This window comes from Aeromonas sp. 604282 (assembly GCF_049170575.1).
In the GTDB taxonomy this organism is placed as follows: domain Bacteria; phylum Pseudomonadota; class Gammaproteobacteria; order Enterobacterales; family Aeromonadaceae; genus Aeromonas; species Aeromonas veronii_A.
In genome coordinates this window covers 1-56,723 of sequence record NZ_JAAKMV010000017.1, presented here as the reverse complement: position 1 = coordinate 56,723, position 56,723 = coordinate 1, and the positions used below count along the sequence as shown (strand labels likewise).

General features: G+C 58.3%; 56 protein-coding genes, 1 pseudogene, 1 riboswitch and 1 other annotated feature (1 of these 59 running past the window's edge). Of the genes and pseudogenes, 22 read left to right on the top strand and 35 right to left on the bottom strand.

Annotated elements, in window-relative coordinates; genetic code table 11:
* On the top strand, positions 1-39 hold the end of the coding sequence (locus G5367_RS17860) for a Zn-ribbon-containing protein (RefSeq protein WP_216979331.1). The gene continues 747 nt to the left of window position 1, outside the view; 39 of the gene's 786 nt are visible here — the last part of the coding sequence; its start codon lies beyond the left edge, outside the window; its stop codon occupies positions 37-39.
* 92 nt (positions 40-131) lie between these two features.
* Here the strand turns inward: G5367_RS17860 and syd are convergent, their stop codons facing one another.
* Positions 132-680: a SecY-interacting protein gene (gene syd / locus G5367_RS17855; RefSeq protein ID WP_201909933.1), complete on the bottom strand. Its 549-nt coding sequence runs from the start codon at positions 678-680 to the stop codon at positions 132-134.
* Between the two features lie 204 nt (positions 681-884).
* Here syd and queF point away from each other — a divergent pair, with 204 nt between their 5' ends.
* The 7 genes from queF to G5367_RS17820 all read left to right on the top strand — a co-directional run bounded on the left by queF (position 885) and on the right by G5367_RS17820 (position 10,066).
* Positions 885-1,733 carry an NADPH-dependent 7-cyano-7-deazaguanine reductase QueF gene (queF, locus tag G5367_RS17850; protein ID WP_421205921.1) on the top strand — a complete coding sequence of 283 codons (849 nt, stop codon included), beginning with the start codon at positions 885-887 and terminating at the stop codon, positions 1,731-1,733.
* 177 nt (positions 1,734-1,910) lie between these two features.
* Positions 1,911-4,193 carry a hypothetical protein gene (locus G5367_RS17845; protein ID WP_216951893.1) on the top strand — a complete coding sequence of 761 codons (2,283 nt, stop codon included), beginning with the start codon at positions 1,911-1,913 and terminating at the stop codon, positions 4,191-4,193.
* 79 nt (positions 4,194-4,272) lie between these two features.
* Entirely contained in the window at positions 4,273-5,883 is a 1,611-nt protein-coding gene (locus tag G5367_RS17840) for a GGDEF domain-containing protein (protein WP_216979333.1), read from the top strand.
* A gap of 148 nt (positions 5,884-6,031) precedes the next feature.
* Complete coding sequence (ppnN, locus tag G5367_RS17835) at positions 6,032-7,387, top strand: nucleotide 5'-monophosphate nucleosidase PpnN (RefSeq protein ID WP_005338611.1); 1,356 nt, start codon at positions 6,032-6,034, stop codon at positions 7,385-7,387.
* Positions 7,388-7,522: 135 nt separating this feature from the next.
* On the top strand, positions 7,523-8,323 hold the full coding sequence (gene xni, locus G5367_RS17830; RefSeq protein WP_421244716.1) for a flap endonuclease Xni: 801 nt from the start codon (positions 7,523-7,525) through the stop codon (positions 8,321-8,323).
* Between the two features lie 159 nt (positions 8,324-8,482).
* Positions 8,483-9,490: an isocitrate dehydrogenase gene (locus G5367_RS17825; RefSeq protein WP_005349723.1), complete on the top strand. Its 1,008-nt coding sequence runs from the start codon at positions 8,483-8,485 to the stop codon at positions 9,488-9,490.
* 117 nt (positions 9,491-9,607) lie between these two features.
* On the top strand, positions 9,608-10,066 hold the full coding sequence (locus G5367_RS17820) for a hypothetical protein (protein ID WP_005349721.1): 459 nt from the start codon (positions 9,608-9,610) through the stop codon (positions 10,064-10,066).
* An 82-nt stretch (positions 10,067-10,148) separates the two neighbouring features.
* Here G5367_RS17820 and rlmM read toward each other — a convergent pair whose 3' ends face one another.
* From rlmM to dinB, 6 genes and pseudogenes are all read right to left on the bottom strand, one after another.
* Positions 10,149-11,243: a 23S rRNA (cytidine(2498)-2'-O)-methyltransferase RlmM gene (gene rlmM, locus G5367_RS17815; protein WP_005338617.1), complete on the bottom strand. Its 1,095-nt coding sequence runs from the start codon at positions 11,241-11,243 to the stop codon at positions 10,149-10,151.
* Positions 11,236-11,622, bottom strand: a complete 387-nt coding sequence (locus tag G5367_RS17810) for a DUF423 domain-containing protein (RefSeq protein ID WP_058052208.1) — start codon at positions 11,620-11,622, stop codon at positions 11,236-11,238. The genes rlmM and G5367_RS17810 overlap by 8 nt, the downstream gene beginning before the upstream one ends.
* Positions 11,623-11,673: 51 nt before the next feature.
* A pseudogene (locus G5367_RS17805) lies at positions 11,674-12,281 on the bottom strand (alpha/beta family hydrolase).
* Complete coding sequence (locus G5367_RS17800) at positions 12,274-13,194, bottom strand: transcriptional regulator GcvA (protein ID WP_005338622.1); 921 nt, start codon at positions 13,192-13,194, stop codon at positions 12,274-12,276. Before G5367_RS17800 ends, G5367_RS17805 begins: the two are co-directional and overlap by 8 nt.
* 284 nt (positions 13,195-13,478) lie before the next feature.
* Positions 13,479-15,620, bottom strand: a complete 2,142-nt coding sequence (locus tag G5367_RS17795; RefSeq protein ID WP_021230315.1) for a methyl-accepting chemotaxis protein — start codon at positions 15,618-15,620, stop codon at positions 13,479-13,481.
* A 66-nt stretch (positions 15,621-15,686) separates the two neighbouring features.
* Entirely contained in the window at positions 15,687-16,742 is a 1,056-nt protein-coding gene (gene dinB / locus G5367_RS17790; protein WP_421244738.1) for a DNA polymerase IV, read from the bottom strand.
* A 131-nt stretch (positions 16,743-16,873) separates the two neighbouring features.
* Between dinB and G5367_RS17785 the strand changes: the two genes are divergently transcribed.
* Complete coding sequence (locus G5367_RS17785) at positions 16,874-17,080, top strand: hypothetical protein (protein ID WP_005338629.1); 207 nt, start codon at positions 16,874-16,876, stop codon at positions 17,078-17,080.
* 111 nt (positions 17,081-17,191) lie between these two features.
* Here the strand turns inward: G5367_RS17785 and G5367_RS17780 are convergent, their stop codons facing one another.
* Together G5367_RS17780 and G5367_RS17775 are read right to left on the bottom strand one after the other, a co-directional pair.
* Positions 17,192-17,752, bottom strand: a complete 561-nt coding sequence (locus tag G5367_RS17780) for a DJ-1 family glyoxalase III (protein ID WP_124930040.1) — start codon at positions 17,750-17,752, stop codon at positions 17,192-17,194.
* 37 nt (positions 17,753-17,789) lie between these two features.
* Positions 17,790-18,743 carry a ketopantoate reductase family protein gene (locus G5367_RS17775; RefSeq protein ID WP_421244718.1) on the bottom strand — a complete coding sequence of 318 codons (954 nt, stop codon included), beginning with the start codon at positions 18,741-18,743 and terminating at the stop codon, positions 17,790-17,792.
* A gap of 200 nt (positions 18,744-18,943) precedes the next feature.
* Between G5367_RS17775 and G5367_RS17770 the strand changes: the two genes are divergently transcribed.
* Positions 18,944-19,426: a YajQ family cyclic di-GMP-binding protein gene (locus G5367_RS17770; protein WP_005338634.1), complete on the top strand. Its 483-nt coding sequence runs from the start codon at positions 18,944-18,946 to the stop codon at positions 19,424-19,426.
* Positions 19,427-19,533: 107 nt separating this feature from the next.
* On the opposite strand, the gene G5367_RS17765 is transcribed toward G5367_RS17770, so the two are convergent.
* From G5367_RS17765 to G5367_RS17745, 5 genes are all read right to left on the bottom strand, one after another.
* Positions 19,534-20,376 (bottom strand): outer membrane protein OmpK, encoded by an 843-nt coding sequence (locus G5367_RS17765; protein WP_204385165.1) that lies wholly within the window; start codon positions 20,374-20,376, stop codon positions 19,534-19,536.
* 156 nt (positions 20,377-20,532) lie between these two features.
* Positions 20,533-21,912, bottom strand: coding sequence for an AmpG family muropeptide MFS transporter (locus G5367_RS17760; RefSeq protein WP_421244719.1), 1,380 nt, complete (start codon positions 21,910-21,912; stop codon positions 20,533-20,535).
* Positions 21,913-22,085: 173 nt separating this feature from the next.
* A complete protein-coding gene (locus G5367_RS17755) occupies positions 22,086-22,661 on the bottom strand; it encodes a peptidylprolyl isomerase (RefSeq protein WP_337073776.1) in 576 nt (191 codons plus the stop codon).
* Between the two features lie 2 nt (positions 22,662-22,663).
* Complete coding sequence (locus tag G5367_RS17750; RefSeq protein ID WP_005343685.1) at positions 22,664-23,248, bottom strand: YajG family lipoprotein; 585 nt, start codon at positions 23,246-23,248, stop codon at positions 22,664-22,666.
* Between the two features lie 17 nt (positions 23,249-23,265).
* Positions 23,266-24,399: a methyltransferase gene (locus tag G5367_RS17745; protein WP_421244720.1), complete on the bottom strand. Its 1,134-nt coding sequence runs from the start codon at positions 24,397-24,399 to the stop codon at positions 23,266-23,268.
* Between the two features lie 203 nt (positions 24,400-24,602).
* On the opposite strand from G5367_RS17745, the gene G5367_RS17740 reads away from it, so the two are divergent.
* The 9 genes from G5367_RS17740 (at position 24,603) to nqrM (ending at position 32,481) form a co-directional block, all read left to right on the top strand.
* Positions 24,603-24,917, top strand: coding sequence for a BolA family protein (locus G5367_RS17740; RefSeq protein WP_227341207.1), 315 nt, complete (start codon positions 24,603-24,605; stop codon positions 24,915-24,917).
* A 450-nt stretch (positions 24,918-25,367) separates the two neighbouring features.
* Positions 25,368-26,711: a Na(+)-translocating NADH-quinone reductase subunit A gene (locus tag G5367_RS17735; protein ID WP_005343681.1), complete on the top strand. Its 1,344-nt coding sequence runs from the start codon at positions 25,368-25,370 to the stop codon at positions 26,709-26,711.
* 3 nt (positions 26,712-26,714) lie between these two features.
* Entirely contained in the window at positions 26,715-27,944 is a 1,230-nt protein-coding gene (locus G5367_RS17730) for an NADH:ubiquinone reductase (Na(+)-transporting) subunit B (RefSeq protein WP_005343679.1), read from the top strand.
* Complete coding sequence (locus tag G5367_RS17725) at positions 27,934-28,722, top strand: Na(+)-translocating NADH-quinone reductase subunit C (protein WP_005343676.1); 789 nt, start codon at positions 27,934-27,936, stop codon at positions 28,720-28,722. Before G5367_RS17730 ends, G5367_RS17725 begins: the two co-directional genes overlap by 11 nt.
* Positions 28,715-29,347, top strand: a complete 633-nt coding sequence (locus tag G5367_RS17720; RefSeq protein WP_005343673.1) for an NADH:ubiquinone reductase (Na(+)-transporting) subunit D — start codon at positions 28,715-28,717, stop codon at positions 29,345-29,347. The genes G5367_RS17725 and G5367_RS17720 overlap by 8 nt, the downstream gene beginning before the upstream one ends.
* A gap of 3 nt (positions 29,348-29,350) precedes the next feature.
* Positions 29,351-29,947 carry an NADH:ubiquinone reductase (Na(+)-transporting) subunit E gene (gene nqrE / locus G5367_RS17715; RefSeq protein ID WP_005343672.1) on the top strand — a complete coding sequence of 199 codons (597 nt, stop codon included), beginning with the start codon at positions 29,351-29,353 and terminating at the stop codon, positions 29,945-29,947.
* Positions 29,948-29,979: 32 nt separating this feature from the next.
* Complete coding sequence (gene nqrF / locus G5367_RS17710) at positions 29,980-31,203, top strand: NADH:ubiquinone reductase (Na(+)-transporting) subunit F (protein ID WP_005343670.1); 1,224 nt, start codon at positions 29,980-29,982, stop codon at positions 31,201-31,203.
* Between the two features lie 3 nt (positions 31,204-31,206).
* Positions 31,207-32,247, top strand: a complete 1,041-nt coding sequence (locus tag G5367_RS17705; protein WP_421244721.1) for an FAD:protein FMN transferase — start codon at positions 31,207-31,209, stop codon at positions 32,245-32,247.
* Between the two features lie 9 nt (positions 32,248-32,256).
* Positions 32,257-32,481, top strand: a complete 225-nt coding sequence (gene nqrM / locus G5367_RS17700; RefSeq protein ID WP_421244722.1) for a (Na+)-NQR maturation NqrM — start codon at positions 32,257-32,259, stop codon at positions 32,479-32,481.
* Positions 32,482-32,556: 75 nt separating this feature from the next.
* On the opposite strand, the gene G5367_RS17695 is transcribed toward nqrM, so the two are convergent.
* The 17 genes from G5367_RS17695 to G5367_RS17615 form a co-directional block, all read right to left on the bottom strand.
* The gene (locus G5367_RS17695) at positions 32,557-33,096 is read right to left on the bottom strand and encodes a DUF3833 domain-containing protein (RefSeq protein ID WP_421244723.1); all 540 of its coding nucleotides are present in this window, start codon (positions 33,094-33,096) and stop codon (positions 32,557-32,559) included.
* A 14-nt stretch (positions 33,097-33,110) separates the two neighbouring features.
* Complete coding sequence (locus G5367_RS17690; RefSeq protein WP_421244724.1) at positions 33,111-33,653, bottom strand: chalcone isomerase family protein; 543 nt, start codon at positions 33,651-33,653, stop codon at positions 33,111-33,113.
* Positions 33,610-33,831, bottom strand: a complete 222-nt coding sequence (locus G5367_RS17685; RefSeq protein WP_005338671.1) for a TIGR02450 family Trp-rich protein — start codon at positions 33,829-33,831, stop codon at positions 33,610-33,612. The genes G5367_RS17690 and G5367_RS17685 overlap by 44 nt, the downstream gene beginning before the upstream one ends.
* Positions 33,828-34,304, bottom strand: coding sequence for a DUF2878 domain-containing protein (locus G5367_RS17680; RefSeq protein ID WP_139399629.1), 477 nt, complete (start codon positions 34,302-34,304; stop codon positions 33,828-33,830). The genes G5367_RS17685 and G5367_RS17680 overlap by 4 nt, the downstream gene beginning before the upstream one ends.
* Before the next feature lie 2 nt (positions 34,305-34,306).
* A complete protein-coding gene (locus G5367_RS17675) occupies positions 34,307-35,563 on the bottom strand; it encodes a class I SAM-dependent methyltransferase (protein WP_421244725.1) in 1,257 nt (418 codons plus the stop codon).
* Positions 35,563-36,345 (bottom strand): DUF1365 domain-containing protein, encoded by a 783-nt coding sequence (locus G5367_RS17670; protein ID WP_421244726.1) that lies wholly within the window; start codon positions 36,343-36,345, stop codon positions 35,563-35,565. The genes G5367_RS17675 and G5367_RS17670 overlap by 1 nt, the downstream gene beginning before the upstream one ends.
* On the bottom strand, positions 36,342-37,601 hold the full coding sequence (locus tag G5367_RS17665; RefSeq protein ID WP_107682467.1) for an NAD(P)/FAD-dependent oxidoreductase: 1,260 nt from the start codon (positions 37,599-37,601) through the stop codon (positions 36,342-36,344). Before G5367_RS17665 ends, G5367_RS17670 begins: the two co-directional genes overlap by 4 nt.
* Positions 37,598-38,332 (bottom strand): SDR family NAD(P)-dependent oxidoreductase, encoded by a 735-nt coding sequence (locus G5367_RS17660; RefSeq protein ID WP_335836942.1) that lies wholly within the window; start codon positions 38,330-38,332, stop codon positions 37,598-37,600. The genes G5367_RS17665 and G5367_RS17660 overlap by 4 nt, the downstream gene beginning before the upstream one ends.
* A complete protein-coding gene (locus G5367_RS17655) occupies positions 38,329-38,757 on the bottom strand; it encodes a nuclear transport factor 2 family protein (protein ID WP_421244727.1) in 429 nt (142 codons plus the stop codon). Before G5367_RS17655 ends, G5367_RS17660 begins: the two co-directional genes overlap by 4 nt.
* 1 nt (position 38,758) lies before the next feature.
* Positions 38,759-40,180: a deoxyribodipyrimidine photo-lyase gene (phrB, locus tag G5367_RS17650; protein WP_216979349.1), complete on the bottom strand. Its 1,422-nt coding sequence runs from the start codon at positions 40,178-40,180 to the stop codon at positions 38,759-38,761.
* Positions 40,177-41,064, bottom strand: a complete 888-nt coding sequence (locus G5367_RS17645; RefSeq protein WP_216979350.1) for a MerR family transcriptional regulator — start codon at positions 41,062-41,064, stop codon at positions 40,177-40,179. The genes phrB and G5367_RS17645 overlap by 4 nt, the downstream gene beginning before the upstream one ends.
* Before the next feature lie 69 nt (positions 41,065-41,133).
* Positions 41,134-42,081, bottom strand: coding sequence for a YbgA family protein (locus G5367_RS17640; protein ID WP_421294781.1), 948 nt, complete (start codon positions 42,079-42,081; stop codon positions 41,134-41,136).
* Between the two features lie 180 nt (positions 42,082-42,261).
* On the bottom strand, positions 42,262-42,912 hold the full coding sequence (locus G5367_RS17635) for an outer membrane beta-barrel protein (RefSeq protein WP_421244729.1): 651 nt from the start codon (positions 42,910-42,912) through the stop codon (positions 42,262-42,264).
* 188 nt (positions 42,913-43,100) lie between these two features.
* Positions 43,101-43,673, bottom strand: coding sequence for a DUF3157 family protein (locus tag G5367_RS17630; RefSeq protein ID WP_337073770.1), 573 nt, complete (start codon positions 43,671-43,673; stop codon positions 43,101-43,103).
* Positions 43,674-43,780: 107 nt separating this feature from the next.
* Positions 43,781-44,617 (bottom strand): hypothetical protein, encoded by an 837-nt coding sequence (locus G5367_RS17625; protein ID WP_421244731.1) that lies wholly within the window; start codon positions 44,615-44,617, stop codon positions 43,781-43,783.
* Between the two features lie 79 nt (positions 44,618-44,696).
* On the bottom strand, positions 44,697-44,975 hold the full coding sequence (locus G5367_RS17620; protein ID WP_421244732.1) for a DUF6482 family protein: 279 nt from the start codon (positions 44,973-44,975) through the stop codon (positions 44,697-44,699).
* A gap of 18 nt (positions 44,976-44,993) precedes the next feature.
* Positions 44,994-45,605 (bottom strand): HAD family hydrolase, encoded by a 612-nt coding sequence (locus G5367_RS17615; RefSeq protein ID WP_005343633.1) that lies wholly within the window; start codon positions 45,603-45,605, stop codon positions 44,994-44,996.
* 170 nt (positions 45,606-45,775) lie between these two features.
* Positions 45,776-45,897: a sequence feature (Phe leader region), on the top strand.
* A 38-nt stretch (positions 45,898-45,935) separates the two neighbouring features.
* Between G5367_RS17615 and pheA the strand changes: the two genes are divergently transcribed.
* Positions 45,936-47,108, top strand: coding sequence for a prephenate dehydratase (gene pheA / locus G5367_RS17610; protein WP_005343631.1), 1,173 nt, complete (start codon positions 45,936-45,938; stop codon positions 47,106-47,108).
* 73 nt (positions 47,109-47,181) lie between these two features.
* Here the strand turns inward: pheA and G5367_RS17605 are convergent, their stop codons facing one another.
* Both G5367_RS17605 and G5367_RS17600 read right to left on the bottom strand, forming a co-directional pair.
* Entirely contained in the window at positions 47,182-47,607 is a 426-nt protein-coding gene (locus G5367_RS17605) for an LPP20 family lipoprotein (RefSeq protein WP_421294778.1), read from the bottom strand.
* Positions 47,608-47,617: 10 nt separating this feature from the next.
* Positions 47,618-48,238 (bottom strand): FlgO family outer membrane protein, encoded by a 621-nt coding sequence (locus G5367_RS17600; protein ID WP_005343628.1) that lies wholly within the window; start codon positions 48,236-48,238, stop codon positions 47,618-47,620.
* A 218-nt stretch (positions 48,239-48,456) separates the two neighbouring features.
* On the opposite strand from G5367_RS17600, the gene G5367_RS17595 reads away from it, so the two are divergent.
* A complete protein-coding gene (locus tag G5367_RS17595; RefSeq protein ID WP_005343626.1) occupies positions 48,457-49,611 on the top strand; it encodes a flagellar assembly protein FlgT in 1,155 nt (384 codons plus the stop codon).
* A 76-nt stretch (positions 49,612-49,687) separates the two neighbouring features.
* Here G5367_RS17595 and G5367_RS17590 read toward each other — a convergent pair whose 3' ends face one another.
* Complete coding sequence (locus G5367_RS17590) at positions 49,688-50,632, bottom strand: chemotaxis protein CheV (RefSeq protein WP_216979357.1); 945 nt, start codon at positions 50,630-50,632, stop codon at positions 49,688-49,690.
* Positions 50,633-50,771: 139 nt separating this feature from the next.
* A complete protein-coding gene (locus tag G5367_RS17585; RefSeq protein ID WP_421294775.1) occupies positions 50,772-53,798 on the bottom strand; it encodes a glycosyl hydrolase family 18 protein in 3,027 nt (1,008 codons plus the stop codon).
* 116 nt (positions 53,799-53,914) lie between these two features.
* Positions 53,915-54,003: riboswitch (cyclic di-GMP riboswitch) on the bottom strand.
* A 294-nt stretch (positions 54,004-54,297) separates the two neighbouring features.
* Here G5367_RS17585 and G5367_RS17580 point away from each other — a divergent pair.
* Positions 54,298-56,481: an ExeM/NucH family extracellular endonuclease gene (locus G5367_RS17580; RefSeq protein WP_421294773.1), complete on the top strand. Its 2,184-nt coding sequence runs from the start codon at positions 54,298-54,300 to the stop codon at positions 56,479-56,481.
* Positions 56,482-56,723: the final 242 nt, after the last annotated feature.

Below are 56,723 nucleotides of genomic sequence, written 5' to 3'. Positions count from 1 at the left end.
CGTCTGGTCTCCAACCTCTCCTGGGATTTCAAGGATTAAGCGCGTTCCCTGTACGCAACCCCATAAAAAAGAGCCTTGCCGCATGGCAAGGCTCTTTTCATTCCGATGGGTAACCTTGGCTCGAGCAGGTGCTATTGCGGCAACGTCTCCAGCCGCTCCAGAAACGCAGGTAAGGAGGGAGCCAACGGCAGCCGACGGCCGGAATCGAGCCACTCCAGCCACACCTGACCACTCTCGTTATCCAGCGAGATGAGCGTCATCTCGTTGCGGGTGGTGGCAATAAAGATGGAGGGGGTTCGTTTTAGCTTGCGCAGCATCAGCAGGTGACCGATGAGGTTCTCCTTGAGCAGGTCGAGATCCGCCTCGTTCCACGGCAGGATCAGTTCAAGGCGCAGCCCCTTGAAAAGGCAGGGGATGGGGCGGCTGAACCAGTGTCCGAACAGGGCGATAGCGCTGGGATGAATTGTCAGCTCGAGGGCATCGGCCATGGCTGTAAAATCGGCGGGTTCGGGGCGATGGTGAGGACGCCAGGCAACCCGACCATCGGCAGGCTCGCCAAGCTGGCAGGGGGAACGCCAGTCCGCCTCCCACTCGCACAGGGGCAGGCCTCGTCTGGCCTCGCCATCCCGTTGCCAGCGGGCAAAAAAGTGCTCCAGGGCAGACAAAACTTGATCCGACATCGAAAATCCCCACAATTGCTGGCAAAGTCCGCTATTGCACCACCAAACCCGGTAACAGACAAGGTTGCCAGCCGACCTTGCGACCCGGGAAACAGAACCCGGGATACAGAGAGGCCGACGCCCAAGCCAAGCGGCTGCAACCATCCGGCCCTGCAATGGCCCGTTTCATTCCACTCATCATGAGCACATTACGTGAGCAACCCTGTGAGCAAACAAGATAGATACGCCGGGGCCAGCGCCCTGACCGGCCTGAGCCTGGGCCAGCAATCCGATTACATCAGCCAGTACACCCCCTCCCTGCTGCAGCCGGTTCCACGTAGCCTGAACCGGGATGATCTCCAGCTGGGCGATGACCTGCCCTTTAGCGGTTGCGATGTCTGGACCCTCTATGAGCTCTCCTGGCTCAATGCCAAGGGCAAGCCGATGGTGGCGGTGGGTGAAGTGGCCATTCCGGCCACCAGTGCGAACCTGATCGAATCCAAATCCTTCAAGCTCTACCTCAACTCCTTCAACCAGACCCGTTGCGACTCTATCGAGGCAGTCGCCGCCATGCTGACCAAGGATCTGAGTGCCTGTGCCGGTGAGACCGTCAAGGTGACCCTGTTCCCCCTCGACAAGGCGCCGCACCAGATTGCCCTGCTGCCCGGCGAGTGCATTGATGAGCAGGATATCGAGGTAGACAATTACGAGTTTGATGCGTCCCTGCTGCAAGGGGCGGTCGGCAGCGAGCAGGTTGAAGAGACTCTGCACAGCCACCTGCTCAAATCCAACTGCCTGGTCACCAGCCAGCCCGACTGGGGCTCCGTGGTAATCCGCTACAAGGGGCCGAAACTCGATCGGGAGAAGCTGCTGCGCTACCTCATCTCGTTCCGCCAACACAACGAGTTCCACGAGCAGTGCATCGAGCGGATCTTTATCGACCTCAAGCACTATTGCCAGCCTGAGCAGTTGACCGTCTATGCACGCTATACCCGCCGCGGCGGCCTCGACATCAACCCGTTCCGCTCCGATTTCGAAGCCGTGCCAACCAACCTGCGTCTGATCCGTCAATAAGAGCAGACGTTGATAAAGGGCTTCCCGGTATCACACCACAGCGCCCTGCTATCTCAACCCTGCTGGCGCCTTGATGCATCCGGCTACAAAGGAGCCTGAGCACACCATCAGTAAACGCTGGACTCGCAGGGGTGGGCTTGGATAACATGCCAACACCTCTGCGCCGTCCTTAATCCAATGAATCAACTGTTTTTTCTGGCTATGATGATGTCTTCTCTGTCCGCTCCAAATCTGGATCTGGACAAGGAGCAACTATCCCTGGATCTGCAACAGGCCCAATCACTGGTGCTGACCGACCCTGCCAGATGTGTTCAGATCACCTCCGCCTTTCTGACGCGTGCGGCCAATAATCCCCAGCAAATCATCAGTAATCGTCAGGAGTTCGGCTATCGCGAGCCTCTGCTCAGCTACAGCACCGTTTCGCAAACCATCGGAGCACACCTGCTTGAAGGGGAGTGCCGAATCCAGCTTGGCCAATATCAAGCTACCCAGCAAACCCTCGACAAGGCGATGGAGCTGGCGGAGAGAGAGCGCCAACCCGAACTCAAGGCCCACGCCCTCTATCTCAAAATCCGTAGCCAGGGGCTAAGGCAAGATGGCCAGAACAACAGCCGTATCCTGCTGGAACAATTGGACGAACAGCTGGCCCGTCCCGACCTCAAACAGAGCCAGTTACAGATCTATAGCCGCCTGCAACGCACCAGCTACGAGATTGAAAATCAGCATCTTGAAGACGCCAAGACCCATCTGGCGGATGCAAGGATCTGGGCTGCCAAAGCCGCCAATCCTCTTGCCAGCGCCTGGGTCAGCGCCATCAGCGGCGACCTTTATCGTGTGCTGCAACAACCCCAGCTGGCATTGGGTGAATATATCGATGCCCAGCAGCAGGCCAAGAATCTCAACGACCCGCTCTTTCTCGGCTTGCTCTCCAACCAGATAGTCAAACTCTATCAGCAAGAGCAGGAGCCCCAGAAAGCGCTGCAATATGCCAATGAAGCGGCCAACTATTTTCACTCCATCGGCAATCCGTCACTGCTATGCGACTCACTTATCGTGCTGGCCCGACTCAACCGTGATCAGGGCGATCTCAACATGGCGCTGGTCTACTTCTTCAATGCGCTGGACTTGCTCGATGAGGGAAGCAGTCGGCCGCAGGCCTCTCTGCTCAAGTACGAGATTGGCAAAACCTATCTGCAAAGCGGTAACCTCTCGCTGGCCGGCAACTACCTCAATGCAGCCCGGCAGTCCCACGAGTTGGGCGATGCCAAAGAGCCGCTGATCGATACCCTGCTGTTGCTCGGCGAGCTCTATCTGAAGAAGCAGGAGGCGGCCATCGCCATCCTGCAGCTGGAAAATGCCCGGGCACTGGCCAATCAGGTAGGCGACACTCGCCGCCAGTACGAAGTATTCCGCCTGTTGTCACTTGCGTATGAGCAGAAGGGATACCTGCACCAGGCCCTCGACAGCTACAAGCGCTTCCATCGTTTGGGAGAAGAGGTTCGCCAGCAGGAAATTGATCAGGAGCAGGCTGCGATCCGCGACAACTATGTCCAGGTTGAACGGGTACAACACATCAAGGAGCTGGAGCAGCAGCTTAACAACAGCCAGCACCAGCAGGAGCGCTATCTCTGGTCGAGCATTACCACCAGCCTGCTGCTGGCGCTCTTCATCTACCTCTTCTTCACCCTCTGGCTCAAATTGCGTACCGCCCGTCTGCAACTGAAACGCACTGGCGAGGCCCTGCTGATCGAACCCCGTTCCGGACTTGCCAACTGGCAGCGGCTGATGAATCGCTGGCCACGAGAGATGGCAAAACGCCAGCTGAAATCGGAGCGCTGGTATCTGAGCGAAGAGCACAGCGAATTCGATGACAAGCTGCACTACCTGTTGTTCAGGGTGCCCTTTATGGTCAATACCCTCGAGCGCCACGGCTATCAGGTCAGCCGTGAAATCGAGCAGGCGTTCGGCATCTATATGGATACCCTGACCCCGCAAGATGGCCGTATCTATGACTTGCGGGAAGGGCACATGCTCTACGTTGTGCCGCAGCGCCACGTGACCAACCTGCATCAACTTGCGGGAGACCTGCTAACCGCAATCGCCGCCTTCCCTTGCCAATACGAGCTTGATCGCCAGATAAGCCTGGGGATTGTCAGCCACCCCTTCCTGCCCAAGGCGGCGACCGCGCTCGATCACAATGGCCTGTTCGACCTCTGCTATCTCGCCCTTTCGGGAGCCATTCAGCTCAGTGAAAAATACCGGCAAAACGCCTGGTTGGAGCTCGCCGCCATCGATTGCCAGCAGGCTGCATTTTTTAATGGGGATGTGTGGCAATGCGGCTTGATGGCAATTGACAAGGGGCTGGTAAAAGTCAATTCTTCTCATGAAAAGCAATGGGTTAACTGGCCCAGCCTCGCAAGGATGCAAGCTGCTGAAGGCCAGCCGGCAAATAATAGATAACAGACGACACTCAACCTCGGGTTCGGCCACTGTTGCTATCCAACACCAAAAACAATAATGACAACAGGGCGACCTGATAATGAATGACATCGCTGCCGTAGCAGGACAATTGGCCAGGCTCAGGGAATCCCTCCAGCAAAAACAGCTGGAGCTCGACGGCGTTCTCTCCTTTTCCGACGCAGAACGAGCTCGTGGCATCCAGTTTATCAACAAGCTGATGCTCTCTTGCCGCGGCTTCGATCGCGAGCTGGATAATCGCTTCGCCAAACTCAAGCAGAGACTGGATAGCAATCCCGCATTCACCTCTCTGGATACAGAGCTACTTGCCATCGAGAAGTTGCTGCAGCAACACAGCAATGCACTGGAAGAGTCGCTCACCCTGACCCAGGCAGCCATTGATCTCGGCTCAAAACAGCTAAAAACCATCAAGGGCTTCCCGGAAGAGACCCGAAAATCCCTCAAGGAATTTCTGAAAAGCCCCGCCGGCTATGGTATTGCAGATCATCAAAAGAAGGTGATTCGCCTGCTTGAATTCTATCAGCAGGCAATCAAGATCCAGCTGCTGCCAAGCCAGCCACTGTCAGGATCTTCAGCTCCCCAACAAGAGAGCGAGCCCGGTTGTGACCCTCAACCTGATGCTGAAACGTTTGATCTCAAAGATCATGCGCGTATCGCAGACGAACTGCAGCGGCTCATCACCGAACTTGATTTCGCCGGCTCAATTGGCGAGAGCCTCGGGGATATCCGCCGTCAACTGCTAATCGGCATCAATCCTGCCATGCTGGCAGAGACCTGTATGCAGGTCATCGAACTGATCATCGAGGGCACCCGCGAGGAGCGCAAAGCCTCACGCGCCTTTCTCAGCTCCCTCAACGAGAGCCTGTCAGCAGTGCATGTCGGCTTTACCGAATCCCTCGACGAAGGGCGTGCACTACAAAATGAAACCCGTGAAACCCGCGAAGCTCTGGTCTGCGAACTGCAGGCCATCGACCACTCGCTGGCCAGCCATAACTCCATCGATGCGCTCAAGCGTGCCATCTCCAGCCATATGGGTGCCATCAATCTGCTGCTGCAAGAACGGGAAAGTACCGCTGCACGGGAACGCCACCTGCTCACCCGTCTCTCCACCATGGAGTCCAAACTGAGGTTGATGAAGGATGAGACCGCCGAATACAAGAAGCGGCTGACCATTCAGAAGCACAAGCTGTTCCTCGACAGCCTGACTCAGGTACACAACCGGGCCGCCCTCGACGAGCGGCTGGAGCAGGAGTTCAAACGCTGGCTTCGCTACCGCACTCCGCTCTGCATGGCGATCATCGACATCGATCACTTCAAGAACATCAATGACAATTATGGCCACATGGCCGGTGACAAGGCGTTGAAGGTTGTTGCCAAAGCGCTGCAGAGCGCCCTGCGTGACACTGACTTCATCGCCCGTTTCGGCGGCGAAGAGTTCGTGGTGCTGCTGCCCAATATCAACCCGGACAAGTTCCAGAAGCCGCTGGAAACCCTGCGCCAGACCATCAAGAGCATCCCGTTCCGTTTTCGCGATGCCAAGGTGGAGATCACCATCTCCATCGGCGCGACCCTCTTCAAGGATGGTGACAACCCCTCCGATGTGTTCGAACGGGCCGACAGGGCGCTCTACCACTCCAAAAACGCAGGTCGGGATCAAGTGACACTGGCCTGAGTGGTGGCTAAAAAAACAGCGAACAGTCGTCTCCCTATTTCCCTCCCCCCTCTGTTACCACTACTATCGAACTCAGGGGATGCAACATAGCATCCCTTTTCTCCCCAGGGAAAAAACACAACGATAACAAGTGAGTAAAGGGGAACCTATGATTACGCACATCAATCCCGTTGGCAGCATGGATTTGCTGTCACAGCTTGAGGTGGATCGCCTCAAGCAGACTGCCTCCAGCGATATCTATCAACTGTTTCGCAACTGCTCGCTGGCAGTGCTCAATTCCGGTAGCCATACCGACAGCTCCAAGGAGATCCTGGAGCGCTTCAAATCGTTCGATATTCATGTGATCCGGCGCGAGCGCGGGGTCAAGCTGGAACTGTTCAATGCCCCCGAGCACGCCTTTGTCGATGGCGAGATCATTCGCGGCATTCAGGAGCACCTCTTCTCGGTGCTGCGCGACATTCTCTATGTTTCCAATCAGCTCGAATCCAACCGCCAGGTCAATCTGACCAACTCCACCCATATCTCCAATGTGGTGTTCGCCATCCTGCGCAACGCCAAGGTGATTCTGCCAGGCGCCGATCCCAACCTGATCGTCTGCTGGGGTGGCCATTCGATCAACGAGATCGAGTACCAGTACACCCGCGCCGTGGGCAGTGAACTGGGCTTGCGTGAGCTGAACATCTGTACCGGCTGTGGCCCTGGCGCCATGGAGGGCCCGATGAAAGGGGCCGCCGTCGGCCATGCCAAACAGCGGGTGCGCAACGGGCGCTACATCGGCCTGACCGAGCCCTCCATTATCGCGGCCGAACCGCCCAACCCCATCGTCAACGAGCTGGTGATCCTGCCGGATATCGAGAAGCGACTTGAAGCCTTCGTGCGCCTCGGCCACGGCATCATCATCTTCCCGGGCGGGGTCGGTACCGCCGAAGAGCTGCTCTATCTGCTCGGCATCATGATGCATCCGGCCAACGAGCGGCAGCCGATGCCCATCATCCTGACCGGCCCGAAAGAGAGTGCCGACTACTTCCGTGCCATCGACGACTTCATCAAGGCAACCCTCGGTGAACCGGCGACCAAGCTCTACCGGATCATTGTCGGCGATGCGCCGGAAGTGGCCCGAGTGATGAAGGAGGCGATGCCGAAAATCCGCGAATACCGCAAATCGGTCGGTGATGCCTACTCCTTCAACTGGTCCCTCAAGATTGAGCCGGAGTTCCAGCTCCCCTTCGAACCGGATCACGCCAGCATGGCCAGTCTGGATCTGCACCGCAACCAGCCGCCCCAGTTGCTGGCCGCCAACCTGCGTCGTGCCTTCTCCGGCATCGTCGCCGGCAACGTCAAGGAAGGGGGCATTCGCGCCATCGAGAAGAAGGGCCCCTTCAAGCTGCACGGCGACAAGGAGCTGATGCACCTGATGGACAAACTGCTGGAGAGCTTCGTCAAGCAGCAGCGGATGAAGCTGCCGGGCAGCCAGTATGTGCCCTGCTACGAAATCGTCCGCTAGGGTACAGATACATCATCGACAGAGGGGCGCAGCGACGCCCCTCTTTATTGGCGCTATGCCTTCCCGACCGCTATCAATCCCCCATAAGGCGAGCGGTTTGTTACAATGGGGCGTCCCGACCGCCAAGAGTGCCCCATGTCAACTATCCGGCCACACCTGCTTATCATCGATGCCCTCAATCTCATTCGCCGTCTGCACGCGGTACAGGCCCAACAGGCACTGACCCCTGCCCAGGCGCTGGTTGCAGCCCGCGCCAACCTTATCAATACCTGCCGCAAGCTGCTGGCCAATAGCGAGCCAACCCATGTCATTGCCGTGTTTGATGGCGAGGTGCATAGCTGGCGCAAAGAGGTCTATCCGGCCTACAAGGAGGGGCGAACCCCCATGCCCCCCGAACTGCGTGAGGGGTTGGCGACCCTGCAGGATGCCTTTTGGGAGTGCGGTGTCGATGCCCTGCTCTCCGAGACCGATGAAGCGGATGACCTTATCGCCACCCTGGCCAGCGGCATCGCCAGCCACGGCCATCAGGCGACCATCATCTCCACCGACAAGGGCTTCTGCCAACTGATCTGCCCGCAGATCCGGGTGCGCGACTACTTCAACAAACGCTGGCTGGATGCCGCCTTCGTCCAGCAGCAATATGGGGTAGCACCTAATCAGCTGGTCGACTTCTGGGCCCTGACCGGCATCGGCGGTTCCAATATCAAGGGGGTTCCGGGGATCGGCCCCAAGACAGCCACTCAGCTGTTGCAGCAATATGGCAACCTGGCAGCCATGCTCGAAGCCTGCCAGCAAGAGGATGCCACCAAGCCACTGCTCAAGCTGCGCCAGCATCAGGATGAGGCCCTGCTGGCCCAGCGGCTGGTGCGCTTGCAGCGGGATATTCCGCTGGGATTCAACCTGCGGGACATCCGCTACCCGCCCCAGCCGGACTAAATGGCCGAACAAAAATACGGGCAAGGGCGCGAACCATGACGAGACTCACCCTCGCTGTTGATGAAAGTGAGTAGAATGTAAAGGAATGTGGTTGGTTTGCTGAGTAAATGCTATAAAGCAGCCCCATCCTCCCCTATACCCTGGAAGTGGAACCCTCTCATGTCTAAAAGAAAAATTACCGTGATCCCCGGCGACGGCATCGGCCCCAGCATCATTGAATCAGCCATCCAGATCCTGACCCATGCGGGTTGTGACTTTGAGTACGAATACGCTGATGCAGGTCTGGTTGCCCTCGAGAAGCATGGCGAGCTGCTGCCCCAAGCCACCCTGGATCTGATTGAGAAGAACAAGGTGAGCCTGAAAGGGCCATTGACTACACCGGTCGGCGGCGGTTTTACCTCCATCAACGTCTCCCTGCGCAAGAAGTTCAACCTCTACGCCAACGTGCGCCCGGTCATCTCCTTCAAGGGCACCAGAAGCCGTTACGACAATATCGACATCATCACGGTGCGTGAAAACACCGAGGGGATGTACTCGGGTGCAGGTCAGAAGCGCAGCGATGACAACAAGAGTGCCGAGGCGATGAGCATCATCACCCGCGAAGGGGCCGAGCGCATCGTCAAGTTCGCCTTCGAGCTGGCTCGTCAGGAAGGGCGCAAGAAGGTCACCATCATCCACAAGGCCAACATCCTCAAGTCGACCTCCGGCCTGTTCCTCGAAGTGGCCCGTGAAATCGCCAGCCACTACCCGGATATACAGAGCGAGGAGATGATCGTCGATGCCGCCTGCATGAATCTGGTGATGTATCCGGAGCGTTTCGATGTCATGGTCACCACCAACCTGTTCGGCGATATCCTCTCGGATCTTTGCGCCGGTCTGGTTGGCGGCCTTGGCATGGCGCCCGGCGCCAACATCGGCGATGGCGCGGCCATCTTCGAAGCGGTCCACGGCTCTGCGCCTGACATAGCTGGCAAGAATATCGCCAACCCGACCTCGGTGATCCTCGCCTCCATCCAGATGCTGGAGTACCTCGGCATGCAGGATAAAGCAGAGCGGATACGCGAAGCAGTACGAGCCACCATCGAATCCGGTGATCGGGTCACCCGCGATCTGGGTGGCACGGCTTCCACCAGCGAATTCACCCAGGCCATCATCGATCGTCTTTGAGTTAATTCATTGATTTTAAAAGGGAGTTTCTGCTCCCTTTTTTATATTTCCGAATCCTTTGCCACTCCCCGAACAGCAACTATGTTCAATAGAGAAGAAGAACAGGGAGTGTTTTTCATGAAGGGATACGGGTGCTATCTGGTTTCGGGTCTGATGCTGGTTTGTGGTACTGCCAGTGCTTTCGAGCAGGATCAACAGACCCAAACCGCCAAACTGCCACAGCAGGAAAAACGGACTGCCACCGAGGTATGGCGCTCGAGCCTGAATACCAACGACCTGCTCAAGGCACCCAAACCCCTGTCGTTTGGTATTGAAGTCTCCACCGACAACTTTGGTAATCAAAAGATCACCTCCTACCCGCAGCTCAATCTGACCCCGGAAAAGAGCGTCAGTCTGTCGGTCGAACGCTTCAGACCCAAGGTCAAGTTCAAGGCTGGCGGAATGAACACCGCCCTCAGGCTGAGAGGAGATGGGATAAAGATGCAATTCAATCCGGTCGACAAAACCATCCCGCTGCAGATAGAGATCAAGGTGACCGACGACGAATCCTCCCTGCGCCTCGATTACCGTTTCTGATATTTTCCGGCAACCGAATAGCAAAAGGCCGACAGGTTTCCCTGTCGGCCTTGGTATTTATCGTAAGGGCAGAACTGCTACATCACGCCTTGGGCTCGAGTTTGGAGACCCAGTACTTGTTGTAAACATGCACTGTGATCTCTTCTCGATCGTGATAGAGCTGCTTGGCCTGGATCACGAACGCGTTGTCGATCTCCTTGAGCATCTCGCGCAATACCTCGATATTGTGCACCGACTCGGCATAACGCTTCTTCATCGGCAGCTTGAGGTTGAACATCGCCTCCTGGCAGTCACCCTCACGGAACCAGTCCGCAATCATGTGAACGACCCGCGCCGGTTTATCGACCATGTCGCACACCAGCCAGTAGGTGTTCTTCTTGCTCGGACGCCAGACGAAACCGTCATCCCGGATATGCTTGACCTGACCAGTATCCATCAGGGATTGGGCCATCATGCCGTTGTCAACCGCCGTCACCATCATGCCACGACGCACCAGCTGATAGGTCCAGCCACCCGGGCAGGCGCCCAGATCCACCGCCTTCATGCCTGAGCAGAGACGCACATCCCACTCTTCCCGCGGCACGAACACGTAAAACGCCTCCTCCAGCTTGAGGCTGGAGCGGCTCGGTGCATCGGCCGGGAAGCGCAGGCGCGGGATCCCCATGTGGAATCCGGAGTTGTTGAACGAATAGGAGTAGCCCAGCAAGACATGATCATTGGCCATGAAGAAGGCGTGGAACACCGGACGGTTTGGCGTCTCCTTCTTGGTCAGGATCTCGTTGCTGCGCAGCGCCTGACGAAGCGGCACGGTGAACTTGCGGCAGAAGGCCGACAGCTCTTTCGCTTCGTTGGTGTCCGCGGTTTCGACCCGCAGATCACCGCAAATGGTGTAGTCACTCACCGCCTCAAGGATGGGGGAGATCCTGTCCGCGACATCCAGATCCTTCAGCTCATGGGTGACCACCAGCATCTGGCGAATGAAGATGAGCTCCCGGAATGGCAGCTTGCGAGCCAGCAGGTCCGCCTGCTCCTCGTCATACAGTTCGAAGATCACATAACCGCTGTCGTCCTTGACCCGGGCGAAACCGTAGCACTGCATGTTACCGGCACGCTCGGTGATCTCTGCAGCCGCCTCTTTCTCAAAACCGGGGCGGCAATAAAGCAGCAGATTATTCATTTTTTCCTCCAAGACGACAGCCGGCCCAAATCAAAGCCGCCCATCCCAACATAAAACAGAGGCCACCGGCCGGGGTAATCAACCCCAGCCCCTTGCTGCCAAGCAGCACCATGGCGTAAATACTGCCGGAGAATCCGATGATCCCCAGCACAAAAGCGGTGCCAGCCAGGTGGATCACCTTGCTGCGCACACCACACCAGCCCAGAACCAGCAGGGCCAATGCGTGAAAAAACTGATATTGCACGGCGGTATTGAATGCCGCCAGACGCTCGGGCGTAATGCCGGTCGCCGCCAATCCATGGGCGCCATAAGCCCCCAGCATGGTGGCCGTCAACCCGAAGAGACCGGCCAATATCAGCCAATGTCGATGGATCTGCATCCTCACTCTCCCTCTCTCATCGAGGCTGGCAATAAAGCCAACCCTCTCGTGCTATCCATGCCGGGCCACAAAATGGCTGATGGCCGCCGCTGCATGCTGCATATTATCCTGCTCACTCACGCCACTAGCTTTACGCGGTTTGAAACCATGATCACCATCGGTCAACCAATGGACCGATACGTCGGGTGAGAAGGGGAAATCGGCCAGTTCGGCGCGACTACCGAAGGTATCGCGCTCCCCCTGCAACAGCAGAGTTGGCACTGCAATATGCTTGAGTACCTCGCCTCGCCAACTGTCGGGCTTGGCCGGAGGGTGGAAAGGATACCCGAGAATGAGCAATCCTGCAGCATTCATCTCACCCTCGCCTGCGCTATACAGTTCCGCCGCCATCCGCCCGCCCATCGACTTGCCCGCCAGAAACAGCCGTGGATGGGCAAACTCGCAGATCATGTCGTGCCAATGGGCGAGCAGCACAGGCGCCCTGTCCGGCGGACGGCGCTTGCCATCCTGTGCACGCTTTGTCATGTAGGGAAAGTTGAAGCGCACCACTTCGATGTCGGGGCCAGCCAGCAGACGTGACAACTCGGCAAGAAAGGCATGATCCATTCCTGCACCCGAACGGGGGCATCAGTTGCCCCCTCGCGGATCACATCAGGCATCGGCGAGCCTTGCCCTGCGACGCGCCTCTTCCTGCTCCACCAGCTCCAGCATCCAGTCGCGGAAGGCAACGATCTTGCCCTGATCCGACTGTTGCTCCTGGCACACCAGATAGAAAGCATTTTTGCTCACCAGCACCTGCTCGAACGGGCAGATAAGGCGGCCGGCCTCAATCTCGGGTTGTGCCAGCACGCTGTGGCCAAGCGCCACCCCCTGGCCGTGGATCGCCGCCTGGATCACCATGGTGGAGTGGCTGAAGATGGGCCCCTGATTGACGTTGGGGGCATCGATATCGAGCTGGCGGAACCACGCCTTCCAGTCGCGGCGGGAGGTATCGTGCAGCAGGGTATGAAGAGTCAAATCTTGCGGCGTACGCAGCGGTTTGGGCCCGGTCAGCAGCAAGGGGGAACAGACCGGGATCAGGTATTCCGTATGCAGCTTGTCCGAGCGCAGACCCGGCCAGTTGCCGCGGCCGTAATAGATGGCCACATCCACATCGTCGGTGAGCGACCCTTCGTCGAGATCGACCGCCTTGATCCGCACGTCGATATCGGGGTGGCGCTCGCTGAACTTGACCAACCGCGGCACCAGCCACTGGATGGCGAAACTCGGCTGCAAACTGACAGTCAACGCCCCCTTGGCACTGCGGGCCAGCAGCTTGTCGGTCGCCTCTGAGATGGAGGCAAAGATGTCCTTGATATCCAGGAAATAACCCTGCCCCTCTTCGGTCAGCAACAAGGAGCGGTTTTTGCGGCGGAACAGCTTGATGCCAAGATACTCCTCCAGCGCCTTGATCTGGTGACTGATGGCAGCCTGAGTCACAAACAACTCTTCTGCTGCGCGGGTAAAGCTTAAGTGACGAGCCGCAGCTTCAAACGCCTTGAGGGCATTGAGCGGGGGTAAACGACGAGACATGACACCAGCCGACGATGAGTTTTTCTAATGGGGCGCATTATAATTTGTCGGTTGCGGGTCGACCAGTGAATAAACATAATTCGCCCAGTAATCAGTCGTCATATGGCTCACATTTTCTACTACATGTTGGTTTACATGTGTTTTTAGTGAGTCTTTCGACTGTGATTGTGGTGTTGTGTTTCTTCCTCTGCGGGAAGAGGGGCTCAAATCTCACCGGTTTGACCCAGTCTGTCATCTGAATGTGTTTGGCGCCTCCAGCTGGATGGCGCCTTTTTTCATCCCTTCTATACCTTGAACTGCCCCACCAGCTGCTGCTGTTTGTCCGCCAGAGCAGAGAGCTCGCGACCATTTTCGGCGGAGGTCGCCGCCTCGGCCCGAATGGTGTGGCTCACATCGCGAATGTTGCTGACGTTGCGGTTGATCTCGTCCGCCACCCGGCTCTGCTCCTGCGCCGCCCGGGCAATCTGCTCGTTCATCTGATGGATGGTGGAGACCGACTGGATAATCTGCTCCAGCACCTGCACCGAGAGATCCACCTTGGCGAGCGTCTCGTCAGCCTGACCATGACCATCGCGGATAGCCTTGACCACGGCGCCGGTACCGGATTGCAGTTGGCTGATCAGGGTCTGGATCTCGACGATGGCATTCTGGGTGCGACCGGCCAGATTGCGCACCTCATCAGCCACCACGGCAAAGCCACGGCCCTGCTCACCGGCCCGCGCCGCTTCAATAGCCGCATTCAGCGCCAGCAAGTTGGTCTGCTCGGCAATTCCCTGGATCACGATAAGAATGTCATTGATGTTGTCGCTGTTGGCGGAGAGCCGCTCCACCACCGGCTGGGCATCGTTGATAATGGTCATCAGCTTGCGCATCGCCTCCTGGGTGTCGGCAACGACATATTTGCCCTCTTGCGCCGCGGCATCAGTGGTGTTGGCAGCCGCCACCGCCGAGCCGGCATTACCGGAGACCTGCAACGCGGTGGCGCTCAGCTCCTCAAATGCCGTCGCCACCAGATCGATCTCCTGATACTGGGCCTGCATGCCACTGCTGGTGCGCTCGGCCACTTGCGCGGCTCGCTCGGCACTGTTGCGCGTACCGGAGACGGTATCAATCACCTGACTGATGGTGGATTGCAACTTGTTGAGGAAGCTGTTGAACCACTTGGCCAGCTCGCCGATCTCGTCTTGCCGCTGGATCTCGATACGCTGGGTCAAATCCCCCTCACCACTGGCGATATCCTTGAGGCGGGCAACTACAGCGCGGATGGGTGCCACAATCTGGCGCGCCATCAACCAGATAAAACTCAGGGCAACCAGCGAGATCAGCACTCCGATCGACAGCTGCGAGACCACGCTGCGATTGGCTTCACTGGCCAGCTCATCTTGCAATTGCTGGGCCGAGGCCAGCACTACGGCCCGTGGCAATTCAATGTAGATGCCCCATTTACGGTCGGTGCCACGCATGGATACCGGGACAAAGGTCTGCAACAGGGTGCCGTCGCTGCTCCAGCGAGTCAGCTCCTGACCCTGACTGAGCCAGCCTTTCAGCTCACTGGCCAGCCCCTGATACTTCTGATCCAGCCCACGCCCCATGGTCACATCGAACTCATCGGCTCCCGCCACGCGCCCCTCGTGACTGACCAGCAATATTCTGCCCTTGCCGTCATAGAGCTCCTTGTCCATGGTGCTGACCAAACTCTGCAAAGTGGCCAGCGAGATATCGACCCCGACCATCCCCAGCAAGGTCTCCTGCTCCAGCAGCGGGACCGTCACCGAGGTCATCAATATCTGTTTATCGCCCACATCGTCCAGATAGGGCTCCAGCAGGCAGAGGGCACGGGTGCGAATACTGCAGCGATACCACTCGTTTTCGATTCCACCAGCCTCGGTCGGGCTCTCATCGGCCAGTACATCCTCATTCTGCACTTCCGGCTCTATCTTGCCGTTGTCATAGGCCCAGTAACTGGAAAAACGCCCCTTGTCGTTGGAACCCAGCGCCGTGGAGCCCTGATAGTTGCTGTCTTCCCCATCCAGCTGGTCAGGCTCGAACACCGCATAGACACCAAGCAGATTGGTCGATGAGGCAACGGCATCGTGCAGTTGCTGATTGACGGCGCTGCGCAGCGCCTCCGAATGGACAAAGTTCTCGGCCGCATTCTTGCGCTGGAACAACACGCTCTCCGCCAGCAAACTGGCGCGGAAATAGGCCTCATCGAGATAGCTGGTCACCTTGGCCGCCTGCTCCGAGCCCATCGCCTTCATCCAGTTCTCGGCAGACTGCTGCGCCTCGTGCATGGTGGCTTGCCGCACCTGCTGTTGCATCTTGTTCGCGTTGTAAATCGAAGAGGCAACCAGAGCGGCGGCTGTCACCAACAGACAGCAACCGGCGATCAGGGTAATCCGACCCTGGACAGAAAGAGCGCTCATGCCAATATTCCTACGTCATACAGATATGGATAGATTATCGACTTTATAAACAAAAACTTAACTATCTCACAGCAAATCCAGCGAGAGTTGATTAACTTCACCCTCTTTTGGCAAACCCACCACCAAGCCCAGCAGGCGAACCGAACGCCCTTGTGCCCGCAGTAGCCCCTCTTTGAGCAGGGGAACGAACAAGGCTGGCTGATAGCCACCCTGACTGCGATAGACGGTGGTTTGGTGGAAATCGGCAAACTTGAGCTTGATTCCCTGCCCCATCACCTGCTCGGCAGGGCACGCCAGCTGAAATCGCCGCTCTAGCTCCGGCAGCAGTTGCTGCAATACCGTCAGGCAGGCGGCTTCGTCACAAACATCGCTCGCCAGGGTGGTCTCCACCCCGATGGTTTTGCGGATCCGGTGCGCCTGCACCGGCTGTTCATCCAGCCCCCAGATCCGGGTCGTCAACATCTCCCCCAGCTTGCCAAAACGGCTGCACAGCTCTTGTGCCGACAAGGCCCGCGCATCCTCACAGGTGTAGAGCCCCTGTGCCTCCAGCCGCTCGGCAGTCTTGCGCCCCACCCCGGGCAGTTTGCCGAGGGGCAACTGGCAGACAAATTCGGCCACTTCGTCGGGACGAATGACAAACAGACCATCGGGTTTACGCTGCTCCGAGGCGAGCTTGGCGAGAAACTTGTTGGGGGCCACTCCGGCCGAGGCGGTCAATGCCAGTTCGGAGACGATGGCTTGCCGGATCTCTTGCGCCATCAGGGTGGCGCTGCCGCCACAGCAGCGGCTGTGGGTCACGTCTAGGTAAGCCTCGTCCAGTGACAGCGGTTCAACCTGATCGGTATAGCGCAGGAAAATGGCCCTGAGCTGACGGGAGATATCCTTGTACACCGCCATTCGCCCAGGGATCAGTACCAGCGGCGGGCAGAGTTTTTTCGCCAGTGCGCTCGGCATGGCGGAGCGCACCCCGAACCGGCGCGCCACATAGTTGCAGGTCGAGATAACACCGCGCCGCTCGGAGGCCCCACCGATGGCGAGCGGCACCTCCCGCAAGGCCGGATTGTCCCGCATCTCCACCGCGGCAAAAAAACAGTCCATGTCGATATGGATGATCTTGCGCATACCACTGTATAAATAAACAGACATGGCATCATCTTACCCCAAGGATAACCGCAGCTCTATCTCTCTCGTTGCGGCTAAAATAGTAGACTCCAAGGAGACCTTTACTACCACAATGACAAGGAGCGTTCGGGATGAAATATCTTTGGCTGGGACTCTGTTTGCTGCCGTTGACCGGCATCGGCAAGAACAACCCGACGGCAGAGTGCCGCTGGCTGTACGACCGGATTGAGATACTGGAACAGGCCATCAAGAAAGGGGACAAGCTCGGCACAGAGCAAGAATTGGCACGCTGGAAAACTGAGTACAACAAAAAACAGTGCTCACAGTACGACTACTGAGCCGGACAAGATGGCGTGACCGACAACAGCAGATAACAAACGGGCCCCGATCAAGATGACCGGGGCCCATTTTTCAAAGCATGACCAGCTTGATTCTGCAGCAGAGTGCGCTCAAGGCAGCACCATAGGGCCAGCGACAGTGGCCGCCACATCATCCCCGCGCAGCACCCGAACCAGTTCGAGCGCAAACTCGATGGCGCTGCCCGGCCCCTGGCTGGTGATAAGGCGATGAGCCTCATCTCTGACTACCCGCTCATGTGACAGCTGCGATGCCGGTAGTCGGGACTGAAAGCCGGGATGACAGGTGACAATGGCACCATCCAGCAGAGCGTGATGTTGCAAGACCACCACAGGGGCGGCGCATATGGCCGCGCGCCAGCGGCCAAGAGCGGCCTGCTCTTTGAGCAGATCGATGGCCAGCGGGGTATCGCGGATCACTTCGCTGCCGGGCAAACCGCCGGGCACCACGATGGCTTCAAAGTCCCGACGGGTCAGCTCGTCGATATGACAATCAGCCACCAGCTGTACCCCACGCGATGCCTTCACCTGCCGAGATCCGGTTGGACAACAAGAGGCCAGCACCACCTCGATGCTGGCGCGCACCAGGGTATCGACAATCGCAACCGTCTCTATCTCTTCCGACCCGGGGGCCACCAGCACCAGTACACTCATGTTCGCCTCCTTGCTGCTTGCTCTGCCATGTAAAAGATCAGACGGCCTGGCTCTTCTCTTTGATCGCCTGATAGAGACCCTGATTGACTGGTACGGCAATGCCATGCCGGGCAGCCTTGGCCAACAGGAAGCCGGTGATGGCCTCAATCTCGGTCTCGCGTCCCAGCTCCATATCCTGATGCATGGAGGAGTAATTGTCAGCGGTCAGCTCCACCACTGTCATCACCCGACGCTGCAACTCTTCGGCTGTGGTTGCAATCCCTTCGGCACACATCACATCCGCCACTTCCACGCAGATTTGCTGCAGGGCATCGGCAAAACGGGGACCAGCCAGCTCGCCATTTTTCAGCTTGTAGAGAGCCGTCAGGGGATTGATGGCACAGTTGATAGCCAGCTTTTGCCACTGGCGCGTCAATATCTGCTCATCCCAGCCAGCCTGGCCCAGTGCCAGCGCCAGCTCATCCGCGAGCGCGGCGTGGGCCTTGGCTGCGTCGTTGATCGGGCCAAGCCAGGTTTCACCCTTGCCAGTATGACGGAAGACAAAATGGCCGCACTGCATGGCGCCATGGCTGGTGACACCGGCAATCACCGGATTGTGCGGGAACATCTCGACCACCTGCTCGGCAATGCCCATCCCGTTGTGCAGCAAGACGATCGGCACGCCGGCATCCAGCTTACCCACCAGCGGCGTCAGTGCGGCAATCACCTGACTGGCCTTGGTCATCACCAGCAGACGCTGGATCTTGCCGGGTTTGCTGACAAATCCGCGCTCGATATTGAGCAGCTGGACATGCCCCTCCAGCGAGGTGAAATCGATCCCCGGATGGAGCGTGGACTTATGATGTTCGCGCAACAAGACACGGGTGGATTGACCACTCTGGGTCAGCAGGGAGGCAAAAACGCCGCCGAGGGCGCCACAACCCAACAGTGACCACTTCGGAGTAACGGGTGGAATAACGGGCTGTCGGGAATTTTTTAATCCGCTTGGCATGGTGTGACTCTGTCAGGGTAAGGGTTGCAATCCTCTCAACCTGTTACCGGGAATAAGTGAAGATGTCGCTGGTGGACACTAACGGGTCCACCCGTCCTGTGCGCAGGGGATTCTAGCAGAGCAACCCCATCAAAATCAGCAAATTTGCCCGTTTTCTGGTAGATTTGCCCCCCGATAACGCAACATGAGGAGCTCCGGCTATGCCGTCATTCGATATTGTCTCTGAAGTCAAAATGAACGAGGTGTTGAACGCTGTCGACAACGCCAATCGTGAACTGGCCACCCGTTTCGATTTTCGTGGGGTAGAAGCCAGCTTCGAGTTGAACAAGGAAGAGGTAAAACTGGAAGCCGATGCCGATTTCCAGCTCAAGCAGATGGTCGAAATCCTGCGCGGCGCCCTGCTCAAGCGCAACATCGAAAACAGCTCCATGGAAGTGGGTGACTCGGTTCACTCCGGCAAGCGTTTCCACCTGACCGTCAAATTCAAGCAGGGGATCGAGAAAGAGATCGCCAAGAAGCTGGTCAAGCTGATCAAGGACTCCAAAATCAAGGTACAGGTCGCCATCCAGGGTGATGAAGTACGTGTCACCGGCAAGAAGCGTGACGATCTGCAAGAGACCATGGCACTGGTCCGTGGCGCCGAACTGGGTCAACCGATGCAGTTCCAGAACTTCCGCGACTGATTTATCCACTCAGCCGTGGCGCACTTGATGACTCGCGCCACGCTATCTAAATCGCGACCATAAAAAAACCGGAGCAAATGCTCCGGTTTTTTGTTCCCCAAGTTTTATTAGAACTTGTAGGTAACAGAGAAGTAGTGGCTGAAGCCGGTGCTCTTCCACGGGGTACCGTCGTAGGCTTTGGAGCCATCTTTGGTACCGTAGGCATCCATGAAATACTTCAGGCCATAACCAACCGCGTAGCGATCGGAGTGCCAGTAGATACCGTGGAAGGTAGCCAGGTTGTCGCTGGTACGGTCAGCACGGTCATGGGTATCCAGGCCGAATTGATAATCCAGATAACCCTGGTAGGAGACAAAGCTGCCGTTGCCGAAGGTATAGAAAGGCTTGAACCAGTTCATGGAGAACTGATAACCGTTCCACTCACCTTCTTCTTCGGTGAAGAACTGGTTCTCGGTGGCGTGACGTGCATACAGGTTCATGCCAACCTTGCCAAACCAGGGAACCATCACATCGGCACCCAGACCCAGCTGGTTTTCCATCTGCTTGTCACCAACGTTGTTCAGGTTGGCAATGTAAAGCTCTTGCACAGGACCAAAGGAGAGATCTTTACCTGTCAGCGCATCCAGAGACATACGCGGTGCAAACTTCATGAACAGGTTCTGACCATGGTGTTTATTGCTGTGACGGGAGTCGAAAATATCGAATACGTCGACGTAACCGTACAGGTCAAACAGGCCGGAGCGACCACCGAACTCCATTTCAAAATAGGTATCGTTGTAGTCCTCTTCACCGGTAGTGAAAGGACGCTGGTCGATAGTGTGCATTACGTTGAACTGCATCCACTTGTAGTCATTCTTGTGGATGTCACCGCTGTAGTCAGCAGCAAAGGCCGGAGTAGCGGCGGCAGCCAGCAGACCGGCAGCGATCAGAGTCTTGGTAAATTTGGCCATTTTATTGGTCTCTTGTGCGTTAGTTGAGGTTTTCCGTAGCCTGCCCACAAGGAGCGAGAGGAATTCTAATCAAATAAAATTGGGGGTGAAACAACTTCTCGGGAACTTTATCCGGAAGTGTGAATCTAATCACCCCCGATTCTACGCAAACGCTTGCTATTTGTCAGCATCTGAGAACAACTCACTCCCCTTGCGGGCGACCAGCACAATCAACAACAACACAGGCAAGCCCAACAGACTGGTGCCGACGAAGAAAGCACTGTAGCCAATCTGCTCCACCACCTGTCCCGAAAAACCGGCTAGCAACTTGGGCAGCAACAACATCACCGAGCTGAACAGTGCGTACTGAGTCGCCGAAAATGCCACATTGGTCAGGCTGGACAAATAGGTGACAAACGCCGCAGTGGCGATGCCGGCGCTGAGGTTATCCAGCGAAATAATCAGGGTCAGCAGCTCGAGATTATGGCCAACCTGATTGAGCAGAGCGAACAGCAGATTGGTGCTGGCGGTGAGCAGCGCCCCCAGAAACAGGATCCGCAGCGTGCCAAACCGCATCACCAGCACGCCCCCCAGTGCCGCCCCCACTAGCGTCATGATAACGCCAAACACCTTGGTGATAGTGGCGACTTCGGTCTTGCTGAACTGCATATCCACATAGAAGCTGTTGGACATCACCCCCATCACCACATCCGCAATCCGATAACAGGCGATAAGCAACAGGATCAGCAGCGCCGAGCGACCATAGCGGCGAAAGAAGTCGGCAAACGGACTCCAGACCGCCTCATAACCCCATGCTCCGGCACTTGCCAAGGGAGCGGGCCACCCCTTTTCCAGCAGCAGCGCCTTGCGCTCAGCCTGTTGCCTGCCCTGACCGGCCAGATCGATATCCGGTTCATGGCAGAACAGGGTGGTAATCATCCCAAGCGACATCAGACCGGCCATCACCAGATAAGTGATCTGCCAGCCACGATAGTCATAGCCGCTGTTGCTGCCAAACCAGGCTGCCAGCGCCAATGCGCCGGCACCGGCGATGATCATCGCCAACCGGTAGCCAGTCATGTAGGAGGCCGCCATCGCAGCCTGCAGTCGCTCGGGCGCGGATTCGATGCGATAGGCGTCGATCACGATATCCTGAGTCGCCGAGGCAAAGGCCACCAGCAGGGCGAACAAGGCCAAATGAGTCAACCCGCTCTTGGGATCACAAAACGCCATCCCTACCAACGCAGCCGCGATCAATAGCTGGGAGAAGAACATCCAGCTACGACGACGCCCCAACAGGGTAGAGAGCAGTGGCAATGGCATACGATCCACCAGCGGCGACCACAACCATTTAAAGCCGTAGGCCAGCGCCACCCAGCTCATGTAACCGATATCGGTCAGGCTGACATCTGCCTCGCGTAACCAGAATGAGAGGGTGCCAAATACAAGCAACAGCGGCAGACCCGATGAAAAGCCCATGGCAAAGAGAATGAGTACTCGAGCTTCGAGATAAACGGCTAGCGATTCCCGCCAACTCGGTGTGCGGATCATATTCAACTACCTGACGACTTTGGAAAAGTGCGTCATTTTGGCAGGTTGATGACAGATAGCCAAGGCAGGTAAGGAGATAGGCGCAAGAAGCCTGGCCAGAGAAAAGGCCCATCCCGGAGGGGATGAGCCTTGTATTGTGGCCTGACGAGTGCGAAGTGACGCACTCTGTCTGGCGAGAGTTACTTGCCCGCTTTCTTGTCTGTCGGGGTTTCTGCCAGTAATACCACCTTCTTCAGAATGATGGGGCTGGTCGGCACATCGTTGGCACGCAGAATGGGGCTGTAACCGGTCTGAACCTGGGCCAACTTGTCCAGCACTTCCATCCCCTGCACCACCTGGCCGAACACGGTATAACCCGCAGAGCCACCGGCGTTGAGGTTATTGTTGTCGACAAGATTGAAGTAGAACTGGCGAGTGGCACTGTCGACTGCCTGGGTGCGGGCCATGGCGATGGTGCCGCGCTTGTTGGGCAAGCCACCGCGAGACTCGTTGACCACCGGCTCATAAGTTGGCAGTTGCTGGAACTGCTGGTTGTAGCCCCCCCCCTGCACCACGAAATCCTGGATCACCCGGTGGAAGATGCTGCCGTCATAGCTGCCATCCGCCACGTAGCGCAGGAAGTTTTTCACCGTCTGGGGCGCCTGCTTGGACGCCAGCTCCACCACGATATTGCCGTGGTTGGTCTCCATTCTGACTTTCGGACCCGCGAACGCCAGCGGGGCGATCAACATGGCCAGCAACCAGAGTTTTTTCATCATCAGACCCCTGCGCCGTTCGGTTGACCTTTAAGGTAACCGCGCAGCGCCTCATCGGCCATGATCTGCTGCAGCACGCTACCCAGTTGCAGGTTCAGTGTAGACTCGAGATCGGCCATGCTTGGCTCGCTCGGACTCTCCTTGCTGGAGGACATGTTGAACTGCTTGGTCAGACGGTTACCCTGGAAATCGGCGATCACCTGCAGGCTGACACGGGACTTGGTGACATAGGTAAAGGTCTTCTCTTCCACATTGACCGCGGCACTGGATATCACCAGCGTCAGGTTGGTGGTACCACTGTTGCCCACTTCCAGACCCTGACTACGCAGTCCTTCCGCCAGCCGTTCGGCCATCAGCAGATTGAGCGGGCGCTCGCTGTTGACCAGCACCGGCGCTTTCTCCTTGTGTTTGATGGAGAAGACATAGGCAGCCTCACGCTTGTCTACCCCTTCCATGGTGATGCGATTGCCAGAGTAATATTGCTGGTTGGCGGGGATCACCTGCGGATTGAGCAGCGCCGTCTCCGGCCAATGAGTGGCACACCCGCCCAGCATCAGGGCGGCCAGCAGCAAGAGTGACTTTTTCATCATGGTTTCCTTTGGCTTTAGCGTTTGATGGCTTTCAAAATAACGAATTTGCTGTTCGACGCAACGACTTGTGCGTTGGCAAACAAGCGCTTGAGTTTGTTGTGATAGTCCAGATGACGGTTGCCTACTATCCAGAGTTCCCCTCCGCGAGGCAACACCCGGTGCGCATCACTGAACATCTGCCAGGCGATATGATCGGTGATCGCCTGCAACTGATGGAAGGGGGGATTGCAGAGGATCCGATCCGCCGAACCGACCGCCACCCCGTCGAGACAGTTGTTGACCATAAAGCGGGCTCGCGGCAGAGCATCAGGCAGATTGTGCTCGACGTTGAGTTGTGCCGAGGCAACCGCCATATAGGATTCATCGATAAAGGTCACCTCCACCTCGCTGTCTTTGGCGAGCAGCGACAGACCCAGCACCCCATTGCCACAGCCCAGATCGATCACCTTGCGGGCACTGTGGATGGGCAGATTGTCCAGCATAAAGCGGGCACCAATATCGAGACTGGTGCGCGAGAAGACATTGGCATAGTTGTGGATGAGCATGCCACTCCCCTCCAGCGGCCACACGGTCGGGAAGGGGTTGGCCAGCTCGGGTTGCCCGGCCTGCGGCTCGCAGTGAATGAGGCGCGCCTTCTTCCAGGCCAGCGAGGTACGGGTAGGCCCCAGATACTTCTCGAACAACTTGAGGGTGGAGGTATGAATATCCTTCGCCTTGCCGGCAGCGATAACGCGGGTTGCCGGTGTCACCACCTCCCGCAGCGCCAGCAGTTGCTGCTCCAGCAGTGCCTGATATTTGGAGACCTTGATCACCACCAGCGCAGGAGCATCGGGCAGCGGCGCCAGCGCATCCTGCAAGCGGATACCACCCGCATCCAGTCCGTTTTCGGCCAGATTGGCCAGGGTCGCCCGCTCACTGATGTAGGAGTCGGTGACGCAGCAGGGGGAGTGCGGATGCAGATAGGCGGCCAGCGCGCCAAAACCGTCATTCATGATGATGACGGGGCCCGCCTGCTCGAGGGGGGACTCCGCCAGAGTGTTGATCAGATATTCGTCAGCTGCATCCCAGGCTTGCAGGGTCTCCTGACTCTGGCGTGGGTAGCGGTAGAGCGTGAGTCGGCAATGGGGAGTGTCGAGAAGGGTTTGCATAAGAAGAGTCCAACCTCGGCTTCATTCATGGATACAGGCGCCAGGTGCGACGCAAAGTGGCGCTATTCTAGCGAGGAGCAGGAATTTCACCAGTTCGGAGCGTGCCAATGAACGGATAGCAGGTGATTTTCCTTTTGCGGGGGCTTATTCCACACCCAGACAGCCGATAGAATGGTCCGACATTCACTCTGGAAGCTGATCCTATGACTATCCAACAACTGATTGAAGCCAAGCTGACGGCAGCCCTCTCCCCCACTCTGCTGGAAGTGATCAATGAGAGCCATATGCATCGCGTGGAACCGGGCTCAGAGAGCCACTTCAAGGTGGTGATCGTCAGCGAACAGTTTGCGGGTCAGCGCCTTCTCTCTCGCCATCGTCAGGTCAACGCCATCCTGGCCGATGAGCTGGCCGGCGCTGTCCATGCACTTGCACTGCATACCTACACGGCAAGCGAGTGGCAGGAGAAGGGTAAGGCACCACGCACACCAGCTTGTGTAGGCAACCCCTCGCACTCCTGATCGGCTGGCTGTCACCCATTGCGCTGCCCCACCGCCCTATGGGTGACAAACACACAAAAATTAAACAAAAAGCCGCCAGCCTGCTGATCCTGACAACCATAAATAGGTATTTAATTCAGTTTTCCCTAGCAGCTGAGTCACAGCCTTACACAAAAATACCCACATTGGGGTATTAAAATAAAAAACCTTTAAAACCACAGCTTACAAGGAATTCAGGGGTTATTCATTGCAGGTTAATTTTGTGATGACGCAGGGATTTTGCCTATTTGGCATGGCAGAAAATGGGCCTTAAGTGGTAGACTCAAGCGCTTTTGAGTGACCTCGCATGTTGAATAATTGTTGAGCCTGACCACCCGGCGCAGCCACAACAGCGACTCATTCAACCACCCGTCGTGATGTATTTCTCGGCGCTAACCAACCTCTCTTCCCGTAACGGTAGTGCAATTAAGTATGATTACAATCAAAAGAGGACTGGACATCCCCGTGCTGGGTGCGCCAGAGCAAGTAATCTACGATGGCCCCGCCATCACCCGTGTTGCTACACTGGGCGAGGAGTTCGTGGGGATGCGACCTACTATGTTCGTCAAAGTAGGTGATCGCGTCATCAAAGGTCAGGAGCTCTTCGAAGACAAGAAGAATCCCGGCGTTAAATTCACGGCCCCCGCCACCGGCGTAGTTTCAGAGATCAACCGTGGAGCCAAACGTGTGCTCCAGTCTGTGGTCATCGACCTCGACGGCTCCGATGAGCAGGTGACCTTCGAGCATTTTGCCTCTTCCGAGCTGGCCAAGCTCGAGCGCAGCAAGGTGCAAGAGATCCTGGTTGCATCAGGCCAGTGGATCGCACTGCGCACTCGCCCGTTCAGCAAAGTCCCTGCGGTAGGCTCAGCCCCGCGCGCCATCTTCGTGACCGCGATGGACACCAACCCGCTGGCCGCCAACGCAGAGTTGATCATCAAAGAGCAGTCTCAGGCGTTTCTAGACGGTCTGGCCGTGCTGACTCGTCTGACCGACGGCACCGTCTATGTCTGTAAAGGCGAAGGCAGCCTGCCCCACTCTCCGCTGGCTCAGGTCAAAGAAGAGATCTTCGTCGGTCCGCATCCTGCCGGTCTGCCTGGTACCCATATCCACTTCCTGGATCCGGTCAGCAGCACCAAGGTGCAGTGGCACATCAACTATCAGGATGTGATCGCGTTCGGCAAGCTGTTCACCACCGGCCAGATCTATACCGACAAGGTGATCGCCCTGGCTGGCCCGAACGTGCTCAAACCGCGTCTGCTGCGTACCCGTCTGGGTGCCTGCATCAGCCAGCTCACCAACAATGAGCTGCGTGCCGATGAAAACCGCGTCATCTCCGGTTCCCTGCTGAGCGGCGCCAAGGCTGATGGTGTTCACGACTATCTGGGTCGTTACCACAATCAGGTCTGTGCACTGGGCGAGGGTCGTGAGAAAGAGTTCCTGGGCTGGATCAACCCCAGCGCCAACAAGTTCTCCATCACCCGCACCACCCTCTCTCACCTGATGAAGGGTCGCCTTATCAACTTCACCACCACTACCAACGGTAGTGACCGTTCCATGGTGCCTATCGGCAACTATGAACGGGTGATGCCACTCGACATCCTGCCTACCCTGCTGCTGCGGGATATGGTCTCCGGCGATACCGACGGTGCGCAAGCACTGGGTTGCCTGGAGCTGGATGAGGAAGATTTGGCCCTCTGTACTTTCGTTTGCCCCGGCAAGACCGAGTACGGCCCTATCTTGCGTGAGTGCCTGACCAAGATTGAACTGGAAGGTTAAGCGATGAGTTTCAAGCAACTTCTTGAAAATATGGAACATCACTTCGAACCGGGTGGAAAGTACGCCAAGTACTACGCCCTGTTCGAAGCGGCGTATACCCTGTTCTATACCCCGGGTACCGTTACCCGCAATGCCGCCCACGTCCGTGATGCGCTCGATCTGAAGCGCATGATGATCATGGTGTGGCTGGCCGTGTTCCCGGCCATGTTCTGGGGCATGTACAACGTTGGCAACCAGGCCATCGCCGCCATTGCCCACATGGGCTCGGCAGCCGGTGCCAGCAGCTGGCAATATGCCCTGGCCACCATGCTGGGTGCCTCCCTCGATCCGGCTGTTGCCGGTATCGGCAGCAAGATGCTGATTGGCGCCACCCACTTCTTCCCGATCTACATCACCGTCTTCTTTGTCGGTGGTTTCTGGGAAGTGCTGTTCGCCATGGTGCGCAAGCACGAGATCAACGAAGGCTTCTTCGTGACCTCCATCCTGTTTGCCCTGATCGTGCCGCCCGAGCTGCCCTTGTGGCAAGCTGCTCTGGGCATCACCTTCGGTGTGGTAATGGCCAAGGAAGTGTTCGGTGGTACCGGCAAAAACTTCCTGAACCCTGCGCTGGCTGGTCGTGCGTTCCTGTTCTTCGCCTACCCGGGCCAAATCTCCGGTGACGCAGTCTGGGTTGCCGTTGATGGCTACTCCGGCGCAACCGCGCTGAGCCAGTGGGCTCAGGGCGGCCAGATGGCGCTGATCAACGGTGCCACCGGTCAGGCTATCAGCTGGATGGACGCTTTCCTTGGCAACCTGCCGGGTTCCATTGGTGAAGTCTCTACCCTGATGATCCTGCTGGGCGCAGCCATGATCGTCTACATGCGCATCGCCTCCTGGCGCATCATCGCCGGCGTGATGGTCGGTATGATCGCCACTTCCCTGCTGTTCAACGTCATCGGTTCCGATACCAACCCCATGTTCAACATGCCGTGGCACTGGCATCTGGTACTGGGTGGCTTCGCCTTCGGTATGGCCTTCATGGCAACCGACCCCGTCTCCGCCGCCTTTACCAACAAGGGCAAGTGGTGGTATGGCGCCCTGATCGGCGTGATGGTCGTGCTGGTTCGCGTGGTCAACCCTGCGTTCCCGGAAGGCATGATGCTGGCCATTCTGTTTGCAAACCTGTTTGCTCCCCTGTTTGACCATTTCGTCGCTCAGGCAAACATCAAGCGGAGGATTGCTCGTGGCGTTTAATAAAGACTCAACCTTCGGCACCATCAGCGTGGTCACCGGCCTCTGTCTGGCCTGTTCCATCGTGGTATCCGTTGCTGCCGTTGGCCTGCGTTCTACCCAAGAGGAGAACAAGGCGCTGGATAAACAGAGCAATATTCTCTCCGTAGCCGGCGTGGACATCAGCGATGTAGCCAAGCGCGATCTGGCCAAGCTGTATGGCGACAAGATCGAAGCCCGTCTGGTGGATCTCGCCACCGGTAACTTTGTTGACGGCGATGCCGACAACTTCGATACCAAACAGGCGGCCAAAGATCCGGCGCAAAACATCCGTCTGGCTGCTGCCGAGGACAAGGCTGGCCTGCGCCAGATCTCCAAGCTGGTTCCGGTGTTCTTCGCCAAGGATGCCGATGGCAAGATCGACAACATCATCCTGCCCATCTACGGTCAGGGTCTGTGGTCTACCATGTATGCTTTCGTCGCCGTTGCCGCTGATGGCCAGACTATCAAGGGCATCACCTACTATGACCACGGTGAAACCCCGGGTCTGGGCGGTGAAATCGAGAATCCGGCCTGGCGCGAGCTGTTTGTTGGCAAGAAGCTGTTCGATCAGGATGGCATGCCGGCGCTGCGCGTCATCAAGGGTCACGCTCCGGCGGGCTCCGAGCACGAGATCGACGGTCTCTCCGGCGCCACCCTGACCGGTAACGGTGTACAGCATACCTTTGACTTCTGGATGGGTCCAAAGGGCTTCGGTCCTTTCCTGGCCAAGGTTCGTGCAGGAGAAATCAACAATGGCTGACAAGAGCGAAATGAAAAAGTTGCTGTTGACTCCAGTGCTGGGCAACAACCCCATCGCCTTGCAGGTGCTGGGTGTCTGTTCCGCACTGGCGGTTACCAGCCAGATGAAGACAGCGTTTGTAATGACCCTTGCGGTCATGGCGGTCACCGCCTTCTCAAACCTGTTCATCTCCCTGATCCGCAACCAGATCCCGAACAGCGTGCGGATCATTGCCCAGATGGCGATCATCGCCTCGCTGGTTATCGTGGTTGACCAGGTGCTCAAGGCGTATGCCTATGACATCTCCAAGCAGCTGTCGGTCTTCGTCGGCCTCATCATCACCAACTGTATCGTGATGGGCCGCGCCGAAGCCTATGCCATGAAGAGCGCGCCGCTCCCCTCCTTCCTGGACGGTATCGGTAACGGTTTGGGCTATGGCGCCATTCTGCTGAGTGTCGCGACCGTGCGTGAAGTGCTGGGCTCCGGCACCTGGTTCGGCATCGAGCTGCTGCCGCTGGTGAACAACGGTGGCTGGTATGTACCCAACGGCCTGCTGCTGCTGCCGCCGAGTGCATTCTTCATCATTGGTCTGATCATCTGGGGCGTGCGCACCAAGGATCCCAAGCAGGTGGAGGCGAAGGATTAAGGTATGGAACATTATCTGAGTCTGTTGATTCGTTCGATTTTTATCGAAAACCTGGCACTCTCCTTCTTCCTGGGGATGTGTACTTTCCTGGCAGTGTCCAAGAAGGTAAAGACCTCCATGGGTCTTGGTATTGCCGTTATCGTGGTGCAAACCATCGCCGTACCGGTCAACAACCTGATCTACAACTACGTGCTGAAGGCCGGAGCCCTCTCCCCTGACCTGGATCTGAGTTTCCTGAGCTTCATCACCTTTATCGGGGTGATCGCGGCGCTGGTGCAGATCCTGGAGATGGCGCTGGACAAGTACTTCCCGGCTCTCTACAACGCCCTGGGTATCTTCCTGCCGCTCATCACCGTGAACTGCGCCATCTTCGGTGGCGTCTCTTTCATGGTGCAGCGTGACTACACCTTCGTGGAGTCTGTGGTCTACGGTGTAGGCTCAGGTGCAGGCTGGATGCTGGCGATCGTTGCGCTGGCGGGTATCCGCGAGAAGATGAAGTACTCCGATGTTCCGGAAGGCCTGCGTGGTCTGGGCATCACCTTCATCACCGCCGGTCTGATGGCGCTGGGCTTCATGTCCTTCTCTGGTATCTCCCTGTAATCGGCTTTCCTGCAATCAGAAAGGAACGATAGATGGAAATTATTTTGGGTGTGGTCATGTTTACCGTGATCCTGCTGGCACTGGTGGCAGTCATTCTGTTCGCCAAGTCCAAGCTGGTGACCGCGGGCGACGTGACAATCAGCATCAATGGTGACCCGGCCAAGGCTGTGACCAGCCCGGCCGGTGGCAAGCTGCTCGGCGTACTCGCCGGCAACGGTATCTTCGTCTCTTCCGCCTGTGGCGGCGGTGGCTCCTGCGGCCAGTGCAAGGTACGGGTGAAATCCGGTGGCGGCGACATCCTGCCGACCGAACTGGATCACATCAGCAAGGGCGAAGCCCGTCACGGCGAACGTCTTGCCTGTCAGGTCACCGTTCGTGGCGACATGGACATCGAACTGCCGGAAGAGATATTCGGGGTGAAGAAGTGGGAATGTACTGTTATCTCCAACGATAACAAGGCCACCTTCATCAAGGAGCTCAAGCTGCAGATCCCCGATGGCGAGAGCGTGCCGTTCCGCGCCGGTGGTTATATCCAGATCGAAGCGCCGGCTCACCACGTTTACTACAAGAACTTCGATATTCCCGAGGAGTATCGTGGTGACTGGGATCGCTTCAAGATTTTTGATCTGGAGTCCAAGGTCGATGAGCCGATCATCCGTGCCTACTCCATGGCCAACTATCCGGAAGAGTTCGGCATCATCATGCTGAACGTGCGTATCGCCACACCGCCCCCGAGCAACTGGACTGCCCCTCCGGGACAGATGTCCTCCTACATCTTCAGCCTGAAGCCGGGTGACAAGGTGACCATCTCCGGTCCGTTCGGTGAATTCTTCGCCAAGGATACCGATGCAGAAATGGTCTTTATCGGTGGTGGTGCGGGTATGGCGCCTATGCGCTCCCACATCTTCGACCAGCTGCGTCGCCTGAAGTCCAAGCGCAAGATGAGCTTCTGGTACGGTGCCCGTTCCAAGCGCGAGATGTTCTATGTCGAAGACTTCGACATGCTGGCGGCCGAGAACGAGAACTTCACCTGGAACGTCGCCCTGTCCGATCCGCAACCGGAAGACAACTGGGATGGCTACACCGGCTTCATCCACAATGTGCTCTACGAGAACTATCTCAAGAACCACGAAGCGCCGGAAGATTGCGAGTTCTACATGTGTGGACCTCCCGTGATGAACGCAGCCGTCATCAACATGCTCAAAGATCTGGGCGTTGAGGACGAGAACATCCTGCTGGATGATTTTGGTGGTTAATCCATGAACAGCGTTGTAAAAACCTGGCTAGCCTTCGGGCTAGCCTTTTTCTTGACAGGGTGCGGTCAGGAAAGCACGGTCCAGTCGAAGCCGGAGATCCATATCACCGGCAGCACCATGGGCACTTACTACTCCATCAAGGTGGCGGACAACGTCATCAGCGATGCGGCCAAGTTTCAGGCCGAGGTCGACGTACTGCTGGAGCGAGTCAACGATCAGATGTCCACCTATCGTCCCGATTCCGAACTGTCGCGCTTCAACCAGCACCACAGTTCGACACCGGTAGTGGTATCGCGGGACACGGCTCGGGTCATAACAGAAGCCATTCATATTGGCCGTGAGAGCCAGGGGGCGCTTGACGTCACCGTCGGCCCCTTGGTCAATCTGTGGGGCTTCGGTCCGGACAAGCGACCGACCAAAATACCATCGGAGGAGCTGATCACCCAGACCCGTCAGAAGACCGGCCTGGGCAACCTGCACGTCATCACTTCGGTCGATGCCGATACCCTGCAAAAGGATATTCCCGACCTCTACGTTGATCTATCCGCCATTGCCAAGGGCTTTGGTGTCGACAAGGTAGCCGAGTATCTGGAGTCTCTGGGTGCGCGCAACTATCTGGTAGAGATCGGCGGCGAGCTGCGGATCAATGGCGTCAACGGCAAGGGACACCCCTGGCGCGTTGCCATCGAGAAGCCAACCGCCAATGCCGGTTCGGTGCAGGAGGTGATCGTTCCAGGTGACAACGGGGTGGCCACCTCGGGTGAATATCGTAACTACTATGAGATGGATGGCCAGCGCTTCTCCCACACCATAGATCCACGCACCGGCAAGCCGATCCAGCACCGCATGGTGTCGGTCACCGTGATCCATCCCTCCTGCATGACCGCAGACGGGCTGGCGACCGTATTCATGGTCATGGGACCGGAAAAGAGCCTGGCCTATGCCAACGAGCGCGGCCTGGCGATCTTCGTGATCACCAAGACGGACAACGGCTTTGAAGAGGCCTACTCCGATGCGTTCAAACAGTATCTGGTCAGGAAATAGGGAGGATAGATGCAGGTTTTTCTGATCACCTTCGGGGTATTCATGCTGGTGATAGCCGCCATGGCTATCGGTTATATCTTCCAGAAAAAATCCATCTCCGGCTCCTGTGGCGGTCTGGGGAGCGTTGGCATCGAGAAAGAGTGCGACTGCCCCGAGCCCTGCGACAATCGCAAGAAGAAGATGGCCAAGGAAGAGGCCCGTCGCAAGATGCTGGGAGAGAACCGCATCATCTGATGACCCTGATTTCTCGATAAACAAAAGCGCGCTGGTGGCGCGCTTTTTTATTGGCTTTCATGCAGTGTAGGCCGGTCATAATTTTCGCTCGATATAGAGGATCACCTCCCCCAAATGGATGCCGAACTTGCTGATAGCGGCGCGATTGATCAGGCGATCCTCATCCAGCAGATACATCCAGTCATCGAAGCTCACCCGCACCACCTCGCCATCCGGCAGCGCCAGATCGAGCTGATAACGCCAGTTGAGGGCGAACCCTTGGCTTTTACCTACCGCCTCTCCCACCACATCGGAAGCGGTGCCGCGCCAGTGACCATCAGCCCCCTTGCTCAGATACCAGGTTCGGGTCTGCTGGCGGCCATCGTCAAAGTAGAACTGCTCGAACAGCTCTCCCTTGCCGTACTGCCAGCGCCCCACCATCTCTACCCGAAAGCGACTGGTCACTTCGCCGCTGCGGTCGGTTACCAGGCCGTGAGCCACTAATTTACCGTTGAAGAAACGGGCGAGATCCCAGTTTGGCCCCTGCCCCCGATAGTCATCGAGACTGGCACCACAGCCGCTCAGCAACAAAAAAGGGATCAACAGTAACCAGCGATATGCACGATAGAAAGACATCAGGAACTCCATGTTCAGGGTTGGCCACGCAGGCGGCGGGTCAGGGCAGGATCGCGGCTATTGTCAGCCAGCCAGATGGCGAGAAAAGCGGCCGAAAAATGTGGATCGGCCAGAGTGCCGAGGGGTTTTTCCTGCCACCAGAAGTGGCCTGCACCGCCCTTGTCGACATAAAAGGTGAGCTTGTCGCCCGCCTGCACATCAGGCCAGAGTGCAGCGAGCTGGCCGAGCCAGCGCTGACGCTCGGTGTCAGTGCCAAGACCTAGCCGCTGCCACTCGGCGGCGGTGGCGCTCAGCAGATCTTCCCGCTCGATGGGTCTGGCATAGGTGAGAGTCAGAGCCTGTGGATAGTGACCGGGCTGATAGCGCCCGCTCACGCTGTATAGGGTGGCATCGTAGAGCTTGAACCATAGCCAGTTCATCTCCCCCTGCCCGACCGGGCGCAACTGCTGCCAGGGGGCGGCAGAAGCCTGCACCGCGGTTGCAGCAAAGAGCGCAAACGCCAGCAGTAGCGGGTTAATTCCACCCCATATGCCAGTGGTTGGGGTCTTCCAGTTCATGCCAGTCCATCTCCTGTTCCTGCAGGGTGTTGATATCCTGCATCACCACCTGCACCAGCTGCCCCTGCGCATCCCGCTGGCAGGCAACCACCAGATAGAAGCGATCAGTCAGCTCATGCTGGCTCTCTTTGGTCCATTTGGAAAAAAGCAACGAGTCGGTCGAAAAGGTGTTTGTCATGACTCACCCTCCAGCTTGACCATTACCCACAGGAGTACGGGTAACCACCACATCCAGATCACTGCCAGCAGCGCCGTACTGATCCAGATGCCCCAGGGTAAGTTTACTGCCCCCATGGCAGCCCCCGCCACATAGGAGGAAGCACCTCCAAACACGCCAAACAGCGCCTGCTGCCAGCGAGGCAAGCGCAGCAGCCAGCGCATACCGTGGGCCAGCGTCAGGGCAAAACCGAGCCAGAGCAGCACCAGCCAGAGGGGAAAACCGGACGGGAAACGGAACAGGCCGAGCTGCCAGAGCAGAGCATCCAGCAGACAGCCGGCAACCGCGATGGGAAGCAGCCGCCAGTCACGCTGGCGGCTGGGGGAGAAGAGAAAGTGCAGCAGCAACATTGCCAGCAGCGGGCCCGGCTGCTGCCACTTCACCGCCAGCAACCAGTAGAGGTTGAACCCCAGCAGGTGAGCCCACTGCCACATGGTCAGTGACCGCTTACTGGCACATCACCCGACCAGCCAGCGGGCCCCGGCTTGGCGGCCTCCAGTTGCACCAGACTGATGGTGCGCTCCCAGAATCCCCCCTCGCAATAGGCAAAGTAGAAGTGCCACAGCCGGATGAAATCCTGGCTGTAACCGAGCTTGGGCAGCTCGGGCGCCAGCGCCAGAAAGCGATCGCACCAGTGAGCCAGGGTGCGGGCATAGTGATGGCCGTGATCGTGCAACCGTACCAGTTGCATGTCGGTCTCCCGCGCCAGCAACCCCGCCATCAGGGAGACGCTCGGCAGGCAACCACCGGGGAAGATGTAGCGCTGGATGAAATCGACTCCGCACAGATACTGGGCATGGCGCTGATCGGCGATGGTGATGGCCTGAATCAGCAGGCGGCCACCGGGTTTGAGCAGCCGCGACAGCTGGCGGAAATAGTCGGGCAGGAAGGCGTGGCCCACCGCCTCTATCATCTCGATGGAGACCAGCTTGTCATACGTCCCCTCCAGCTTGCGGTAATCCTCCAGCAGCAAGGTGATGCGATCCCCCAGCCCCTCCCGCGCAATCCACTCCTTGGCATAGTCATGCTGGGCCCGGGAGATAGTCGTGGTGGTCACCCGGCAGCCATAGTGGCGGGCGGCATAGACAGCGAGGCCACCCCAGCCGGTGCCGATCTCCAGCAGATGATCGTCAGGCCCCAGCTCCAGCCGCTCGCAGATGGTGCGCAACTTAGCTTGCTGACCCTCTTCCAAAGTGGCCTCGGCGCTCGGGTAGATGGCGCTCGAGTACTGCATATGGCTGTCGAGAAACCCCTGATAGAGGGTATTGCCGAGATCGTAGTGGGCGGCGATGTTGGAGCGCGAACCGGTCAGGGTATTGCGGTTGAGCCAGTGGCGCACCTTGTTGAAGGGGAAGCTGAGCCAGCCGAGGCGCCGTTCGAGGGAGTCAAGCAGGGTCAGATTGCGGGCCAGCAGCCGCACCAGCGCCACCGGATCCGGGCTGGTCCAGAGTCCCTCCACCCAGGTTTCTCCGGCGGCAATGCTGCCCCCCAGCAACAGGCGACGATAGAAGGTCGGATCCTGCACCACCAGTTCGGCATGCAGATCGGTACCCGCGACGCCAAAGCTGTGGCGCTCACCGCCATCCCGCAGCAGCAGCTGGCCATGTTCGAGGCGACCCAGCAGATTGAGCAGCAGTTGTCTTGCCCCCTTGTCGATGAAAGAGGCAGAGAGGGTTGATTGAGCAAGTTCCATTAGCGGCTCTCCGGATGGGTAAAAATCGGGGTTCGTTTGATAAATAGACGCAGGGCCTGCCAGTAGATCCCGAGCAGCACCTTCATGGTCATCCATGGCCAGCGGGCCAGCAGGGCCACCAGCCCCTTGCGCGACAAGGGTTCGCGAGTGAGCGCCAGGGTTGCGTCAAACAGCTTGGCTTCACTGGATACGGGATGACTCTCGATATGGATCAGTGTCTCCTGCACGGGCGGCCTGATCCGCCAGTGATAACGCATCGCCAGCCCCATAAAGGGGGAGACGTGAAAATCCTTGTCATGGGGTGCCAGCGCCGCCAGATCCAGCAGGTAGTAGTGACGCTCGTTCCAGGGGGTGTTCGACACCTCTGCCAGCAGATAGCGCGCCTCGCCCTGCCGGTAGCAGAAGTAGAAGTTGACCGGGCTGAAGTAGAATCCCAGACAGCGCACGTTGCCGAGCAGCAGTACCCGCCCCTCGGGGTCGGCATCGCCACCCAGCTCGCTCACCTTATGCCACACCGCCTGCTTGAGGCACCCCTCGCTGCCTTTGAGATAGTCGTCGCGGTGAAACGAGAGCAGCCCAGCTCGCTCAACCCCGAACCAACGCCCCTGATCGAGCTGCGGCAGCTCGTCGAGATCCAGCCCCAGCATAAAGAGGCTGTAGGAGAAGGCGTGAGCCCGCGGCGCAAAACGGCGGTGGCGTACCGAGCCCTGCCAGATGGCGCTGGTGACGCCAGCCAGTTCGTCGGCACGCTCATGTTCGGTGGCCACTGTGGCGCCGTTCATAGCTCGGCCCCGAAGCGCCTGGCGACGTCCAGCGCGCTGCGTACTCCATCCTCGTGGAAGCCGTTGTACCAGTAGGCGCCACAGAAGTGGGTGTGCTGCTGGCCGCAGATCTCCGCGCGGCGCTGCTGGGCGGCGATGGAGGCCTGATTGAACACCGGATGGTGATAGACAAAGCGGCGCAGCACCTTGCTCTCATCCACCTTGCCCTTGGGATTGAGGCTGACGCAGAAGGGCTCCGGCGAGTTCACCCCCTGCAGGATGTTCATGTTGTAGCTCACCAGCGGCCGCGCCTCGTCGTTGCCATCGAGCTGATAGTTCCAGCTGGCCCATGCCTTGCGGCGGGTGGGCAGGCAGCGGGCATCGGTATGGAGCCAGACATCGTTGGCCTGATAGGGCATGTCGCCGAGAATAGCCTGCTCCCGCTCGCCGGGATCTGCCAGCAGCGCCAGCGCCTGATCGCTGTGGCAGGCGAAGATCACCTCGTCAAACCGCTCCTCGCCGTAACTGCTCTGGATCACCACGCCATCCGCGTCCCGCCGTACGCTCTGCACCGGACAGGCGAGGCGGATCTGCGACTGCCAACCCGCGGTAAGGGGGCCGATATATTCCCGCGAGCCGCCCGGGATCACATACCACTGGGGACGATTGGCCACATCGAGCAGGCCATGGTTGGCAAAAAAGCGCAGGAAGAAGCCAAGGGGGAAGGCGCGCATATCGGCCAGGGTCGATGACCAGATCGCCGCGCCCATCGGCAAGATGTAGTGGCGGGCGAAGTAGTCGCTAAACTCCCCCGCCAGCAAAAAATCCCCCAGAGTCAGCTCGGGGCCAGCCCCCTGATGCTGACCATCCGCCAGCCAGGCCCGCGCCTCCCGGTTGAAACGCAGGATCTCGGCAACGAAGCCGTAGAAGCGCGGGCTCAACAGATTGCTGCGCTGGGCAAACAGGGTGTCGAGGTTGTGGCCGTTATACTCCAGCCCCTCCGGGCTCTTCACCGAGAAGCTCATCTCGGCCGGTTGGCGCGCCATGCCGATCCGCGCCAGCAACTTCAAGAAGTTGGGGTAGGTGCGATCGTTGAAGACGATAAAGCCGGTGTCGATGGCATAGCTGCGGCCAGCCTGATTCACATCGACGGTCGCTGTGTGGCCGCCCAGGGTCGGCGCCGCCTCGAACAGGGTTATGTCATGGAGTTTGTGGAGCAGAAAACCGGCGGTGAGCCCCGAGATCCCTGAACCGACGATGGCGATCTTTTTCTTCATGAATGGCTTCCTTTCGATACGAGTGCGCGGCCAAGGCGCAGCCAGAGCCCCACCGGCAGCGCACCAAGCAGGCGCAGCAACCAGATGAAACGGCGGGGAAAGTGGATCTGGTGACGACCAGCGGTCAGCCCGTCCATGATGGCGCGAGAGGCATGCTCCACCGTCACCAGACAGGGCATGGGAAAATCATTTTTGGCGGTGAGCGGCGTCTGGACAAAGCCGGGGCGGATCAGGGTCACCCCGATCCCTTTGCTGGCCAGATCGAGGCGCAAGGTATCCGCCAGATAGTCGAGGGCAGCCTTGGAGGCGCCATAGGCCTCGGCCCGAGGCAGCGGCAGCCAGCTCACCGACGAGCTAACGATGGCCAGCCGTGACCCAGCCCCGAGCAACGGCAAGAAGGCGGCCAGCGCATGGCCGGTGGCGGTCAGATTGGTCTCAATCACTCGGGCAAACAGCGCGCTGTCAAACCCCTCCGCCACATCCATGTACTCGCAGTTGCCTGCGTTGAGGATCAGCAGATCGAGGGATGGCAGCGTAGCAGCCACCCCGCTCATTGCGGCCAGATCCCGGGCATCGAACTGCAGCGGCGTCACGCCATCCAGCCCCAGCGCCTGCAGCCGTTCGCCATCGCGGCCACAACCCCACACCTGCCAGCCGGCGCGCCGGTAATCCAGCGCCAACTGGCGACCTATGCCGGAGGTCGCGCCTGTGATAAGCACTCGGCCGCTCATGCGCCAAGCCTCATCTTGATGGTGCGAACCACTGACCCGAGCAACGGCAACTGCTCGTAGAGCATGGCGCCCAGGTCAAAATAGTCCCTGTGCTGGCACACCTTGCCCGCCTCGTCGAATTCGAGGCGGGTGGCCCCCTCCACCGTCACCGGCTCACCACCACGCAATCTGGGGTGAGAGAAGGTCATGGTCCAGCCGAGCCAGGCCTGTGGCCCTTGCTGCTGCTGACTGGTGATGACGAAACGGCAGTAGGCGAGACGCTGATAGAGGGCGGCAAAATAGTCGCCAAGGGCCGCCAGCCCCTCGATACGGTGAGCCGGATCGATAAAGACCACCTGTTCGGCATAGACCTCGGGCAAGCGGTGCAACTGCTGTTTGTCCAGTTGTTGATAGAGGCCAATAAAGCGGGCCAGCGGCTCGTTCATCCTATTTCTCCAGAGAGCGAAACATCTCGATGGCTCTCACCCGGGCAATGGCGTGATCCACCATGGGGGCCGGATAATCCTGCCGCCTCTTGAGCCGTAGCCAGTCGTGGGGCTGATGCACGTAAGCGGCGGGAATATCGGCCAGTTCAGTTACCCAGGTACGGATAAACTCCCCTTGTGGATCAAATCGTTGCCCCTGAGTGGTGGGGTTGAAAACCCGAAAGTAGGGTGCCGCATCGGCACCGGTGCCCGCCGCCCACTGCCAGCCACCGTTATTGGCTGCCAGATCCCCGTCGATCAGTCTACTCATGAAGTAATCCTCCCCGAGCCGCCAGTGGATATGGAGATCCTTGGTAAGAAAACTCGCCACTATCATCCGCAACCGGTTGTGCATCCAGCCGGTGGTGTTGAGACAGCGCATCGCAGCATCGACGATGGGGTAGCCAGTGCGCCCCTCGCACCAGGCGGCGAAGGCATCCGGATCCCAGCTCCACGGCAAGGCTGCCGTCTCTGGTTTGAAGGGGCGATTCATGGAGAGAGTCGGGATCAGCAACAGCAGGTGGCGATAGAACTCGCGCCAGATGAGCTCATTGAGCCAGACAAAGCCGGGCTGGGCCTTGGACTGGGGCCGGTAGCCAAGGCGCTGCTGGAGCGCCGCCACACACTGGCGCGGGCTGATGATGCCCGCAGCCAGATAGGGGGAGAGCACGGACGTGCCCGCGATGGCTGGAAAATCACGCTGTTCGCCATAGTCAACCACGGCACGCTCCAGAAAAATGTTCAAACGGCGCAGAGCTTCTGCCTCCCCCACTGGCCAGCGGGGATCCGCCGTCAGCTCGCCGAGAGCCTCATCAACCCACGCACGTTCGGCCAGCGGCTGCCACGGCAACGGCTCGCCACGCGGTGTCGGCGCCCGATGAATGACAAAACCATCCTCGTCGAGAGCCTTGAGCCAGGCACGGCTGAAGGGGGTGAAGACTTTGAACATCTCCCCCGACCCGGTCAGCACACGCCCCGGCGGCAACACGCAGCAGCCGTTGAACCAGTGACAGCTCACCGCCTGCTCTGCCAGTGCGGCAGTGACGGTGTGGTCACGACGCAGCTCATCGATCTCGATGGCTTGATTGGCGTAGAGCTGGGTTACGCCCAGCTCGCGGCAAAGATCTGCCAGCGCTGCTGGCACCTCGGCAAAGGTCTCCACTCGCAGCAGATGAAGCGGGATGCCGAGCGCCGCCAGCTCGCGGCCCAATTCATTCACCTGCGCCAACATAAAGCGCTGACGGATGGGGGCCATTTTGTGCTGCTGCCACTGGGTGGGGGAGATGATAAAGAGGGCGGCGACCGGCTCATCACCAGCGCAGGCATGCCGCAGCGCGGGGTTGTCGGCAAGTCGAAGATCATTGCGAAACCAGACCAGTTTCATGATTCTTTCCTCCCGCGTCCGCTGGTGCCAGCAGCATCTGGGGCATCCGCCATCAGCTCGGCAAGGCTCGCCTGCCAGCCATGGGCTTTAAGCCACTCATCGTCGTAGAGGCGCCCCAGCTCACCAAACAGGCGCGTGCCGGCGGGCCAGCCGGTAGCCAGCTCCTGCTTACCGAGCCCTGCCCCCAGCAGCACCAACCAAGGGGTGGCAGCACGTCCCTCAAGCAGGCTGGCATGGCGGGGCTCCACCGCCCCCAGCAGTTGCACCTCATAACCCTGACCGATCAGCTCGTAAGCAGCCCACACCAGATCGAGGGGGCCAACCTGTCCCCAGCTCGCCAGCGTAATCGGCACGCCCTTCTCCTGCTCGATCAGGTGGCGGGCGAAGCGGGTATGGAGCCAGCCCAGCCACACCTGTTGCAGCAACTCGCCATCCGGCCGCTCGCGCCACAACCCCAGCAGCCGCTCCACAAGCGGTTGCAGTATCCGGCTGCGCACCAGTTCGAACGGATAGCTAGCCAACAGATCGCTGAGCTCGGCCTCCGCCTTGCGCTGATTGAAGGCAAGCAGTGCCTGACTGAACTGCTCCAGGGTCTGCTGCCAGTGATCGCTCACTGGCTCGGAATGGGGTTCACTCAAGAGCCCCTTCACCTGCCCGATACTCACTCCCCGCTCCAGCCAGCTCAGGATCTCGCCGATTTGGCGGATATCCTGCTCGCTGTAGAGGCGGTGGCCCTTTTCAGTGCGGGCCGGTTGCACCAGACCATAGCGGCGCTGCCAGGCACGCAGGGTCACGGCGTTGACGCCGGTGAGACGGGAGACCTCGCGAATGGGGTAGATCCCCTCATCAGCCAGAGGAGCAACTTCTTGCGATAAATCAGACATGACAACGTCCATCAAACAGAGGTGTAAAGCGCCCCGATGCAAACCATGCGCCGGGGCAACAGAACGGATTCAGAGCCCGTAACGCAATTTGAGCGTATCGGGGTGCGGATTGAGATAAACCTGCTCGGCGAGATAGGGATTGGGGTACTCGCGCAGGTAGTGGCGGATCAAGGTGAGCGGCACCAGCAAGGGGAAGATGCCGGTGCGGTACTTGTCGATGGTATCGGCCAGCTCCTGCTTCTGGGCCGGGGTCAGCACCCGCTTGAAGTAGCCCTGTAGGTGCATCAGCACATTGGTGTGGCTGCGACGGTTGGCCCGCAGGGTCAGCGCGGTCATCAATCCCTTGATGTAGTTGTCGGCCACCTCCTGCAAATTGGTGGACTTGCCCAGATTGCCGAGCAGCTTGCCGAGCGTCCTGTAGTGGGTGGTGGCGTGGGAGAGCACCAGATACTTGTAGCGGGAGTGGAAGCGGATCAGCGCAGAGGCGGTGATACCACGCGCACAGAGCTGCTGCCAGTCGTGGTAAGCGAAGACCCGCAGCACGAAATTCTCCCGCAGGATGGGATCACAGAGCCGGCCATCCTCTTCCACCGGCAACAGGGGGTTGGCCTCAATCAACGCCTTGGCAAAGAGGCCGATCCCCTCCTTGGCGCTCCCCTCATTGTTGGCGCCATAGACCTTGACCCGCTCCATACCGCAGCTGGGTGATTTGGCACAGAGGATATAGCCGGAGATGAAGTCGAGCTGGCGTGCCTTCTGCTCGCTGAACGCAATCAGCTTTTCAGTGACATCGAAGCTACCATTGCTCGCCTCGGCACGGATCTCGCCGTTGCGCTTGACCAGCCGGATGGCGGCGCGAGGCGCCCCCAGACCGATAGCCATCTCGGGACAGACGGGGTGATAGTCAAAGTGAGCGCCAAGATCCCGTTCGCAGAAGCTGGAGCGCTTGTGGCCCCCGTCGAAACGCACCTCTTGTCCCAGCAGGCAAGCACTGATACCGACTTTAATCTTGTACATGATGGCACTCCTTGTATAAACCTTGATTCAGTTATAGCAGTTATACAAAAAAATGGAAGTTGTATAACTATCGCCGACTGATACGACACAAGGAGAAAAAAGAGATCACTGGAAAACGAAAAAACCCATGGCGAACGCCATGGGTAAAAATCAAGACACTACGGACTACTGGAAGGGGGATTAGAAACTGTATTTCACACCCAGGCTGGAGATGGAGCCTTTCTGCAGATCCCAGCTGCGATAGGTGTAGTCGGCAGTCAGCGCCCAGTTCTGGTTGAGCTTGTAAGCACCGCCTACCTTGAAGTCATGCATATCGTCGGTCATGTTGGCGTAACGGTAAGCGGTGGAAAGCTCGACATTGCCGATGTCGTAGCGCAGACCCACTTCACCATACATGCTGCCGCTGCTCTTGCGCGCCACTTCGTCCCACCCATTGTTATTCTTGAGCATTTCACGCTCGAGCTTGTAGCCCATCAAACCGGTCTCACCATAGAGATTGAGGCCAGTGCTGAGCGGGGTAAAGACACCGACACCCAGGCTGGAGATGGACATGCTGTCGTTGCCGTCGTTGCGGGAGGTGAATTCGGTTCCGGCACGACCGTAGAAGTTGGAACCAAAACTCTTGGAGAGATCCAGGCTCAGACCGCCAAAATCACGGGTACCTTTGCTGGCAGAATCACGGGGAAATGCAGCGCTGTCTTGGCTCAGGTAATCAGACTTGGTGTGGGCCCAGGTCAAACCGCCCTTTGCGTAGCTGAAGGCATCCTGTGCCAGAGCGGAAGTAGAGGCGAAACCGGCCAGAACCAAAAGAGATACAGTTGCTTTTTTCATGATGATAACTCCATGTGATTGGGCCCGTTGCTAGCGAGCTGGTATGGAGTCATTGTGCGGTCAGCATCCCGGCTTGCCGAGTGGCAAGCTGTTGCAAAACCATGTCAGATGTAAGCAGATATTTCCCGAGATGTCAGGGGTAACAAATTGCCGGCCCAAGCGGTTTGCATGGGCCGGACAACACCAAATCAGCGGAAGACCACCTCATCAATTTCGACCCTGACCAAGGGCTGCCCGGTCAATCCGGCAGGACGGGGGATCTCGAGGGCCAGCGATGGACGGGCTTGCCCCTTGCGCAGGTAGGTCTCCGGCAAGCGATTCTCGGCGACCCAGAAACGGGCCTCCTGACGCACCAACTGCACACCGTCAGCACTGAACAGAGTCACCATGCCGCGCACCCCGACCACATTGCGGCTGCCGGTATTGCTCACCATAAAGGTCAGCGCCAACGGATCCGATCCCTCGAGCTTGTCCAGCTTGACCACCACACCGTCGCGTGCCGCTTGTGACAGCAATTCGGGGTTGGCCTTGGCCTGCTCGGTCAGTACCGGGGCGGCAACCGCCACCACGGCCCCCGCTTTCCCATCAGCAGCTATACCCTGCACGGGTTCGGCCGGTTTGACCACCAGATACTCCCAGGTAAAGTCATCGTTGAGCTGAACCTGCCGACCATCAGGCAGGGTCACCTGGGTAACAGGAGCTGCCTGCGCCAACACGGGCGAGAGACAGAGAGCAACCAGCAAACGGGAGAAAGCTTTCATGGCATGAACACTCGGTAACGGGTGAAAGGGCGACAGTATAAACAGTCGCCCCCCTCCTTGCCTATGACAGCACTCACGTTCTGGCTCCGGCGTCGATTGCCCACGGGCTAGATGGCGAGATCGTGCCGCTCTTTGTGCGCCATATCCAGAGTCACCAGATCGAACTCGGTCCTCTTGAGGGCAGAGAGAATATCCGATTGCATATCAAAGGCCTGAGCACGCTGATGCTCGGGCAGACGCACCCGGGCCAGGGTGGTAGAGCAGTCGCACAGGGTATGGAAAAAGACCTGCGCCTCATCCAGCCCCATGTCGGCCAGCATCTGTTCGGCCTGATCCACCATTCGTAGATAACGTTGCTTCAACTGCCGTGGATTGGTGAAGCGATTGCTGAGACAACCGTTGCTCCCTTTGCCCCAACGACCGAGCTGACGCTTGTTGAAGCCATAGCGAAAATCACGGCTCATCACCCCGTTATCGGCAAAAAACCAGATGGTGTTGGCAGGCAGTGAGCCGAACTGGGCAAGATAGTCATCACGCTCCTCCACCGCGGCCGGGACCAGCAACGGCAGATGAGCCCATTCCGGACGAGCCTGCACATACTCACCAATGCGGCGAACCGGATCGATCAACCCCTCCATATTCGGCAGGCGATCGCAAAAGATGATCTCGTCACTCTTGATGATCCAGTGGTCGATACCGTAACGCTGGCAATAACGCCGGGCCCGAGCCACCTCACTGCGGCTGCGGGTCGGATTATCGAGAGTGATGGCGCGGATCTTGATCCCGCTGGCACGACACAGATCGATGCTGTAACAGGACTCCAACCGCCCCGAAAAAGAGACTATCAGCTCGTCAAAATTTGCCAGTTGCTCAATCAGCTGCAGCTCCCTGGCTTGAAAAGAGTGATCATATCCCTGATTCAAGACAACAACATTGGCATCCATTAAACAGCTCCGGATGATAAACAGGTGGCTTATTGTGCGGGAAACAAGCTGAATAGGCCCTTACAGAGTCAGGTTAAAATTAAAACTTGATGATTATTTCCCGTGATTTATCCGTAAAATCAACATCTTGATCGTCATACACTCGCAATCTGGCCTGATGTACCCGATGGGCTCGCAAAAAACCCTGCGCCTGATCCAGTGAGGTGAAGGTCAGGTGCTCCCCCTCGCTGTCGGTCAGACAGAGATACTCCCCTTCCGCCTCGATACAGAGCTGATAACCGCTGCCATCCTTGCAGGCGATAATCAGGGTTGCCTCGGGATAGTGACTGAGCCAATTGCGAAACCGGCCATGCTCCATAGTGCTCCCACAGGGGCATCACCCCTTGTCAGTGACAGGCAAACAGCCCAACTCACCCAGTTGCTGACGGCAACTCGCCACGTCGGTAAAGACGATCCCCCTGATGCCGAGGGCCTCGGCGGCCGCAATATTGGCGGGACTGTCATCAATGAAGATGCACTCTGCCGGCTTGAGATCGAACGACACCAGCAGATAGCGATAGATATCCGGCTCCGGCTTCATCATCCGCACCCGCGCCGAGACCACCTTGCCACTGAAAAAGCGCCAGAAAGCCTGGTGCTGCTCCAGCCAGTCGATGCTGGCATGCCCCATGTTGGAGAGGGCATAGAGCGAATGGCCCGCTCCGTGCAGCTCGGCTATCAGGGTTAGCATAGCGGGATCTGGCTGCAGGGAGGCGGGAACTGCCTGTAAAATGGCCAGATTCTCCGCCACCGAGAGGCCGGTGCGCGCTTGTGCTTCCCGGGCCATGGTGTGGAGTGACATGGTGCCTCTGTCTACCTCTAGCCAGTCCGGGTGGTTAAAGAGCTGCTCGGCCAACTGTTCGGCTCCTTGCGGGCCACGCACCGAACGCACTATGCCTACCGGATCCCAGCTCACCACCACCCGTCCCAGATCGAAAATAATCGCCATCGTCTTTACCTCCCCCGCTGGGTTTCAATCATCAAAACAGAGTCAATAGAACATCGCTTATACGCCATTTTCTTAACCGGATACCCTGCCCCCATCCCAGCCTGCGGGCAAGTTTTACTTGCATCGCAGCGGCAAATCCCTTAATGGTTATGACGTTACTTCAAGGACACACCTATGCACGCACCATTCTTCTTTGCTTTCTCGTTTATCAGGCCCGCTTGAGGGAAGGCCTGTCGTCGTGTGAACAGAAAGCAAAGACGAATCGAGCCTCCCCTAGCGGAGGCTTTTTTTTGCATTAATATCAATCGATTACTTGGATAGGGAACAATCATGGCAACGCTCGACGAGATCAGACAAGACATCACCCGGTTGGATCAGGAGCTGCTTGCCCTGCTGGCAAAACGCAAGACCCTCAGCATCGAGGTGGCTCGTGCCAAACAGGCCAATCCCCGCCCCATCCGTGACCACCAGCGCGAGCAGGAGCTGCTGGTCGCCCTGATCCAGAAAGGGCGCGTGTTGGGGCTGGATGCCCAGTACATCACCCGTATCTATCACACCATCATCGAAGACTCTGTGCTCTCCCAGCAGGCCTATCTGCAGAGCCTGCTCAACCCGGAGCAGCAAGAGCCGATGACCAGCGTCGCCTATCTGGGGCCACGCGGTTCCTACTCCAGCCTCGCCGCCCGCAAATATCTGGCGCGCTACAAGGATCAGGTGATCGAGGTGAACTGCCAGAACTTCCGCGAAGTGCTGGATGCGGTGGAGTCGGGCCGCGCCGCTTTTGGCGTGCTGCCCATCGAGAACACCAGCTCGGGCTCCATCAACGAAGTCTATGACGTGATGCAGCATACCAGCCTCTCCATCGTTGGTGAGCTCACCTACCCCATCGAGCACTGCATTCTCACCGCCGTGCCGACCGAGTTAAGCCGCATCAAGACCTTCTATGCCCACCCGCAGGTGTTTCAGCAGTGCTCCCACTATCTGAGCAAGCTGGAAGGAGCCCGTCACGAGATCTGCGACTCCTCCTCCAGCGCCATGATGAAGGTCAAAGAGCTGGCGAGCCCAGAGGCGGCAGCTATCGGCAGCGCGGCCGGCGGCGAGCTGTATGGGCTGGACGTGCTGGCCGAGCAGCTGGCAAACCAGAAGGAGAACTACAGCCGCTTCATCGTGGTGGCACGCAAGCCCATCGACGTGGCACCGCAGATCCCGGCCAAGACCACCCTCATCATGTCCACCTCCCAGAAACCGGGCTCGCTGGTGGAAGCGCTGCTGGTACTGCGCAGCCACGAGATCAACATGACCAAACTGGAGTCCCGTCCAGTGCAGGGCAACCCGTGGGAAGAGATGTTCTACCTGGATGTCTCCGCCAACCTGCAGACCCCGGCGATGCAGGCAGCACTGGTGGAGCTGACCAAAATCACTCGCTATATCAAGGTGCTTGGCTGCTACCCGAGCGAGGATGTGAAACCCACCGCAGTGCCGCCGGTGCTGATGGGGAGCTAACCAGTCCACAACGACAACAGGCGAGCACCCTGCTCGCCTTTTTTTGATGCCTGTTTTCAGGTCAGGCAATAACTCAGAACTGACCGGCCATCAGCTGATTGATGTTGTAGAGGGCGCGGGTATCGAGCTCCATCTCGGTGGCATAGGTGTTGCCGCGTGGATAAGAGGCCACCACCCGGGCACCGCGCACCACGCCTGCTACCGACACATCGAGTGAATTGGAGGTCTGGGTCAGGTCACGATAGCTGCTCTGACCGCGCACCTGCTGACCATTGAGCTGCTCGGCCAGCTCGCGATAAGCATCCATCTTGGAGGCGCGAATGGCTTGCAACATTTTCTCAGACTGGGAAGGGCCGGGCTGGATGTCGATCACCGCATACCCCACCGCCTTGAGCACCGGAAAATCATCGGGCTTGCCACCCTGGGTGTAATCCACGAACCGGTTACCACTGCAACCGGTGAGCAAGAGTGCCAACAGGCAACCAAACAGGATCTTCATGACTCGCTCCTCACGGGGTCAGATTGACCAGATGACCGCCCGGCCGCGCCTGGCTGTCACGCATCAGATAACCGCGATTGATCGATGCCCGACCAAACGAATTGTTGGCACCGAACAGATATTTTTGCGGGATCAGGCTCTGAGCCGTGGTCTCCACCATTTTGGTACGCATGTCGATGATGCGTGCGTTGACCAGGATCCCCTTGCTGTTGCGGCTGAAGGTGCCGACCAGAATACGGGAGATAGGCAGGCGGGAAGAGAGCTCCTTGTAGTTGCGGCTCAGCACAAAGTCACCCTGTGGCGTCACCTTGATGCTACCGGTCAGCTTGAAGTCCACCACAACCTCGCCGCGGCGGTTGAGCTCGTAGATAAAGCTCTCCTCAATCTGCTGCCCCATCCAGTTGGTATCCTGCAGGGTATCGAGATCGACGAATGAGGCTACCGCGATGGGCTCGGTCAGGGTGGTCAGCGATTTGCGCTCCATCAGCTGATCGGTCATACGCGCCACCAGCCAGTTGAGCTCCATCCCCTGCGCCGCCTGGCGGGGGTCACCCTGATCCCGATTGATAGGGTCGGAGCCGCACCCGGTCAATGCCAGGGCGAGCGCCAACGCCGTGATGAGTTTGTTCATGGATACCTTTCCTGTATCTGCACCTGACTTATTATCGGACGCGCCGGACAAACCTTGAGCCGGGAATGAGGCATGATTCTTGCTGAAAGCTTCGCTGTTGAGCCAATCTCTGGCGGATGGTCAGAAAAACGTCATCGAACAACTGGTGTGATCCATGTCGGCCCGCCATGCCCTCTTCAAGAGAAGGGGCTGCGAGTCGCCTAATCAAGGTATCTGTTATGAAATTACCGCTGCTGTTGACCCTGCTGCTGGCCAGCCTGAGCGCCCGCGCCGAGCTTATCGAAGCGCAGGGCAGCGCCGCCATTCTGGGGGGCGATGAGGTCTATGCCCGCGAGCAGGCGACCCGCGATGCCCTGCGTCAGGCGCTGCTGGCTAGCGGCGCGGCCGTTTCCAGCGTCCAGCGTCTGGAAAATGGCAGCCTGCGATCCGAGCAGATCCAGATCCGCTCCGGCGGCGACATTCGCCAGTACCGGCTCAAGCGGGAAGAGGTGCGCAACGGTCGCATGTATATCACGCTAGTGGCCGACATTCAGGCCGAGCGCCAGATCTGCCAGACCCAGCACTTCGCCAAGGATTTGACATTGGTCAGGCTACGCCTGCGCTACCCCGATCAGGCCAGCTATGGCGCAATGGACGACATGCCGGAAAATCTCTCGCGCCGGCTGTTCGAAACCCTCGCCAACGCACCGCAAGGGGTCGCGGTGCGCCAGTGGCTGGATGAAAACCTGCGCATTGATCCGCTCCACCTGCAACAGGGAGATCGCAGCGCCCTCGAAGAGATCAAGGCGCTTAGCCTGCGCACCGACAGCCAGTATCTGGTACTCGGCAGCATCGATGATCTCTCCATCGAGCCACAGGGCAACCAGCTGACCAGCTGGTATGAGGATCCCGTGCGCAACTTTCGCATGCAGCTCTACCTGTTCGACGGCATCAACGGCAGCCTGATCAACCGCAAGGTCTACGAAGGGCGCGCCACCTGGACCTTTGGCAAGCGGGATCAGGTGGGCAGCAGCAGCGGCCAGTTCTGGCAATCGAGCTACGGCCAGGAGGTCAACTACCAGTTGCAGCAAGCCGCTCAGGATCTGGTGGCCCAGCTTACCTGCGCCCCGGTCACCGCCCGAGTGGTCGGCCAGAACGAACGCGGCCCTTACATAAATCTGGGACGGCGCAACGGCGTCAAGCTCGGCGACCAGTTTCGCATCCAGCACAATGCCGACTTCATCGACCCTTACGGCAAGTCGCGCATGATGCGCAACCCGGCCGACGGTCTGTTCGAGGTGGTGCAGGTATTCGACGATGGCGCCATTATCAGCAGCCAGAACAAATATTCACCGTTCAACATCCAGAATGGGGATTTGGCAGTATTGGAATAACGGAGCAAGGGAGTTACCAGCGAATGGCATCTCCCGAGCTTCTCATTGGTATGGCTGACTAGCGGGTTGGTATCGGTCAGGTTCCCAGCACCTGACGCAGCCGCTCCTGCGCAACGCCTACCAGCAGGTCAGGCTGGAACTTGGAGATAAAGCGGTCACAGCCCACCTTCTTGACCATGGCTTCGTTGAAGTTGCCGCTCAGGGAGGTATTGAGGGTTATAAAGAGATCGGACATGCGCGGATCACTGCGCACCTCGTGGGTCAGCCGGTAGCCGTCCATCTCGGGCATCTCGGCATCGGTGATCATCAACAGGATCTCGTTGGTCACCTTCTTGCCTGCATCGCACCATCCCTTGAGCAGGGTCAGCGCCTGCAAGCCATCCTGGCACTCGATCACTTCCAGCCCCAGCTGACCAAGGGTCTCACGCACCTGGGTACGGGCTGTACTGGAGTCATCGACAATCAGCACCTTGCGACCATGCATTTCCGGCAGGATCTCCCGATCCAGCACCTCTTCGGAGATGCGGATGTCATAGGTGATGATCTCCGCCAGCACCTTCTCCACGTCGATGATCTCGACGATCTGATCGACCCCGTCTTCCGGGATGCGGGTGATGGCGGTGAGGTAGTTGGCACGCCCCGCAGAGCGCGGCGGTGGCAGGATATCCTTCCAGGTCATGTTGACGATATTGGCCACCTGCCCCACCAGAAAGCCCTGAATGGTACGGTTGTATTCGGTGATGATGAGGTTGGACTCGCTGTCGATGGGCATGGGGCGCATACCGATAGCGCTGCGCAAGTTGATCACCGGAATAGAGGTACCACGGATATTGGCCACCCCGCTGATGTTGTGATGGGAGCCGGGCATCTTGCTGAGATGAGGTAATTTGACCACTTCCCGCACCTTGAAGACGTTGATGGCGAACATCTGGCGGGTGCCGAGACGAAACATCAACAACTCAAGGCGGTTTTCCCCTACCAGTTGAGTTCGTTGATCAACGGAATCCAATATACTCGCCATACGCTGATATCCATCTGATTATTAATCGACTCTAGTATAGAGGCAGCCAGCCAGGAAAGGCAGGCGCATTTTCAACCAGAGCAACCACCCAGATAAAAAAAGTGAGGCCGAAGCCTCACTTATCTCATTGATTTCAAAATCAATAACTACATACAGACTTCCAGCTGCCATCGGTGGCCTTGGGTTCACTGCTGGTCCACCAGTTGGCCTGCCACACCACCTTGTTGTGAGTGATGCGATCGCCAGCGTTGGCATGATCCCCTTGCGGCCAGGTCGGGTAAGCCTTGTAGGCCGCCGGATTGATGTTCTGGCTGCTGCAGGTCGCACCGCCCTCACCACCGCCCGAACCCAGTACGGCCTCCGGCAGGGTCGGGAACTCGGCCTTGAGACCCGCAGTCTGGCTGCCGCTGATGATGCGGATGCCACTCGGCACACCGGCTGCCGGCAGATAGTAGGTCATCGCCACTTCCACATCGCTGCCCGGCGTCCAGGCTTTCCAGGTCGGCAGCGTCAGAGCCACCTTGTGGAAATCCTTCTCGTTGGCAATCCCGTCAGAGTTCTGGTTGCCACCGCTCTCCACCACTTTCAGCCCCACCCCGCTCTGGTCAGTGATGGTGTCGGAGGTAGAGGTGGGTACCAGAAACTCGATGCGAGTGCCGCCCGGAATGGTCTGGGTCGAGTTGTTGGTGAGCTTCAGGGTCGGGTTGATCGGGTAGTTGGAATCCCCTTCCTTGAAGCCGGAGAGGCTCACCGCGATGTCGAGCTGGGCAGTTGGCGCAGCCAGATCGTTCTGCTTGGTGTTGTACTTGGTCGCCTTGGCGAACTTGTCGTAGGCGAGCGTGGTCAGGGTATCCCCCATACCGTACTCTTTTTTCACCGGATCGTAGGCATAGTCACCCGCCATCTCCCAGAACATCACACCACCCAGACCACGATTGACGATGTAGTCCAGCTTGTGACCCATGGACTCCTCATCCTCGGTGGAGAGGAACACCTTCTTCTCCTCGTTCCACAACCAGGGGGCATGGGCCTTGTCGTCGTAGTAGCGGACATACTTGCCCTGCATCACGTGCGCCGGGTTGTTGGGATCCAGACCCCAGGCCTGACCGTAGCTCGGCATGGTGGTGATCCCCAAGTCGGCTGCGTGTTCCAGGTTCTTGGCATGCCACATGGGGATGGCGCCACCGCCGATCTCCTTGCCGTTCTTGTCCAGATCGTGCCAGATGTTGTCGATGCCGACCGCCCCGTTGCCGCACGGAATGGTGCCGCCACCGGTACCCGGCTGACAATCGCTCTGGCTCGGCAGTGCTGCCTTGCCACCCAGACCGTGCGTGCCACCGCTGACCCCTTGCCAGCCACGGGTGTAGTAAGGCACACCCACGTTGATCTTGCCGGCCGCCAGTGCACCACGGAAGTAGTGAGCCGACCAGGCTGCGTTGAGGTAACCGATGCCACCAAACTCTTTCTGGGTGTAAACGCCCCACTGCGCCAGCTCGGCGTCAGCCTTGTTGTCAAACAGGGCGGCGTTGTGGCCGACAAAGTGGTTCCAGGCACCGTGGAAGTCGTAGGTCATCAGGTTGACATAGTCGAGATACTGGGTGACCTGGAAGTTCTCCATGCCGCGCAGCAGATAGGCGGAAGCTGGCGAGGCGATGGTCAGCATGTACTTGCGGCCATCCTCGCTGCCCGCCGTATCCAGCTTGCTGCGCAGGGTCTGCATCATCACCTTGTAGTTGGCAAACAGCTTGCTGCGGCACTGGTTGGAGAGCGGGAAGTCGTTGGGGTTGCCCGCATCCTTCATGGAGGTGGGGTATTCGTAGTCGATATCGACCCCGTCAAAACCGTACTGACGGATAAAACTCACCGCCGACGTGGCAAGCGCATTGATGCCATCTGTGTTGACCGAGCAGTCGCCCTTGGTGGTGGCGGTGTAGAAGCCGCGCGTATCGGCCCAGCCCCCGACCGAGATCAGGGTTTTCACGTCCGGATACTGCTTCTTGAACTTCGACAGCAGGTTGAAGTGCCCCTTGTAGGCGAACTCCGGATCCATCTCGGCTCCCGGCACGCCATCCCAGGTCATCTTGGTCGCCGAGTCATCCACCTTGATGGTGTGGCTCTGCTCGTCCACCGCCGCGAAGGCGTAGTTGATGTGGGTGATCTTGCTCCACGGAATGTCGCTCACCAGATAGGCGGGCAAGCCGTTCTTGCCGGTGCGCCAGGAGGTGAAGTAGCCGATGACCCGGCGGGCATGGTCATCCCCCATGCACTCGTAGCCATCCGGGCGATAGACCTGGCGAATGTCACAAGAGAGGTTGCCACCGGTGGGCGGCAGCGCGGCCTCCTCGACAGTGACGGTCACCGCCGCCGACTCGCCGCTCAGATTGCTCTTGTCAGTGGCGACCAGCTTGAGGGCGGCACTGCCTTTGGCATCGGGCGTCCAGTTCACCTGCCAGGGGGCGGCATTGTCTTCTCCTACCCTCTTGCCATCGACAAACAGCTCGACTTTGGCCACATCGTTGTTGGCATCGGTGACGTTGCCGCTCACCGCCACGCTGCGACCCAGGGTCACCTTGGCACCGCTGGCCGGGCTGCTGATGCTCACCTTGGGCGCCTCTGGCGCTACCACGGCGGCAACGTTGAAGCTCGAATCAGCTTCGCTCAGAACCTTGCCATCCTTATCCAGCGCCCGCGCTTTCAGGGCGTGCGCCCCAAGGCCCGCAGCACTCCAGCTGGCCCCCCAGGGCGAGGCGCTGGCCGTGGCGACCAGCTTGCCGTCGACAAGGTATTCGACCTTGACCAGCGCAGTGACCGGGCCACTCAAGGTCACCGCTAGCGCCACGCTGGCCCCTTCGTTGAAACTGGCACCGGTAGCCGGTGAGCTGACGGCCACACCGAGCGCAGGTGGCGGCACTTCGCCGCCGTAGAGCTTCCAGGCATCCGCCCAGACCACCCCGACACCGGGTTCATAGTGATAGGGTGATGCCCCGCACCAGCCCGAGTAGGGGAACTCTTTGCATTCATAGAGGGCGCCGGCATTGCTGACGATATCACCGGCTTTGTAGGCAGTACCGGCCTTGTAGGCGGGATAAGCTGCCTGCGCCCAGGCGGGCATGGCAGCGATGGCCACCAGCACGGCAAGCCGGCTGGGCCTCAGGAACTGTTGCATATTGTTATCTTCCTTGTTTTGTCTTGGCATTGGTGACCAAGGCAAAGCACAAACGCAACCTGCGTGAAAGACGGGAGACTACCGGCCATGGACTCGCCGCACACTGCCTCTTCACCCGGGGAAACCCCGCTATCTGGATCATCGTCTGATCGGCAGACCGGAGGTTTTGCGTCCCGGCATTTCGACCGGTTTGCCCTTTACCTGGGTTCCGTGAGGAACAAATCGAGTATAGGAATCAACCCGCAGTGTCTCAATCTTCATTCTCGAAGAAAAATATGTGGTTGCCAGCGGGATCACATTTCCCACCACGCCCATTGGTAAGTTTTTCATCAGTAATTTCAGAGTGTTAGCCAAGTCAAAAAACGCCGAATTGCGCTCATTTGTATCCCGGTAATGTGCGTTGGCTCACTGGTACGATATGCCGAAAATGTGACAATGCGCGCCCTTGGTCAGCGACCAAGGCTATGGAAACACTGGCAAAAATAAAAAAGGAACACTTATGAAAGGTACTCGCACCCTACTGTCTCTGGCTGTGGGGCTGGCCCTCGCTGCACCCGGCGCCCATGCCGCCTTCGTCTGTCCCACCGATCCGGCGCAACTCACCCCGATCCCGACCATTCAGGGAACAGGCTCAGGTAGCCAGTTCGCGACCGACACGGTGGCCGACAAAAACGGTAATGTAACCGGCAAAATAAGCCCCGGGACCTTCAATGTTCGCGGTATCGTGACGGCGCTGGGCCAAAGTCTGACCAAGGGTTTCTATCTGACCGACCCGGTGGGTGATGGTAATCCGGAGACCTCCGATGGCATCTTTGTCTATCTGAACGACAAGGAGTTTGCGACCAACTATGCCGACATCAAACCGGGGGCAGAACTCTGCCTCGAAGCCAAAGTCGAGGAGTATTACGGCGGCACCCAGCTCAAGCCTACCTTCGAATCCAACAAAGCCCGCCTGCAGGTCACAGCACAAGGGCTGAATGTGCCAACCAGCATATTGCAGGTCAATGAAGGAGAGACGCTGGTACAGGCGCTCAATCGCCACGAAGGGATGCGGGTACGGCTCAACAGCAGCAGCGATCTCCATCTGACCCGCAACTACGGTTTCGACTACAAGGTTTATCGCAACAACGTCGAACTCTCACACAAGGCGCCGCTGCTCAAGCCGACCCAGATCCATGTTGCCAGCAGTCCGGAAGCGGTCGCTCTGGCTGCCAAAAATGGCAGCAACCGTCTGGTAGTCGAGTCTGATTACAAGGCGCCGGATGGCGTACTGCCCTGGTTCTCGGGCTGGGATGCCGATCAGGGCTATCTGCGTATCGGTGATCAACTGACCGGGCTGGAAGGGGTGATCGTCTACAACAAGGATGCCTTCCGTCTGGTGGTACCGAGCGATGTCACCCTGACTGCCGGTGCCCTGCTGCGCAGCCCTGAAGAGGATCGTCAAGACGCACCGGCTCGCCTCTCTGGCAGCGATCTGCGGATCGGCAGCTTCAACGTGCTTAACTACTTCACCAGTCACTCCAGCATCGGCGGTGCACTTAATATCCTGTGCAAGGATCAGGCGGATGCCGACAGCACCAAAGGTTGCAACCGGGGTGCCAAGAGCCAGCCCGAGTTCGAGAAACAGCGCACCAAGATCGTCAATGCCATTACAGTAATGGATGCCGATCTGCTCGGCCTGATGGAGATGGAGAACAACGGCTTCGAGGATAACTCGGCCCTCCACAATCTGGTGACCCGCCTCAACGAACAGCAGAAGGATGCGAGCAAACACTACGCCTATGTACGTCTGCCGGTCACTGCCCTTACCGATGGCAAGTTCTTCGGCGGTGACGCTATCATGGTGGCGATGATCTACCGTCCTGCCCTGCTCACCCCCAGCGGAGATGCCAGCGTTATCAAGCTGCCAGAGCAGCGCTACATCACTGGTGGTGTGGCCAAGACAGCCGGTCAGCGCGACTCGCTGGTTCAGACCTTCACCCTCGCCAAGAGCAAGGAGCCGCTGACACTGGTGGTCAACCACCTCAAATCCAAGGGGTCAGGCTGCTACGAAAATGGCGATGGCAAGACAGAACCGGCCGACCTGCAGGGCAAGTGCACCGAGTTCCGGGTCTCAGCCGCAAAGGTGCTGGGTGAGGCAGTCAGCAAACTGCCGGGCCAGGTGCTGCTGGTGGGCGACTTCAACTCCTACGCCAAGGAAGATCCGATCCGGGTGCTGACCGACTACAACCCGGCCACCAGCGAACGGAAGATCTTATCGGCCTCTCACACCTTTATCGGTGATCAGTCCTATGAACAGCTCGGTCGCGAAGTGACTCGCAGCTACGGCCTGATCGATCTCAACGTCAAATTCAACAAGGAGAAAGCCATCTCCTACAGCTACGACGGGGAGCTGGGCACCCTGGACTACGCACTCGCCAACCCGGCGCTGGCTAGCAAGGTGGCAGGTGTCGCCGACTGGCACATCAACTCCTTCGAGAGCAATCTGTTCGAATACGGCAGCCAGTACACCGGCACACTGCTCAAGTCTGACAACCCCTTCAGTGCCTCTGACCATGATCCCATCATCGTCGACCTGAGACTGGAGAGCGATGCCACCAAACCGGACACCTCCTCAGGCGGTGGTGCATTGGGACTCGGCCTTCTGGCCCTGTTGCCACTGGCCTGGCGACGTCGCCGTTAACCACAGTCGCATTTGAATAGTGCAAACAAAGCCCGCGAGACTCGCGGGCTTTTTCATTCAGGTCATTGGAGTTACAAATGAAAGGCACAGACGTATGGAGAAAATAAATGGTGGAGAAAACAAAAAGGCCACCGCGATGCGGTGGCCTTTTTGCTTCTTGTAACAAGAATTTGGTGGAGCTACGCGGGATCGAACCGCGGACCTCTTGCATGCCATGCAAGCGCTCTCCCAGCTGAGCTATA

Bases quoted from the DNA above. Each gene is read 5' to 3' on its own strand.
- phrB (WP_216979349.1), bottom strand. From the start codon at position 40,180: ATGAAACTGGTCTGGTTTCGCAATGATCTTCGACTTGCCGACAACCCC.
- G5367_RS17660 (WP_335836942.1), bottom strand. From the start codon at position 38,332: ATGAGCGGCCGAGTGCTTATCACAGGCGCGACCTCCGGCATAGGTCGC.
- G5367_RS17765 (WP_204385165.1), bottom strand. From the start codon at position 20,376: ATGGCCAAATTTACCAAGACTCTGATCGCTGCCGGTCTGCTGGCTGCC.
- G5367_RS17595 (WP_005343626.1), top strand. From the start codon at position 48,457: ATGAAATTACCGCTGCTGTTGACCCTGCTGCTGGCCAGCCTGAGCGCC.
- G5367_RS17620 (WP_421244732.1), bottom strand. From the start codon at position 44,975: ATGGAGCATGGCCGGTTTCGCAATTGGCTCAGTCACTATCCCGAGGCA.
- G5367_RS17735 (WP_005343681.1), top strand. From the start codon at position 25,368: ATGATTACAATCAAAAGAGGACTGGACATCCCCGTGCTGGGTGCGCCA.
- G5367_RS17720 (WP_005343673.1), top strand. From the start codon at position 28,715: ATGGCTGACAAGAGCGAAATGAAAAAGTTGCTGTTGACTCCAGTGCTG.
- G5367_RS17845 (WP_216951893.1), top strand. From the start codon at position 1,911: ATGAATCAACTGTTTTTTCTGGCTATGATGATGTCTTCTCTGTCCGCT.
- G5367_RS17820 (WP_005349721.1), top strand. From the start codon at position 9,608: ATGAAGGGATACGGGTGCTATCTGGTTTCGGGTCTGATGCTGGTTTGT.
- G5367_RS17825 (WP_005349723.1), top strand. From the start codon at position 8,483: ATGTCTAAAAGAAAAATTACCGTGATCCCCGGCGACGGCATCGGCCCC.
- ppnN (WP_005338611.1), top strand. From the start codon at position 6,032: ATGATTACGCACATCAATCCCGTTGGCAGCATGGATTTGCTGTCACAG.
- G5367_RS17775 (WP_421244718.1), bottom strand. From the start codon at position 18,743: ATGCCAAGCGGATTAAAAAATTCCCGACAGCCCGTTATTCCACCCGTT.
- G5367_RS17625 (WP_421244731.1), bottom strand. From the start codon at position 44,617: ATGGATGCCAATGTTGTTGTCTTGAATCAGGGATATGATCACTCTTTT.
- G5367_RS17740 (WP_227341207.1), top strand. From the start codon at position 24,603: ATGACTATCCAACAACTGATTGAAGCCAAGCTGACGGCAGCCCTCTCC.
- G5367_RS17600 (WP_005343628.1), bottom strand. From the start codon at position 48,238: ATGAACAAACTCATCACGGCGTTGGCGCTCGCCCTGGCATTGACCGGG.
- G5367_RS17645 (WP_216979350.1), bottom strand. From the start codon at position 41,064: ATGTCTGATTTATCGCAAGAAGTTGCTCCTCTGGCTGATGAGGGGATC.
- rlmM (WP_005338617.1), bottom strand. From the start codon at position 11,243: ATGAATAATCTGCTGCTTTATTGCCGCCCCGGTTTTGAGAAAGAGGCG.
- G5367_RS17680 (WP_139399629.1), bottom strand. From the start codon at position 34,304: ATGTGGCAGTGGGCTCACCTGCTGGGGTTCAACCTCTACTGGTTGCTG.
- G5367_RS17755 (WP_337073776.1), bottom strand. From the start codon at position 22,661: ATGAAAAAACTCTGGTTGCTGGCCATGTTGATCGCCCCGCTGGCGTTC.
- G5367_RS17615 (WP_005343633.1), bottom strand. From the start codon at position 45,605: ATGGCGATTATTTTCGATCTGGGACGGGTGGTGGTGAGCTGGGATCCG.
- G5367_RS17685 (WP_005338671.1), bottom strand. From the start codon at position 33,831: ATGACAAACACCTTTTCGACCGACTCGTTGCTTTTTTCCAAATGGACC.
- G5367_RS17655 (WP_421244727.1), bottom strand. From the start codon at position 38,757: ATGAACGAGCCGCTGGCCCGCTTTATTGGCCTCTATCAACAACTGGAC.
- dinB (WP_421244738.1), bottom strand. From the start codon at position 16,742: ATGCGCAAGATCATCCATATCGACATGGACTGTTTTTTTGCCGCGGTG.
- G5367_RS17665 (WP_107682467.1), bottom strand. From the start codon at position 37,601: ATGAAGAAAAAGATCGCCATCGTCGGTTCAGGGATCTCGGGGCTCACC.
- G5367_RS17585 (WP_421294775.1), bottom strand. From the start codon at position 53,798: ATGCAACAGTTCCTGAGGCCCAGCCGGCTTGCCGTGCTGGTGGCCATC.
- G5367_RS17780 (WP_124930040.1), bottom strand. From the start codon at position 17,752: ATGAGTGTACTGGTGCTGGTGGCCCCCGGGTCGGAAGAGATAGAGACG.
- G5367_RS17840 (WP_216979333.1), top strand. From the start codon at position 4,273: ATGAATGACATCGCTGCCGTAGCAGGACAATTGGCCAGGCTCAGGGAA.
- G5367_RS17580 (WP_421294773.1), top strand. From the start codon at position 54,298: ATGAAAGGTACTCGCACCCTACTGTCTCTGGCTGTGGGGCTGGCCCTC.
- G5367_RS17745 (WP_421244720.1), bottom strand. From the start codon at position 24,399: ATGCAAACCCTTCTCGACACTCCCCATTGCCGACTCACGCTCTACCGC.
- G5367_RS17635 (WP_421244729.1), bottom strand. From the start codon at position 42,912: ATGAAAAAAGCAACTGTATCTCTTTTGGTTCTGGCCGGTTTCGCCTCT.
- G5367_RS17800 (WP_005338622.1), bottom strand. From the start codon at position 13,194: ATGTCTCGTCGTTTACCCCCGCTCAATGCCCTCAAGGCGTTTGAAGCT.
- G5367_RS17730 (WP_005343679.1), top strand. From the start codon at position 26,715: ATGAGTTTCAAGCAACTTCTTGAAAATATGGAACATCACTTCGAACCG.
- nqrF (WP_005343670.1), top strand. From the start codon at position 29,980: ATGGAAATTATTTTGGGTGTGGTCATGTTTACCGTGATCCTGCTGGCA.
- nqrE (WP_005343672.1), top strand. From the start codon at position 29,351: ATGGAACATTATCTGAGTCTGTTGATTCGTTCGATTTTTATCGAAAAC.
- G5367_RS17630 (WP_337073770.1), bottom strand. From the start codon at position 43,673: ATGAAAGCTTTCTCCCGTTTGCTGGTTGCTCTCTGTCTCTCGCCCGTG.
- G5367_RS17705 (WP_421244721.1), top strand. From the start codon at position 31,207: ATGAACAGCGTTGTAAAAACCTGGCTAGCCTTCGGGCTAGCCTTTTTC.
- G5367_RS17795 (WP_021230315.1), bottom strand. From the start codon at position 15,620: ATGAGCGCTCTTTCTGTCCAGGGTCGGATTACCCTGATCGCCGGTTGC.
- G5367_RS17670 (WP_421244726.1), bottom strand. From the start codon at position 36,345: ATGAACGGCGCCACAGTGGCCACCGAACATGAGCGTGCCGACGAACTG.
- G5367_RS17605 (WP_421294778.1), bottom strand. From the start codon at position 47,607: ATGAAGATCCTGTTTGGTTGCCTGTTGGCACTCTTGCTCACCGGTTGC.
- G5367_RS17675 (WP_421244725.1), bottom strand. From the start codon at position 35,563: ATGGAACTTGCTCAATCAACCCTCTCTGCCTCTTTCATCGACAAGGGG.
- G5367_RS17690 (WP_421244724.1), bottom strand. From the start codon at position 33,653: ATGAACTGGAAGACCCCAACCACTGGCATATGGGGTGGAATTAACCCG.
- G5367_RS17785 (WP_005338629.1), top strand. From the start codon at position 16,874: ATGAAATATCTTTGGCTGGGACTCTGTTTGCTGCCGTTGACCGGCATC.
- syd (WP_201909933.1), bottom strand. From the start codon at position 680: ATGTCGGATCAAGTTTTGTCTGCCCTGGAGCACTTTTTTGCCCGCTGG.
- nqrM (WP_421244722.1), top strand. From the start codon at position 32,257: ATGCAGGTTTTTCTGATCACCTTCGGGGTATTCATGCTGGTGATAGCC.
- G5367_RS17590 (WP_216979357.1), bottom strand. From the start codon at position 50,632: ATGGCGAGTATATTGGATTCCGTTGATCAACGAACTCAACTGGTAGGG.
- pheA (WP_005343631.1), top strand. From the start codon at position 45,936: ATGGCAACGCTCGACGAGATCAGACAAGACATCACCCGGTTGGATCAG.
- G5367_RS17770 (WP_005338634.1), top strand. From the start codon at position 18,944: ATGCCGTCATTCGATATTGTCTCTGAAGTCAAAATGAACGAGGTGTTG.
- G5367_RS17810 (WP_058052208.1), bottom strand. From the start codon at position 11,622: ATGCAGATCCATCGACATTGGCTGATATTGGCCGGTCTCTTCGGGTTG.
- G5367_RS17750 (WP_005343685.1), bottom strand. From the start codon at position 23,248: ATGAAAAAGTCACTCTTGCTGCTGGCCGCCCTGATGCTGGGCGGGTGT.
- xni (WP_421244716.1), top strand. From the start codon at position 7,523: ATGTCAACTATCCGGCCACACCTGCTTATCATCGATGCCCTCAATCTC.
- G5367_RS17640 (WP_421294781.1), bottom strand. From the start codon at position 42,081: ATGTACAAGATTAAAGTCGGTATCAGTGCTTGCCTGCTGGGACAAGAG.
- G5367_RS17695 (WP_421244723.1), bottom strand. From the start codon at position 33,096: ATGTCTTTCTATCGTGCATATCGCTGGTTACTGTTGATCCCTTTTTTG.